Below are 57,671 nucleotides of genomic sequence, written 5' to 3'. Positions count from 1 at the left end.
TCCGGTGGCTGTAGTTACTGAGATAGACCGAGACGAAGGCCTACCATTTGCACAAGTACAGGCAGAGCCGATTGCACAACTAGATCGCATTCGCTTACTCGTGGTGTTAGGTAAACGCAGCCAAGAGGCAATAAATCATGAGTAAACATAGCAACTTATTGATTGCATTGAGTGTCTTTGTTGCGTTAATCATGGCACTTATGCCGTTGCCTTTTTCACTTGAACCATTTCGTCCTGACTGGGTATTATTGGTGCTGATGTACTGGTCTTTGGCCGTTCCTCACCGTGTGAATATTGGTTGGGCTTGGATGACTGGCCTGATAATAGATTTAGCGATGGGCGCGCCACTCGGGGTGAACTCATTGACCTATTCCATTTGTATTTATATTACCGCCAGCAACTTTCAGAAAATTCGTAATTTCTCCATCTGGCAGCAAGCAGTGCTGATCGGGCTATTTCTCGCGCTCTATCATTTGTTACAATTTTGGCTTAATCATTTCTTGCTTGATATCTACTTTAACCCGCATTATCTCTGGCCTGCAGTTACGGGCATGGTGTGCTGGCTGTGGATATTCCCACTGCTGAGAAAATATCGTAGACAGTTTAGGATCAGATAATGTCTATTTCTTTATATTTAGCTTCGGCTTCTCCGCGTCGCAAAGCGCTACTTTCTCAGCTTGGCTATTCGTTCGAGCAATTTAGTGTTGATGCAGATGAAAGTCCGCTAGACGATGAAAGCGCATTACAGCTTGTGGAGCGTTTGGCGTGTTTAAAAGCGCAATCAGGTGTGGCGCTAGGGTATACCGACAAGCCAGTTCTTGGCAGTGACACAGTGGTTGTCATTGACGGAGAAGCGCTTGGTAAGCCTCGTGATAAAGCGGATTTCAAAGCGATGATGCAGCGTCTTTCTGGTCATACGCATCAGGTGGTGACGGCGATTGCACTTGCAGATACAAGCAAAGTACTGAGCGATGTGATTGTGACCAATGTGACTTTTAAAACGCTGAGCGAAACTGAAATTGATGCCTACTGGGACACCAACGAGCCGCAAGATAAAGCGGGTGGTTACGGGATCCAAGGGGTAGGTGGACGCTTTGTAACTGAGATCCAAGGTAGCTATTTTGCAGTTGTCGGCTTACCTTTATATGAGACAGACGAATTAATTCAACGGTTTTTAAAATAAAATATGAGTAGCGAACTACTAATCAATGTCACCCCAAGTGAAAGTCGCGTAGCCTTAATCGAAAATGGGGTGCTGCAAGAAGTTCAAGTTGAACGGATCGGTAACCTAGGCATCGTCGGTAATATTTATCTTGGCAAAGTAAGCCGAGTTCTTCCTGGTATGCAGGCTGCTTTTGTGGACATCGGCTTGGAAAAAGCGGCATTTCTACATGCGTCAGATATCGTGAACAGCGCTTCGATCGAAGAGGGGGTGGCCGAGTCCCCAGTTAAGAAAGTGCAGGACATTCGTGAGCTGGTGAAACAAGGCCAGTTCATTATGGTACAAGTAGTCAAAGATCCGCTTGGCACAAAAGGCGCTAGACTGACAACGGATATCACTATTCCCTCACGTTATTTGGTGTTTATGCCTGATGCGACGCATGTGGGAGTGAGTCAACGTATTGAAACCGAACAAGAGCGTGACCGGTTAAAAGAGATCGTTGCACAATATAATGACGAAAACGGTGGTTTTATCGTTCGTACCGCTGCTGAAGGCGCTTCGGAAGCAGAGTTACAGCATGATGCGGAGTTTTTGAAAAAGCTTTGGCAAAAAATTGTGACTCGCCGCCGTAAAACGAGCAAAGCAAAAATTTTGCACGAGGATCTTACCTTAGCATTTCGCACCTTGCGTGATTATGTTGGTGAGGACATGGAGCGTATCCGTGTTGACTCAAAGTTAACTTACCAAGAGCTAAAGCTTTTCACTGAAGAGTTTGTTCCCCAACTCGCAAGTGCACTTGAGTATTACCCAGGTGAACGCCCCATTTTTGACTTGTTTGATGTTGAAACTGAGATCCAAAAAGCACTACATCGCAAGGTTGAGTTAAAGTCTGGTGGCTACCTTATCATTGACCAAACGGAAGCAATGACAACGGTTGATGTTAATACAGGCGCATTTGTTGGCCATCGTAATCTCGAAGAGACGATTTTTAATACCAATGTTGAAGCGACGTCAGCAATTGCGAGGCAACTAAGGTTACGAAACCTTGGTGGTATCATTATTATCGACTTTATTGACATGGTATCTGACGAGCATAAACGCCGAGTATTGCACTCTTTAGAAACTGCGTTGTCTAAAGACCGAGCGAAAGCCAATATCAATGGACTCTCTGCACTTGGGCTTGTAGAAATGACCCGCAAGCGCACGCGCGAGAGCCTAGAACATATTCTTTGTGATGTGTGTCCATCCTGTTCAGGTCGTGGTTCACTAAAAACGGTCGAAACCGTTTGCTATGAGATCCTACGAGAAATCGTGCGTGTGAATCGTGCATATGACGCTGACAAGTTTATGGTTTACGCCTCGCCAGCGGTGAGCGAAGCCTTGATCAACGATGAGTATCATAATTTAGCTGAGCTTGAATTATTTATTGGTAAGCAGGTTAGCATTCAAACTGAGAGCTTATATAGCCAAGAGCAGTTTGACGTAGTAATGATGTAATAGGGTAGCGGTACATGCAGGCTAAGGCCGTCTGTTTTTTCTGCCTGCGTAAAGCGTGGCAAATCTTTGCGATCACTTTAGTGACACTCGCGGTGCTGGTGTCTGCGCTAAAGTATGCCTTGCCCTATGCTAATGATTATAGAAGTAACATCGAAGCGCTGATCCAAAAGCAACTGAATGTTGATATTAGTATTGGCCAGATCAGTGCGAGTTGGGAGGGCAATGGGCCTGCCCTAGTGTTGGAATCGCTCTCTTTTAAAGATAATAAAGACTCGCCAATTTCCATTAATATCGCCAAAACCTCATTGCAGCTCAATGTATTTGAGTCTGTACGACAAATGCAGATCGCATCTAATTATTTTGTACTGGAAGGGTTTGAAGCCGATATAGATCTGAGTAAGTTAAACGCGGCTCAAGATCAAGGTGCTTTTGAGCAGCAAGCATTAATTGAAAGCCTTTTCTTAGGTGATGTTGGGCATTTTGCGGTGCAAAACAGTCGTCTAAATATCACCTTTTCTAGTGGTAAGACTCACAGTTTATTATTGAAAGATTTAGTGTGGCAAAACTCTAGCGCATTACATGAAGGTGCGGGAGAAATCGCATTACCTGGGTTTTCTCAAGGCCAGTTTAACGCTCGTCTTTCTTTGTCAGGGCGAAAGCTACGTGAATTGGCGGGGAATATCTATGTATCTGCGGATAAGGTTAACCCGGTCGATTGGCTAGAAGAGCTTATCACCTTAGCGCATCCAGACCTAAAAGCAGACATCAATGCTCAGCTATGGTTAGGCTTTGAACAAGGTACATTGCAAGATATCACAGTAGATATCAAACCCAGTACGTTGACTTGGCAAGAAGATGAAAGTCAGCGCACGTTAGCATTAGACGATGCGCAATTTCTGTTAAAGCCAGATCAGCAAGGTTGGTGGGTGCAAAGTAGTGGTATCCAGTTTAGTCGCAATCAAGAAGCGCTTGCTCCTATTTTATTTGAAGCGAAATGGCATAAAGATAACAAGACCTTTTGGCTAAAGGATATTAACGCCAACTTTTTAGCTGAGTTAGCACAACTTGCTAAATTCCCTGGACGAGATTTGTTGTATGGTATGAATCCCAATGGTCAACTGAGCGCAGCGAAATTCAGTCTAGGTACTAATAATGCTTTTTCGGCATGGGGGGTCATTGAAGAGATAGCTTTTGAGCCATTTCATGGGATCCCAGGCATTTATGGTACCAGATTAGAGGTGAGTGCAACTGATGAGCAAATTAGGCTCAATTTAAGTGCTGAACAAACTGAATTGCTATCAAAAGAGACCTTCAAAGATAATATTAAGCTCCAGCAGCTCAGTGGTGATGTCTATATTCGCAATCAACAAACGCAAGGCTGGCAAGTTTCCAGTCCCAACTTTTGGCTTAGTAATCAAGATGTAGCGTTAGCCACAGAGTTTTCCTTGCAGTTATCAGATGACCCTCGGCTTGATTTATATGCGGAGCTACTCGGTGGGCGTGGTGAAATCGCTTCACAGTACTTTCCTGTCAGTATTATGCGTAAAAGCTTAGTCGATTATTTAGAAGCAGGGATCCAAGGTGGTCAGCACTTGCAGACTCAAGTCTTACTGAGTGGGGCGCTTTCACAATTTCCATTCGCTGATAAGCAAGGTCAGTTTGAAGTTAAATCACGTTTGAATGATGTTACTTTTGGTTTTGCACCGGATTGGCCTAGCGTTACTTCAGGGGATGTCACACTACACTTCGAAAACGAAAGAATGGATATCTACGCACACCGTGGAGAACTTGTTAATCAAAGTATTGATGAGGGTGTCGTTGTGAGTATTGCGGATCTAAATCACGCTGATGTGCTGACTGTTGATATTAGTCACTCCACAGAAGCGAGCACGTTACAGCCTTTCTTTGCGGCAACACCGCTCGCAGATCCGCTCGCGAATATATTAGATATTGTTCAAGGTAAAGGTGATGCAAAAGGGGATGTGCAATTGGCCGTCGACCTGCACTCAGGTGCCGTACATGCTAAAGGTGACATCTACCTAGACAACAATCCTGTTTTTTTGGCAAAGCCTGGGATGCAATTACAGCAAGTGAAAGGTGTGGTTAGCTTCGATGATGACACTATCAAAGTGAATAATTTGTCTGCTAAGTGGCTGGACATGCCCCTTTCGTTAGACTTATCAGGAAGCGGAGATAAGCAAAATTATCAAGTCACGAGCAAGGTCAGTCTTGAAGCAGGGATTGAGCAATTGCAACCGCACGCAAATGGAATTATTGACGGCTACTTTGAAGGCAATAGCGTGCTGAGCACTGAGCTTATCCTTAATTTTGCCGATGCTGGATTTAACTATAAAGCCAAATTTGCGAGTGATTTACGGGGGATTGCAAGTCACTTACCCGATCAATTCGCTAAACCTGCTGATCAAGCTAAACTGCTAAGCGGCACTGTATTAGGGGATGATATTTCGAATCTTGTGACGGCAAGCCTAGATAATCAATTGTATTTTAATGGCATCATTGAAAATGGATCCGGTGCGATGCGTAATGCACACCTGATAATTGGCAGTAAAGATGAAGGCTTAAATGCATCCGGTTTTGATATCACAATCAAACAACAAGAAGTCGAGCTGTTGCCTTGGTTACCACTGATCAACCGTATTATCAAAGCACCAAGTTCAGGTTCCGACCCTGCATTTCTACCAGCGCTGAATCAGGTAAATGGCTCTTTCTCAAAAGTAACATTCTCTGAGATCCCTTTCCATGATGTTGACTTTACTATGGCCGCGATTGACGGCGCGATGCAGCTTAAAATCAATAGTAAAGAAATGCGCTCACAAGTGGCTATTCCAGCGTCAAACTCAAGCCGGCCTATTCACATTAATAGTGATTATTTACGTCTAAATTTACCTAAGTCGGAGCCGCAAGCGCAAGAGACAGTGGAAAAAGACGTTCACTCATTAGATTGGTTGTTGAGCTTACCTGCAACCGAATTTGTGTGCGGTGACTGTAAAGTTGATGAATATCAGTTAGATCAGGTCAATATGTCGTTGTTTGGGGATGGTAATAGACTCAATATTTCAGAGTTAGTGATTGACAAAAAAGATCATAAACTCAATGCCAGTGGCCGGTTTGAGCAAGGTGAAACGACGCTAAGCGGCGCGTTAAACAGCAATGACTTTGGTGAACTAACGGATGAGTTTGATATTACTTCGACAATTAAAGACTCCCGCGCCAACATAGATTTTGTCCTCAATTGGCAAGGCGCGCCATACGAAATGGATTTACCTAGCCTAGGTGGCGAGTTGACTTGGCGCTTAGGAGAGGGCCACTTGGCAGAAATAAGCGACAAAGGAGCACGTGTCTTTTCGCTACTGAGTTTGGACTCTTTGATCAGAAAGTTACGCTTGGACTTTAGGGATGTGTTTTCTAAAGGTTTTTTCTATAACAGTATGAGTGGTTCGGTACAACTAACGAATGGTATTGCGATCACTGAAGATTCAAAGCTCGATGGCGTGCCTGCGGATCTAACGATACGTGGCTATGCCGATCTCAATACTCACGAAATTAATTATGATTTAGCCGTCGCACCACAAGTCACGTCGAGCTTACCTGTGATTATGGCATGGGCGGTGAACCCTGTGACGGGGTTAGCTGCACTGGCATTAGATAAGGTTATCCACTCGGCGCGAGTGATCTCTGAGATTAATTTTAAAATCACCGGAACGATGCAAGAGCCGGTGGTTACCGAGGTTGATCGTAAGAGTAAAGAAATTGAGTTACCCAAACCGGTTGTGCCTCTTAGTGAAGAAGCTATGCCAGATGGAGCTGATGAGAATACCAGTAAAGAAGCACCAGCAATGAATTCAGAATCACATCCAAGTGCTACACTTAAGCATAGTGAGCAACCTCTTGTGTCGCAAAATAAGGAAAGTGGTAATGGCTAAGGTGATTGCATTGCCAATGTGCTCGGCTAAAGCACCCCAAACAAATATAGATTACCTTAAAAGTCAGCTGGTTAAGTTAGTGGTGGAAGAGCCAACCTTAGTTTGTTTACCTGAAACTTGGCTGGCGTTTTGCGACAATGCGCAACAGGCTTGGGAATACGCGCAGCATAACGAAGCACTGCTCCAAGAGCTCTCAGCGCTTTGTCAACAACATAACATTTGGTTGGCGGCAGGTACCATCGCGATACCAAGCCAGAGCGATAAATATCTGGCTGCGAGTTACTTATTTAACTCGAGTGGTGAAATCGTAGCACGCTATAATAAGATCCATCTGTTTGACGCCGATGTGAGTGACAAAACTAAACAATACCGAGAATCTGAGCGAACAGAGCCTGGGAAGGATGTCGTGGTAGTGGATAGTCCATTTGGCAGAATTGGATTAAGCGTGTGCTATGATCTGCGCTTTCCCGGTTTGTTCCAAATGATGAGAGTGAAGGGAGCTGAGCTATTTTTAGTCCCGAGTGCTTTTACCTGTGCAACGGGCAAGGCACACTGGCAGCCATTATTACAGGCGAGGGCGATAGAAAACCAATGCTATGTTGTTGCAGCCGCGCAAGTAGGTTGTCATGAAAATGGCCGAGAAACCTATGGGCACAGTTTAATTGTATCGCCTTGGGGTGAAGTCTTAATTGACTCTGGTGCGAGTTTAGAACCCATTTCACAGCAGCTAGATAGCGCGTTTCTTGATTCGATCCGGCAAAAAATGCCGGTTGCGGATCATAACCGATTTAAAAGTGAGTTTTTATGAGTAATGTAGAGCAGAATTTACTGACCAATAGCCAGCTGACACGTGAGCAATTATCACAAACTCTCGAGTATATTCATCAGCACAAAGTAAATTATGCCGATCTGTACTTTCAATCAAGCTACCATGAAACTTGGGTGCTGGAAGACGGCATAGTCAAAGACGGCAGCTACAACATCGAACGTGGTGTTGGTGTACGTGCAGTGAGTGGTGAGAAGACAGGCTTTAGTTATTCTGATGCCATCAATATTGAAGCCTTAACCAAAGCTGCAGAAGCTGCGCGTAGCATCGCGCAAGCTGGCGAAAGCAGTAAAGTCCAAGTATTTAGCGATGTAAAAGCACCCATTCAATTTCAACCAGCACAGCCAATTACCAGCATGAGTGATGCGGATAAAGTGGCTTTACTTAGAGAGATTGAACAGTGTATTCGCGATTTAGCGCCTGAGGCGCAGCAAGTGGTCAGTTCGCTGTCTGCGGTATATGAAGAAGTGTTAATTGCCGCAAGCGACGGCACATTTGCAACCGACATTCGCCCGCTAATACGTTTAAATTGCTCGGTACTACTTGAGAAAAATGGTCGCAGAGAGCGTGGCAGTGCCGGTGGGGGGGCGCGTTTAGATTATGGTTACTTTAAAGAGTTAGTAGACGGTGCACCGAGATGGGTGCAGTTTGCCAAAGAAGCTGTACGCCAAGCACGCGTGAATCTTGACGCCATTGATGCTCCGGCAGGTGCGATGCCTGTGGTGCTTGGTTCTGGTTGGCCGGGGGTTTTGTTACACGAAGCTGTTGGACATGGCCTAGAAGGTGATTTTAATCGTAAAGGAGCCTCTGCATTCAGTGGCAAAATAGGTGAACAAGTCGCTTCGAGTCTTTGTACTGTGGTGGATGATGGCACGATAGCCGACCGTCGCGGCTCTTTGAATGTGGACGATGAAGGTACGCCAGCGGCATACAATGTACTGATTGAAAACGGTATTTTGAAAGGCTATATGCAAGACAAGCAAAACGCAAGCTTAATGGGCGTGGCGCCTACAGGTAATGCGCGTCGTGAGTCTTATGCCCATTTACCGATGCCGAGAATGACAAATACCTACATGCTTGCGGGTGAGCACAGTCAAGAAGAGATCATTCGTAGTGTAGATAAAGGCATTTTTGCTAGTAACTTTGGCGGTGGTCAAGTGGATATTACCTCCGGCAAATTTGTATTCTCAGCGTCTGAAGCCTACTTAATAGAAAATGGTAAGATAACCCAACCAATTAAAGGCGCAACGCTGATTGGCAATGGTCCAGAGGTGATGAAAAAGGTCTCTATGGTAGGCAATGACCTTGCACTTGATAGAGGCGTTGGAGTATGTGGTAAAGATGGTCAAAGCGTCCCTGTGGGAGTCGGCCAACCGAGTTTGAAGATTGACGAAATTACTGTCGGTGGTACAGCGTAATACTACCTGCGATAACTAGGGCCTGTTGATCTTTGCTGTTTGATTTTTGTTCTCCTGAGTGTGTTTTGGTCGCGACGCTCGACTTGCCGCCTAGTAATCTAGGCAAAAGTTGAGCAACAATGAACAAAGCGCACTCAGGTGAACCCAAAGGGCAGCGCTTGATTAGTATTTCTACTCTGTTCTCGCCTGACTCACATAGAATAACTATGCTACGCAGGCTCTGCCTTGTACAAATACCAATCAAACTGCTGCAAAAACAAACTTGAAAGATAAACAGGCCCTAATCATAAGCAAAAAGGCACATCAGCGCCTTTTTATGTTGTATCAGAGCCACAACACTGCGTTACGGCATAATTGCTTCTTTTAAATACTGAAACAGCTCTTTGTAGGCTTTGCCTGGCTTCTCAGCTTTTACTTCTTTACTTGCTTGGCGCGCCATCTGGCGCATTTTTTGACGCTCAAGTTCAGGATACTTATCCAATAGCTCATTAATCTTGCTATCTCCTTTGGCAATCACTTCATCGCGAATAAGCTCAATCTTGTTCAGCAATACGTCTGCTTTATTGTTCTTATTTAGCATCAAATCCATCGCAGCCTGAATCTCTTCGACATTTGGAGTACTACGCAATGTCTTCGCAATATAGTTCATATGACGACGGTAAGCATCTGTTTTAGCACGTATCCTATCCGCAACAGTCATGGCCTCTTTAAGCTCGTCCGTTAGAGGTAACTTCTCACGCTGCTTCTTGGCAAGCCCTGCAATTTCACAGCCTAGTTCATGCAACTCTAGCGCCTCGCGCTTAAGCTCGCTTTTTGAAACGTAAATAATCTCTTCTTCGGTCGTTTGCTCGTGTTTAGCCATTGGTCTTGTCTATACTAGTAAATATTAAGGTCTCTAACATTAGAGTATACCACAATTGATCACTACAATAGTTAGTAGCTGTGATAGCATATTAACTAATATGTTTTAGTTAGACGAGCGAGCGGATAAGGTATCTATGACTCAACCTCAACAACACCCAATATATAATCAAATTGATGATGTGAAAAATGCAGTTGCCGATGTGTTAGCGCATGCTAAAAAACTAGGTGCAACTTCGGCAGAAGCGGCGATGTCTAGCACCTCTGGTCTGTCTGTAAGTACACGAATGGGAGAGGTTGAAACCATTGAGTTTAATCAAGACGGTGGTCTTGGTATCAGCGTTTATGTGGGTAACCATAAAGGCTCAGCATCAACAGCGGATCTGAGTCCTGAAGCTCTGCGCTCTGTGGTTGAAAAAGCCATAGATATCGCTCGATTTACCTCGGATGATCCCTGTAATGGTGTGGCGGATAAAGCCTTGCTAGAGATGTCACCAACAGATTTAGATCTTTTCCATCCTTGGCAAGTTTCTCCCGATGAAGCCATTGAGCAATGTATAGCTGCTGAAAAAGCAGCGTTAGAATTCGATCCTCGAATCGTGAATTCTGATGGCGCGAGCTTATCGAGCCACCAAGGGATCCGTGTATATGGCAATAGCCATGGCTTAATTGCAGGGTTCCCACGTACCAGACACAGCCTGAGTACTATGGTGATTGGTAAAGAAGGTGAGCAAATGCAACGGGACTCTGCATATACGTTATCTCGCGTGCACTCGGAGCTAAAATCCCCCGAAGAAGTTGGTTTAGAAGCGGCGCAATCAACGCTGGCAAAATTAGGCAGTCGTAAGGTATCAACGCGTAAAGTGCCAGTTATCTTTCGAGCGGATATTGCTAACAGCTTATTTGGACACTTAGTATCAGGTATCGGTGGTGGCGCGCTATATCGCAAGTCTAGCTTCTTATTGGATTCTTTAGACACACAGATTTTTAATCGCTGCGTAAACATTGAAGAGAAGCCACATTTACTAAGAGGACTTGCTTCTAGTCCTTTTGATAGTGAAGGTGTAAAAACCATCGACCGAGAAATTATCACAGATGGCGTGCTTAATACTTATTTATTGGCAAGCTATGCCGCACGTAGAATGAATATGCAAGCGACAGGTCACGCAGGTGGGATCCATAACTGGTTAGTAAAACCAACACACGACGATTTAACCAGCCTACTTGCGTCGATGGGCACTGGCTTGTTAGTCACTGAACTAATGGGACAAGGTGTTAATACGGTAACTGGTGATTACTCAAGGGGCGCTGCTGGTTTTTGGGTTGAAAATGGAGAACTTCAATATCCTGTAAGTGAAATTACGATTGCTGGTAATTTAAAAGATATGTTTATGGGGATTGAAGGGATTGGCGGTGATATTGAATGTCGAGGCGCAGTACAAACCGGCTCAATATTACTCAATACGATGCAAATAGCGGGCGAATAACTCTCCCTCCTCAGCTCAAGAAATGCTGGTTTTGACCAGCATTTCCCACTATGTAGACTATGTTACTGCTACACTAATAACCAAGTGGCGGTGCCAAGGAATGCAAAGATCCCGACAATATCAGTAACCGTTGTTAGTACCACACTACCAGCTAGCGCTGGATCGATATTCATTTTCTTTAACATAATTGGAATACTGGCTCCCGCGATACCTGCAGCGACTAAGTTCATAAACATCGCGAAGGCAATTACAGCACCGAGTGTAAAATCCCACTGCCATATAGCAATAACCCCTGCGATCAAGACAGACCACAGCACGCCATTTAAGGCACCTATCGCCAGCTCTTTACCCATTAAAAACTTTTGGTTAGTCTGGTTAATATGACCAAGGGCAATACCACGGATCACTAAGGTTAGCGTTTGGCTACCGGCAACGCCACCCATACTTGGTACTATGCCATTTAACACCGCGAGAATAGGTAAAATATCCAGAGTACCTTCGAAGAAGCTTGCAACAAACGCTGCCATTAAGGCGGTTAACAGGTTAATCCCAAGCCAAATAGAGCGGCGCTGGCTACTTTTTAGAACTGGCGCAAAGGTGTCTTCTTCATCTTCAAGACCTGCCATACTTAACAAGCTGTGCTCAGCATCTTCACGGATGACGTCAACAACGTCATCAATGGTGACACGACCAAGCAAATGGGCGTTATCGTCAACTACAGGAGCTGAGATCCAGTTATGACGCTCAAAAAGCTGCGCCACTTCAGATTCATCCATGGAGATAGGGATCGTTTCCTTATCTTCATCCATCAAGTCTCGAACCATACTGTCAGGAGACTTAGTTAATAAGGTATTGACTGGCAGCGTACCTAAAAAGCAGTTGTCTTTATCAACTACATACAACTCGTCCGTACCGTCTGGCAATTCGCCTTTAAGACGTAGATATCTAAATACAACTTCTAAGGTAACATCGGGTCGAATAGTGACCGTGTCGGTGCTCATTAGCGCACCGGCCGAGTGCTCCTTGTAGGACAATGCTTGTGTCGCACGTTCTCTATCTTGGCTATCCATCGCACCAATAACATCTTGGTAGACGGTATCAGGCAGGCTTCTCAGGACATCACCAAGGTCATCGTCGTCCATGTCTTCTGTAGCGGCAGCAATTAGCTCCGGCTCCATCTGGGCGATGATCCCAAGTCTTACGTCCTCTGACAGTTCCTCTAAAACATCCCCTTGGATATCTGGGTCAACGAGCTGCCACAGCATAGAGCGAACTTTATGAGGAGATGATTCTAAAAGCAGTGCTGTATCACAAGGAGCTGTTTCTGCGAGCATACGCCTAACTTGAACAAACTGACCACTGTTTAAGGCTTTGGTTACCTTTTGGAGTTGTTCCAGTGTGTAGTCTTGTTCAAATACTTCAGGCATAGGCATCCTTTTTGATAATAATGTTGGCTAACGTGATGAAGTTAACCCAATTCATTTACTTTATCGCAGAAATCAATTTCTTAATTTGAATTTTATTCGTGTTGTTTCTGCTGGTGGGTTGCTATCGTTAATACACGTTAAAGGTGTACACAACGATAAAATAGGATTTTCTCGGCAACTCGCTTTACTGCACGAAAGAAACCTAAATTGGTATTACAGTGTAACTCAGTTTATTGGGAACTACCAAGGTTTACGCTTAATTATGAGAGACTTATTATACCAATTCGCTTAATTAAGTGATCTATTTTGAAGCGAGAAAATCTTGTCGATAACACGGCGAAAATTTTGCTATTTAACCTGAGGTTTGGATAAGGAATGTTCCAACTCATTGTTGCTAAAGCACAACTTAGTTTTTTCCTTGTCTAGCCAGCAAGTTTTAGCGCTAACTGCGTTGAAACTGGCTGCTAGAAAGGCATTAATTATCCGCAGCTCAGGTTATTTAGTTGTTCTAAATGAAAAATTTTTAACACAGTCAGCGTCAGATTTGCTCCTTCAAATTGAGCAAGTATTAAGACTAATTGGTATTATACCAGTCTGGTTACGGAGGGGGAGATTAGCAGGGAATAAATGAATCGGGCCTTAGTGCTATCTGGGCGCTAGTAACCCAAGTTACTCGGATTCATTAAATTTATTTTCTATTAGTCCACCAATGGCGTCTAGTGCATACTGAGCATCGGGACCTTCACAAACCACTCGTACTTCTTTTCCTTGGCTGCTTTCAAGTAACAACAGCGCTAGTACGCTGTCAGCAGCAGCACTTTTGTCTCCTTGATATAAGGTCACTTCGGCATCAAATTGGGTCGCTAATTGCGCAAGAACCGTCGCTGCTCGAGCGTGCAGGCCGAGCTTGTTCTGGATTAAAAACGTATCTTCTAACATTTAACCCTCTTGCTCACGGTGGCGAATTTTGACGTTGGGATGGGTTTTTGCAAATCGCTCGCCAATGGTTTGCGCTAAGTATACCGAGCGATGTTGTCCACCAGTACATCCTATTGCGATCGTTAGATAACTGCGATTATTACGCTCTAAGTGTGGTAACCAAGTTTGTACAAAGGTTTGGATCTGCCAAGTAAACTTTTGCACGATGCTGTGACTCGACAAATAGTCTTTGACTGGCTGATCTAGGCCAGTTAGCGGCTTAAGCTCAGGCTCCCAATGTGGGTTGGGCAAAAAGCGCGCATCAAAAACGTAATCCGCTTGTTTTGGGATGCCGTGTTTAAAGCCGAAAGATTCAAAGGTAATAATGAGTTGTTTGTCTTTCTTACCTAAGATTTTTTCGCGGATATCTTCCGCAAGTTGATGAACGCTCAGGCCTGCAGTATCAATGAGAAAATCAGCGCGTGTGATCAACACGTCTAACAATTCCCGTTCTTTCTTTATCGCAACATCTAATGGAAGATTATGTAGTGAAAGAGGGTGCAAACGGCGTGTTTCTGAGAAGCGTTTTATCAGGGTTTGATCGTCACTGTCTAAATAAAACAGGGTAGGTTTGGCGAAACCAGGCAAGTATTCAAGAATGTCATTAAACTCGTCCTGTTCTTTAGGCAAGTTTCTAACATCAATACTGACTGCATGTTCCAACTCATTGTTGCTAAAGCACAACTTAGTTTTTTCCTTGTCTAGCCAGCAAGTTTTAGCGCTAACTGCGTTGAAACTGGCTGCTAGAAAGGCATTAATTATCCGCAGCTCAGGTTATTTAGTTGTTCTAAATGAAAAATTTTTAACACAGTCAGCGTCAGATTTGCTCCTTCAAATTGAGCAAGTATTAAGACTAATTGGTATTATACCAGTCTGGTTACGGAGGGGGAGATTAGCAGGGAATAAATGAATCGGGCCTTAGTGCTATCTGGGCGCTAGTAACCCAAGTTACTCGGATTCATTAAATTTATTTTCTATTAGTCCACCAATGGCGTCTAGTGCATACTGAGCATCGGGACCTTCACAAACCACTCGTACTTCTTTTCCTTGGCTGCTTTCAAGTAACAACAGCGCTAGTACGCTGTCAGCAGCAGCACTTTTGTCTCCTTGATATAAGGTCACTTCGGCATCAAATTGGGTCGCTAATTGCGCAAGAACCGTCGCTGCTCGAGCGTGCAGGCCGAGCTTGTTCTGGATTAAAAACGTATCTTCTAACATTTAACCCTCTTGCTCACGGTGGCGAATTTTGACGTTGGGATGGGTTTTTGCAAATCGCTCGCCAATGGTTTGCGCTAAGTATACCGAGCGATGTTGTCCACCAGTACATCCTATTGCGATCGTTAGATAACTGCGATTATTACGCTCTAAGTGTGGTAACCAAGTTTGTACAAAGGTTTGGATCTGCCAAGTAAACTTTTGCACGATGCTGTGACTCGACAAATAGTCTTTGACTGGCTGATCTAGGCCAGTTAGCGGCTTAAGCTCAGGCTCCCAATGTGGGTTGGGCAAAAAGCGCGCATCAAAAACGTAATCCGCTTGTTTTGGGATGCCGTGTTTAAAGCCGAAAGATTCAAAGGTAATAATGAGTTGTTTGTCTTTCTTACCTAAGATTTTTTCGCGGATATCTTCCGCAAGTTGATGAACGCTCAGGCCTGCAGTATCAATGAGAAAATCAGCGCGTGTGATCAACACGTCTAACAATTCCCGTTCTTTCTTTATCGCAACATCTAATGGAAGATTATGTAGTGAAAGAGGGTGCAAACGGCGTGTTTCTGAGAAGCGTTTTATCAGGGTTTGATCGTCACTGTCTAAATAAAACAGGGTAGGTTTGGCGAAACCAGGCAAGTATTCAAGAATGTCATTAAACTCGTCCTGTTCTTTAGGCAAGTTTCTAACATCAATACTGACTGCAATTTTATTATAATTGTCGGAAACGCTGCGGACTAAAGACGGCAGTAAATTGACTGGAATGTTATCTACACAATAGTAGCCTAAGTCTTCCAATACTCGAAGCGCTACAGATTTACCAGAGCCTGAGCGGCCACTGATAATGATAAGCTCGAGTCCTTTTTCTTCATCACTCATCAAGTTCACCTTGGATCACTGCATATAACTCGTTATCACTTTTTGCTTGCCTAAGCATTTTGCAAAAAGACTTGTCTTTGAGTGTATCAGCAATCGCCGCTAAGGTCTTCAGGTGCTGTTGATTATCACCTTCGGGTACGATGAACGCGACAAAAATATCGACAGGCTGCTTATCTATGGCTTCAAACTGGATCCCTTGCTCGCTAACAAGCACCATTGCAAGGATTTTATCCAAACCTTCAAGTCGACCATGAGGAATGGCAATACCTTTACCGATCCCTGTGCTGCCTAATTTCTCTCGGGCCATTAAAGCGTCTAAGATAGCATGCTGACTAGTATTTGGAATTTGGCTATGAGCCAGTTCGCTGATGTATTCTAAAATACGTTTTTTGCTATTAAAAAGGACCGCAGCTTTACTGCAGTCCTTGTTCACCAATTCACTTAATTTCATCTTAGTGTCGAGTGAGCTTCTCTTTGTGTTTAATAACTTGACGATCTAGCTTGTCGATAAGGCCATCAATTGCGGCATACATATCTTGATGCTCTGTTGATGCAAATAGCTCGCCGCCGTTTACGTGTAATGTTGCTTCTGCTTTTTGTACTAGCTTCTCGACATCAAGGATCACATGCACGTTATTGATATGATCAAAGTGCCTTTCTAGCTTCGCAAACTTGTTGGTGACATAGTCTCTTAATGAGTCAGTAATTTCTACATGGCGACCAGTTAGATTTAGTTGCATAAGCATTTTTCCTTCTTGGTTTTTACGTCTTATATCAAGCTTTTACGCTGATTTGACGGTGGAATGGCTAGGGATTCACGATATTTTGCAATCGTACGTCTCGCTACCTTAATTCCTTGCTCAGCTAAGATATCTGCAATTTTGCTGTCACTCAATGGTTTCGCGGTATTTTCTGCAGCTATCAGCTTTTTGATAAGTGCTCTAATTGCTGTAGAAGAGCACTCACCTCCATTTTCTGTACTTACATGGCTAGAGAAGAAGTACTTCAGCTCAAATATTCCCCGAGGTGTATGCATGTATTTTTGTGTTGTCACACGGGAAATTGTGGACTCATGCATCTCAACCATTTCAGCAACATCATTTAGCACCATAGGGCGCATTGCTTCGGGGCCATATTCAAAGAATGCCTGTTGTTGTTGCACAATGCAATTGGTAACTTTTAATAAAGTATCATTTCGGCTTTCTAAGCTTTTAATAAACCACTTCGCTTCTTGTAAATGTGAGCGAATAAACTGACTATCTGTACTGGATTTCGCTGTTCTAGACATCGCAGCATAATGGTCGTTTACTCTTATTTTAGGCATAGCATCAGGATTTAGCTCTACGACCCAACGACCTTTTACTTTTTTCACCGATACGTCAGGGATCACATATTCAGGCTCTTCATGAATAATGCTTGCCGCTGGTTTTGGGTTAAGACTATGAATTAACGTCATGACCTCTTTGAGATCGGCTTCTTTAAGGCGTGTTTTCTTAGCCAAAGTTCGATAGTCACGGCTGGCAAGCAAGTCGATATGCTCTGTCAGGATCATTTTCGTTTCGGCAATCCATGGCGTATCTGGGGCGAATTGATTTAGCTGAATACACAAGCATTCTTGTAAACTACGCGCTGCGATACCGACAGGATCGAAAAGCTGAATACGTTTGAGCACGGCTTCGACTTCATCCAGCTCAACAGGCTCTTCGCTACTCTCATCATTAATGCTTTCTAAAATGTCTTCGCAAGACAGTGTTAAAATGCCTGACAGGTCGACCGCTTCAATAATCGCAATCGCAATCGCTCTATCTGTTGGACTAAATGGTGTCAGCTCAAGTTGCCACATGAGATAGTCGTGGAGAGATTCAGAGGTTTCCCCTTGATAAACATTATCGTCATCGGGAAGTGGGCCTGAGCTTGCAGCGGGCGCTGCACTCATATACTCGTCCCAAGTGACATCCATGGCGAGGTCATCGCTCACCGTGTCTTTGCTCATGGCTGTATCTGAGTCTATCTCATAGTCACTAACCTGCACTTCATCGCTTGAATCTTGATTGTCGTCAGCACTGCTCTTTTCTTGACTGTGTTGGTCAGTGTTTTCGCCGTCAGTATTATCACCTTCTTCCACTTCCAACAATGGATTGCTGTCTAATGCTTTTTGTATTTCTTGTTGCAGATCCAATGTACTAAGCTGCAGCAAGCGAATGGCTTGTTGCAGTTGTGGAGTCATTGTAAGTTGCTGCCCCATGCGCAGCTGTAATGATTGCCTCATGTATCTCTAACAATCCTTTTTAACAGTTATTAATACTACGTCTTAACTATAGCTTGAATTGTTCGCCTAGGTAGACATCTCTTACGGTTTGATCTGCCAAAACATGTTCTGGCGTGCCTGCAGCGATTAACTCACCATGTGAAACGATGTAGGCTTTTTCACATACGTCCAGTGTTTCTCTAACGTTATGATCGGTGATTAGCACACCGATACCGCGGTTTTTTAGGTGCTCTATGATTGTCTTTATATCTAACACCGAAATAGGATCAACACCAGCAAAAGGTTCATCTAACAGGATAAACTTAGGGTTAGCGGCTAAAGCGCGAGCAATTTCTACGCGTCTTCTTTCGCCTCCCGACAATGCCATGCCCTGTGAGTCGCGAATGTGTTGGATATTAAACTCATCCAGTAACTCGTTTAGTTCAGCTTCTCTTTCAACTTTAGATAAGTCTTTTCGAGTTTCTAAAATCGCCATCAAATTTTGATAGACCGTGAGTTTTCTAAAGATCGAAGACTCTTGCGGTAGATAACCAATACCAAGTCGCGCGCGGCTGTGCATTGGTAGCAAAGTGATATCTTCGTCATCAATCTGAATAAAACCTTTGTCGCTTGGTACTAACCCTACAATCATATAAAAGGTCGTGGTTTTACCTGCGCCATTCGGGCCCAATAAGCCTACAATGCTGCCAGCTTGAACACTTAAGCCAACATTTTTGACGACCTGGCGGCCTTTATAACTCTTTGCTAGACCAGTTGCTTTGAGCTCGCTCATTAATTGTTACCTTCTTCCTGCGCTTTTTTATCTTTTGCGTCTTTTTTGTCATCAACAGGAACAAGGATGGTTCTTACACGGGAATCTTCTTGGTCTGAGCGCTCAGCACTGATCAGTTGCTTTTCAATGTCATAGGTGATGACCTGAGCATTGATTTTTTGCCCAGTTTGATTGATTTCCGCATCGCCAGAAATGACTAAGGTGCCTTTCGCAACGTCGTAGCGAATTTCGTTTGCTTTGGCTTCTAGCAAATTACCATCAGGTTGACGTTCGCTGAAAATAGCTGGGCTGCCAGTTGCAACAAGCAGTTGCTTGTTAGTACCAAGCTCCGCGCGGCGATGGACTTCTAGGCGATCGGCATTTATTTTTCTGTTGCCATGAATAATAACAACATTCTGTTCAAAAATACCGATGTTGCTTTGCAGTTGAGCTTGCTGACGGCCAGCATCAATAATGACTTCATTTTGTTCTGCAGCAATTACTAGAGTAGAACTTGCAAGCAAGCCGATGAAAACTAGTTTGTTAATGATTTTACTGGTCATAATAAATTGTCTTTGTGTGGTTGATGAGTTCGATCACTTGCTTTTGTAGATCCGCATGCAGTCCTTTACCCGTGATCCTAAGACTAGGACCCGTGATAACGACAGGGTGTTCCGACTTCATCAATTTTTGCTTAATTTCAACTCTTACATTATCGGCATTGATATCGGTGATCATGGCGTTAGGCGTTAAATTCTTTGCCAGCACATTGCCCTCTAATATCAAGGTATTATTTTCGTATAGTGTTGCTTCTAATGCACTTATTTGCCAATTTTGCTCACCGTTATATAAGGTGAAAATGGGCTTTTCAAAGTGACTAAAGCCAAGATCTTGATACAACTCCATCTTATCAGCAGTTACCTGATAGTTTAATAAGCCATTTTCACTATAGGTCGTTTGCTGAAGTGTGGTTGCAACATAATCGGGCTTAGCTAACGGTTCATCTTCTTTTGCTGAGTCCGCCTCTGATGGATTAAACATGGGCGACCACATCCATACCATTATTGAAGCGAAAACAATGAGTAAGATGACACGCAATACGGTCATGTACTTGATCCTTTGGAAGTCAATAAGTGATTTTGGCTGAGCATTAGAAGATCAGTCAGTTCTCTCACAGCACCAAAACCACCAGGCATCAAAGTGGTGTAGTGGGCGATACGTTTGACAAGAGGATGTGCATCATTGACGGCAACGGCAAAACCGACCTGCTCCATTACGGGTAGGTCTGGACCATCATCACCAATATATGCAATTTCGTCATCACTAAGGTTGAGCTTAGTCTTCAATTCATCATATGCCACTAACTTGTTTTCTTGGCCTTGGTAAATATAAGTTACATTTAAACTAGTCATGCGTTGCTGAACTATTTGTGAATGTCTACCTGTGATAACGGCGACTTCGATACCACTATCAATCAAGGCTTTAATACCAAACCCGTCTTTGGTATTAAATGCTTTCAGTTCTTCACCATTGTTACCAAGGTATATACGTCCATCTGAGAATACGCCATCAATATCGCAAATCAATAATTTGATTTGTTTTGCTTTTTCCCAAGCTTCAGTTGAAATCGTCTGATATAAATCTTCAAATTGCATTACAGCACCCCCGCTCTAAGTAAATCTTGCGTATTCAAGGCGCCAACCGGTATGTTGTTTTTGTTTACCACAATCAAGCCATTAATTCGTTTGGTTTCCATGATATTGAGTACCTCTGCTGCGAGCATATCGGCGCGTGCCGTCGTACTTTTAGCCGTCATAACTTGCGTGATTGGGGTGGTGTGAATATCGATCTTTTGTTCGATAATACGGCGCAAGTCGCCATCGGTAAAAATACCTTGCAATTGCGAGCTTTCATCTACGATTGCCGTCATACCTAAACTTTTAGCTGACATTTCAAATAAAGCTTCTTTAACTGTGCAATGACTTTTAACCATAGGGATTGCATCCCCTTGATGCATGACATCAGCAACGGTTAGTAGTAGACGTCTTCCTAAACTACCACCTGGATGGGAAAGTGCAAAATCATCAGCCGTAAAGCCTCTGGCTTCAAGTAGCGCAACCGCGAGTGCATCGCCCATCACTAGCGTAGCTGTGGTGCTCGCCGTGGGTGCAAGTCCTAATGGGCAGGCTTCTTTTGATACCTTAACACAAAGGTGAACCGTCGCATTACGAGCCATTGTAGAGCTCGGGTTGCCTGTCATAGAAATAACGGGGGCCCCTAAGCGCTTTATCACAGGCAGGATTGAGATCACCTCTTGGGTTTCCCCTGAGTTGGAGATCATCAAAACCACATCATCTTTGGTGATCATACCCAAGTCGCCGTGACTTGCTTCTCCTGGATGAACAAAAAATGCAGGGCTGCCAGTACTTGCGAGTGTCGCTGCGATTTTGTTTCCGATGTGGCCGGACTTACCCATGCCAATCACGATGATGCGACCTTGGCAGCCAAACATAATTTCACAGGCTTTTACAAATTGTTGATCAACAAACTGTTGCACTTCTTCTATTGCTGCAAGTTCAGTAGCAAAAACTTGATTTGCAGAATCAATAAATGGGTTCGTTGTCACAAGGCTTCCTTAAATGATGTAGTAAATATAACCGACGAAGCTTGCGACAAGTATGCCACCTTCCAAGCGGTTGATGCGGCGCTGACCTGTTAGGCTGAGGCTCATTAGGATAAGCAGCAGTGTCGCGCCAAGCATAATAAAGATATCACGTGACGCAATATTGGCGTCGAGGACAGATGGGTTAATAATCCCAGCAATCGATAGCACTGCCAATATATTAAAGATATTCGAGCCAATAATATTGCCAAGCGCTAGATCGTCTTCTTTTTTAAGTACGCCAGCAACACATGCCGCAAGCTCGGGTAAACTAGTACCAACGGCGATAATGGTTAATCCTATTAGCAGGTCACTCATGCCAAAATATTTGGCGATGTCAACCGCGGCGCCAACGAGATAGTCCGCGCTAATAGGCAGTAAAATCATACCCACGATTAACCAGAAAACGGCTTTTTGAGTTGGAATATTATTTGGCACTTCTTCACAGGCTTCACTGACAAATGGGTCATCATTATCTCCACCACCACGCTTGGTGATAATGATAAGTGCAAGAAGAAAAGCGGCGAAACCGACTAATAACAAAACACCTTCTACGAAACTAAAGTGGTTATCACTAACGATATACCAAGCTGCCAATGAAACGATGACTAACAGCGGCATTTCGCGGCGCAAAATACCAGAGCCAACGGAGAGTGGCCTTAATAACGCGGTGAGACCCAAAACGAGTAAGATATTGGCGATGTTAGAACCTATGGCATTGCCCACGGCGGTGTCTGTTTTATCTGCAAGAGCGGCTTGCGCAGCAACCATCATTTCTGGTGCTGAAGAACCCATGGCCACGATAGTTAAACCAACAATTAATGTTGGCACACCAAAGTTTCGTGCAAGAGCGGCCGCACCAAAAACAAAGCGGTCAGCACTCCAAACCAGTGCAATAAAGCCAAGAATGAGAATAACAAACGATAAAACCATGAACCTCTAGCCAATAGGATTAAAATTTCGATAGATACTACCAAAAGCGCTCTGGAAAGTATAAGCAAACCGTTACATTTCACTACTTACAAAATTTTACCAAAACGATTTTCCATCTTGTTTGAAAAAAAAGTATCATACTTGGATGAATATAGTCTGGATCTGGAGAGCGACTTGTCGCAGTCAATTGTAGAAATCAAGGATGTAACCTTCTCTCGGGGTGAAAGGATCATCTACAAAAACATGAGCTTTTCCGTACCAAAGGGCAAAATTACCGCAATAATGGGGCCGAGTGGCATTGGTAAAACTACCATGTTGCGATTAATCGGTGGTCAGCTTAAACCTGATAGCGGTGATATTCTTTTTGCTGGAAACAGTATCCCTAACATGTCACGAGCAGCTTTGTATCAAGCTCGAACGCGGATGAGTATGTTATTTCAAAGCGGTGCTTTGTTTACCGATATGAGCGTGTTCGACAATGTGGCTTTTCCTCTACGCGAGCATACCGAATTATCTGAAGAATTAATCCGTTTAGTGGTGCTGATGAAGCTTCAAGCGGTTGGTCTTCGTGGTGCAAAAGATTTAATGCCGGCAGAGCTTTCTGGTGGTATGGCAAGACGCGCGGCTTTAGCACGTTCTATTGCACTTGATCCTGAATTAATTATGTACGATGAGCCGTTTGCAGGTCAGGACCCGATCTCCATGGGCGTTCTAGTTCGGCTGATTAAGTCCCTTAATGAAGTATTGGGGTTATCGTCACTGATAGTCACTCATGATGTTACGGAAGTGCTGAGTATTGCCGACCACGTCGTTATTATTGCAGAGCAAGGTGTGATTGGTACAGGAACCCCTGAGCAGATGCTTGAACACGAATCGCCATTAGTACAGCAGTTCTTACAGGGCCTTGCGGATGGACCTGTGCCATTCCACTTTAAAGCGCCTGATTATCAGCAAGCGCTGTTGCAAGGAGAGTGAGTATGGTCGACTTTTTACAAAAACTAGGCCACAAAACCCTCAGCCGTTTTGCTGCACTTGGCCGTGCCACAACAATGCTTTTTGGGGCGCTATGTAGCTTACCCAATTTCCGAAAAGGCACGCCGCTGTTGATAAAGCAACTTTACATGGTTGGTCATCAATCATTGTTGATTATCATGGTGTCTGGTTTATTTATCGGCATGGTATTGGCATTACAAGGCTATACCGTGTTAGTTGGGTATGGCGCTGAAGATAGCCTTGGACCTTTGGTTGCTTTGAGTTTACTCAGGGAGTTGGGCCCCGTGGTGACTGCACTCTTATTTGCAGGGCGTGCAGGCAGTGCGTTAACTGCAGAAATCGGTTTGATGAAGGCTACGGAGCAATTATCTAGTTTAGAAATGATGGCGATAGACCCGCTTAAGCGCGTGGTTGCCCCTCGTTTTTGGGCCGGTTTTATTAGTATGCCGTTACTCGCATTGATATTCTCTGCGATCGCTATTTTAGGCGCACACTTGGTGGGTGTTGATTGGTTAGGCGTAGATTCAGGTAGCTTCTGGTCAATTATGCAATCGCAAGTGTCGTTTCAACAAGACATCTTAAATGGTCTTATTAAGAGTTTCGTATTTGCACTATTAGTAACTTGGATCGCGCTATACAAAGGCTATGACTGTATTCCTACTTCTGAAGGGATAAGTAAAGCGACGACAGAGACGGTAGTACATTCTTCACTGGCTGTACTTGGCTTTGACTTTGTATTAACAGCGGTTATGTTCTCAAGTTAAAAGGTTTTAAAAATGAATACACGGAAAATAGAAATTTTAGTTGGGTTGTTCGTGGCATTGGGCATTGCTGCATTTGTTATGTTGGCGCTAAAGGTAGCTAATTCAGGCTTAAGCGGCAATGGTGAAACTTATACTTTGCATGCTAAGTTCGAAAATATAGGTTCGTTGAAAACCCGCGCCCCAATTAAGGTGGGTGGGGTTGTGATTGGTCGTGTTGATGGAATTCACATCCATCCACAAGAGTTCGTGCCAGTAGTTTCAATGAGTTTAGATAAAAACTACGAGTGTCAGTTTTCCGATACGTCGTCGGTTTCGATTTTGACTTCGGGCATTTTGGGTGAGCAGTATTTAGGTATTTCTCCGGTTATTGCTGCTGAATCTGCGAAGCAAAAATGTCTTGGTCAGGAGGTAACGAGTGAAGATAGCGTTGATCTTGAGTCTCTTTTTGGTGTGGAAACAAAAGCGCTAAAAGACGGTGACATGATCACAGATACAAAATCGGCACTGGTACTAGAAGAGCTAATTGGTCAGTTCCTATTTAATCAAGGGAGCGAGTAAATATGTTAAAAAACATCTATGCGAAATGTCTGACTTTGTTTGTAGCATTGATGGCTACCGCATTGGTTCAGGCGAAAGAAGTAGACTCAAGCGATCCTTATAAAATGGTGGAGCAAGTTGCGGCGCAAACTTTTCAGCGTGTTACGAAAGAGCAAAACATCATTGAAAAAGACAAAGAACACTTACGCGTTATCGTAGAAGAAGAGCTCTTGCCTTACATTGATTACAAATATGCTGCGTATCGTGTATTAGGTTCTTATATTCAAAAGGTTCGCAACATTGAAAGTAAAGAGGAGAAAGCTGCTGCTGTCGAGCATATTAGAGAATTTATTGAGGTATTCAAAAATTACTTGGTAGCGACTTATGCTGGTGTATTTACTCAATATAAAGACCAAAAGGTAGAGTTTGGTGAGCATCGCCCATTTGAGAATGAAGCTGTGGTGGTTGTTAAGACCAAAATTGTAGAGCCAGGTAAGCCTGATATCAAAATCGATTTTAAAGTTAGACGCGGACAAGACGGTGACTGGCGTGCTTTTGACATGATGGCGGAAGGCATTAGTTTACTTGATGCCAAACAATCGGAGCTACATGGTATTTTACGACAGCAGGGTATTGAACATGTGATCCAACTGTTAGATAAGAAGAGCAAGCTTCCGGTGCAATTTAGAGGGGATGATGGTGACGCCTAATATTTCATTCACCGAAAGTAAAGGTGAAATCGTGTTAACTGGTGAACTTACGAGAGCGAGTTTACCAAGCGCACTGAAACAGTCGACCATCGTTCAAGTGTTGAAAAATGCACAATCAACCGTCTATTTTAACCTTTCTGAGGTGACAAGGGTTGACACCGCGGGCTTAGCTTGGTTAATTCACTCTTTAGGTCAATTGAAACAGCGCGACATTCGTCTCGAGCTGAAAAATACGCCTGAGCAACTGCAAAATTTAATGGAGTTGGGACAGGTGACAACCCTATTTGAGTGAGTCTAATGGAAACAAATCAAGTCGAAACTTTATTGAGAGATGCACTATCGCTTGACGAGATCATCGTTAAAGCTAATGGTAGTCACTACGAAGTCATTGCTGTTGGAACGTGTTTTGACGGATTAAGAAGGCTGAAAAGAGAACAGCTGATCTACGGCCCACTGATGGATACTATTAAAGACGGCACTATGCATGCTGTTAGTATTCGTGCATTCACACCTGATGAATGGCAAAAAGAGCGCAAATTTATTCTTCCACAATAACGGAGTGCCGCAATGGATCAGTTTGTTATCCAAGGTGGCACCACTTTAGCCGGTGAAGTCACTATTTCAGGGGCTAAAAACGCAGCCCTACCTATTTTATTCGCCGCTCTGCTTGGCGATGGTAAAAGCCGTTTTTCTAATGTACCGCACTTACGCGATATAGGTACCACAGAAGCCTTATTAAAAACACTGGGCGCTGAAGTTGAGTGGGACGGCGATATCTTAGAAATCAACGGAGCAACGGTAAATAGCGTGCTTGCACCTTATGAACTCGTTAAGCAAATGCGTGCGTCGGTACTGGCGTTAGGCCCATTAGTTGCCAGATTTGGTCAGGCGCAAGTTTCCCTACCGGGAGGGTGTGCTATTGGTGCTCGTCCAGTCGATCTGCATATTTCAGGCCTTGAGAAAATGGGCGCTAAGATCAAAGTTGAGAATGGTTATATCCATGCGGTAACCGAAGGTCGTCTTCGGGGAGCCGAGATCTTTATGGAAACCGTCAGCGTTGGTGCTACTGAAAACTTATTGATGGCTGCAACCCTCGCCGATGGTAAAACTGTGATAGATAATGCTGCGCGAGAGCCAGAGATTATTAACTTAGCTGAATGCTTAGTTGCCATGGGTGCCAAGATCAATGGTGCAGGCTCTAGCCGAATTGAGATAGAAGGCGTTGAGCGTCTTAATGGTTGTGAGCATAAAATCCTTCCTGATCGCATCGAAACAGGGACCTTTTTGGTTGCTGCGGCAATGGCAAAAGGCGAAGTACTATGTAAAAACACGGATTATCATAGTCTTGAACCTGTGCTTGAAAAGCTACGTGCCGCCAATGCTATTGTTGAGGTAAGTGAAGACAGTATTTATGTGGATATGCGTCAACGCGCTTTGAAAGCCGTTAATATTAAAACCATGCCACATCCTGGCTTTCCAACAGACATGCAAGCTCAGTTTACTGCATTAAATGTGGTGGCTGAAGGTAGCGCGACAATCACAGAAACTATCTTTGAAAACCGCTTTATGCATGTGCCAGAGTTACAGCGTATGGGCGCGAATATTCGTTTAGAAGGCAACACTGCAATCTGTGGTGAGACAGAGTCGTTATCTGGTGCACAGGTAATGGCAACCGATTTACGCGCTTCAGCGAGTCTTATCCTAACGGGTATTGTTGCAACAGGCGAAACCATCGTAGATCGCATCTATCATGTTGATAGGGGCTATCAGAAGATAGAAGATAAGCTAAGCCGTTTAGGTGCAAATATAAAACGCCGTAAAACCTGAGCATAATTAAGCAAATTGGTAAAAAACGAAAAGCGTCTTCCGGGACGCTTTTTGCTTAACCTTTTTGTCCTAATATAGTCCAGTTTCGAGTTCTGCGACTTCCACCGTAATGGTGAGGCGCTGACCACCTCTGAGTACTTCAAACTCGAGTTTAGTACCAGGCGCAGTATTGCCTATCGTCTTCAATGTCTTTTGCGGATTAGTCACAGGCTCTCCACCTACTTTAACCACAATATCATGCTCTTTCATACCAGCTTGCCATGCGGGACCTAGGGGGTCTAATTCACTCACAGCAAGGCCGACAATAGGTGTGTAAAGATCCGTTACGCTTTTACCTGTATTATCAACTGGCGTGCCTCTAAAGCCGAGATAGCCTCGGATCACTCTACCATCCATAATGAGTTTATGCATGACGTCCAGTGCAAGATCATAAGGGATAGCAAACGAGATACCTTGGATATCAATGTTCAAGCGCGTGCGAAATTGTGCAGAGGTAATGCCGACTAGCGCGCCATTAGAATTGACAACGGCACCACCTGAGTTACCAACATTAATCGCGGCATCCATTTGCAGCAAATTATTGAACTGACTTTCAGTGAGAGTCTGTTTGCCCGTTGCACTGATAATACCTTGGGTAATGGTTTGTCCAATGTTCAATGGGTTACCAATTGCGAGCACTATATCTCCAACTCGTGGTGAGTAGTCGTGATCGATAGGAATGACAGGCAAATTCTCAGCTGGAATTTTTAATAAAGCTAAGTCCGTAATCGTGTCAAAGCCTATCAGTTGCGTATCGCTATACTGGCGGCCATCAGGAAGAAGCACAATGATTTGGTCGGCATTGTTCACCACATGATAGTTTGTCAGTATGTAGCCATCTCGGCTCATGATTACGCCAGAGCCAAGTTCTCTAACCGTGCTTTGGCGCTGATATCTTGGCTGATTGCTAAAGCCCTCGGAAAAAATCGTCACGACCGCTGGAGCTGTTTTTTCTACAGCATCAGCAAAACTCATATGATGGGTCTGAATATGTGGGGCCTCAAGTTTTGGCAAGTTATCCCTTAGCTCAGGATTAAACCAAATGATGATAAAAGCGATCCCAAGTCCGGCAAGCAGCGGTGGAAAAATGAATTTAATTAATTTGAACACAAGAGCTTATATTTATCGTTATCTAATACTGCTAATAATGACACAAAAAAAAACACAGCGACAAGTTTCGCTGTGTTTCATTTTTAATATTTGTCTATTTCGTCACTGAATGAGGTAGAAAACCGTCTCGCGATCGCGTTTAATCCCAAGTACGATATTACCTTTAATACCATTAATGAGTTTAGACATATCTTTAACACTAGTGACACGTTGGCGATTCACTTGCATGATCACATCGCCTTCTTCAAGGCCAACGCGTGCAGCTGGTGAGCGAGGTTCTACTGAGGTAATGACGACACCTTCATTGCCATTGCGCTCGCCACTCTCTAGTACCGCGCCTCGTAGGTTTGGATGTACATCCTCTGCATTCGCCTGTTCTTCTTGTTTACCACCAAGCTCTACGTCGATAAACTTGGTTTTGCCATCACGGTAGACACCAAGTCGTACCTCACGACCTTCACCCATCGTAGCCACTTTACCGTGGAGTTCATTAAAGCTTTCAATGTCGTCGCCGTTTAGGCTGACAATGACATCATTGGCTTTCAGACCCGCTTTGTCTGCTGCTGAATCTTCAACTACGCGCATGACATAAGCACCGCGCTTAACATCAAAACCTTGTGCTTTAGCAAGACCAGCATCTAAAGTACGACCCAAGATACCCAATGAACCGCGACGAACTTCTCCGTACTCAACAATTTGATCCACTAGGTTTTTCATCATGTTTGATGGAATAGCAAAGCCGATCCCGACATTACCGCCTGACGCGCCTAAAATAGCAGTGTTGATACCAATCAGTTCGCCGTTTAAGTTAACGAGTGCACCACCTGAATTACCTTGGTTGATTGCCGCATCTGTTTGGATGAAGTCTTCATAGCCTTCGATATTTAAGCCGCTACGGCCTAGTGCACTGATGATGCCTGAGGTGACGGTATGACTTAATCCAAATGGATTACCAATAGCAACGGAAAAATCACCCACTCTCAATTTGTCTGAATTAGCGAGTTTTATTTCTGTTAGGTCTTCGCCGTCGATTTGTAGCAATGCGATATCGGATTCGGCGTCGCTACCGATTAATTTAGCCTCAAATTCTCTGCCATCTTTTAAGGTGACAAGCATTTCGTCTGCATCATCAATAACGTGATTGTTTGTAACAACATAGCCTTTATCTGCATCGATGATGACACCTGAGCCGAGGCCACTAAAAGGGCGCTTTTGGCTACGAGGCTGCGGTTGTCCAAAGAAAAAGTCGAAAGGGTCGACACGGCGACGCACTTCTTTAGCACCTTTTACTTGGATACTAACAACGCCCGGGGCGACCTTTTCTAGCATAGGTGCTAGCGTTGGTAGTTGTTGGCCGTCTACGGCAACAGGAAGTTTGGCCATGCTTTGCTGCGGTAACAGCAATAAGCTAGAAGAAAGTAAAGCGGCCGATAACAAAGATAGTTTAAATTTCATAGTCGTGAAGTACTCCGCTATTAGCGTTAATATAAGTCATAAGGGGCTGCTAACAAGCCCCTAGAATCAATAACTTCTTTTAAAGACTATGGGGTCAACAAAAAGTTTCATCAAGAGGCTTTAATTTGCTCACTTTCTTTTTTTTGACCAGAAAATAACCCAGTTTCACCTTCGGCATAGTCACTCGGTGGAGCTTCAAAACTTGGGTCTTGCTTACGTCTTCTCTCTGGGCGCGCTTGAAGAGAAGCTTGTAGTTGTTCTGTGGTTTCTTTCGAGAAAAAAGGATCCGCAGGATGAGATGGACGATCCTGTGTCAGTAGTTGGTTGGTTTCTTCCACGTGGGTAAGCAGTTGTTGATAACTATCCTGCATTTTATTTACTAGCTTTTTGGTGCTAGCTAGGTGATCTGATACGTCTTGACGATATTGCTCAAGGTCGTGTTTAGCTTGTTGTGCTTGCACTTCCAGTTCGTCGTGTTTGAACTGCTTTTTCGTTACAAAGCCACCTAAAAAGAATGCAGCAATGGCAACAATGATCAGTAATCCAAGCCAAGTAACGGTAGTCATAGGTTTCTCCCTGTGTGCCTCAACGGCAAATAAAATTAAAACTCTGTTAGAGTTAAATATACGCTGTGAATACAGTCGTGTTAATATAACCTACAAACAAATCGTAAAAAAATATTTAAGTCGATGACGCCTTGGGAAAAATATCAGCAAGATCTACAACGTGATGATTTTCAATATGACAGCGCGCAAGAAAATGCCGTAAAGCATTTACAGCGATTGTATGACGACCTTATCAATCAGCCCCCGGTCAAACCAAACTTCTTCTCGCGCTTGTTTGGTAAAGCTGAGCCGCCAAAAGTGAAAGGGTTGTACTTTTGGGGTGGAGTAGGGCGCGGTAAAACTTATCTGGTTGATACCTTTTACGATGCGTTGCCGACGGAGCGTAAAATGCGGGTGCATTTTCACCGCTTTATGCATCGTGTTCACGCAGAGCTGAAAAAGCTTAATGAAGTGAAAAACCCTCTGGAAAGCATCGCTGATACGTTCAAATCTGAAACTGACATTATCTGTTTCGATGAATTTTTCGTTCAAGACATCACTGATGCCATGTTACTGGGTGGATTAATGCAGGCGCTGTTTGCGCGCGGTATCGTGTTAGTGGTCACATCGAATATTGTGCCTGATGATTTGTATAAAAATGGCTTGCAGCGTGCACGATTCTTACCCGCCATTGAATTGGTAAAAGCCAATACTGAGGTAGTTAATGTGGACTCGGGTATTGACTATCGCTTGCGCACGTTGGAACAAGCGGAAATTTTTCACAGCCCACTTGATAAACAAGCGGATGAAAACTTATTCGACTACTTTAACAAACTCTCTCCGGAGCCGGGTAAAGCCGGACAAGCGATTGAGATTGAAGGTCGAATGATCCAAACTCGAATGGTGTCAGATTGTATTGTTATGTTTGATTTCCCTGCGCTATGTGAAACCGCTCGTTCGCAAGTGGATTACATGGAGATCAGTCGCTTATATAACACAGTGATTCTATCTAATGTGAAGCAAATGGGTCAGCAAAACGATGATGCGGCAAGGCGCTTTATTGCGCTCGTCGATGAGTTTTATGAGCGTAATGTGACGCTTATCATCTCAGCTGCAGCGCCTATTACTGAACTTTATACCGAAGGTACACTGAATTTTGAGTTCAAACGCTGCATTAGCCGCTTGCAAGAAATGCAATCCCATGAATATTTAGCAAGAGAGCATTTAGCCTAACGGCAATTACTTTTTTGTTAAGAGGACTGGTTCGGTGTGGGTGTTTGTAAATATCCTATTTGAACGAGTCCTTGTCACGCACACGTCGTCATTTCGTTGGATTTTTTGCCTTTTCTATTTTTTTTCGAAATTCTTCAGATTTTCTTGTAGAAAAAAGCACCAAGCGCTGGTTTTCACCCAGAAGGCTTGCTATAATCCGCGGCCTGCCACGTTGCGTTCTATTGCCCTCGTCGGCTTAGCCACTGACTTGAGCGGCATAAAAGTCTTAAACTCGAAGGGGTTAAAGCAAATACAAGTAGAGCGGTAGTCCAAGGACTGCCTGTGGTTTTAAAATTGAAAACTTTGGATTTTTATAATGAAAACGTTTGTTGCTAAACCAGAAACTGTAAAACGTGACTGGTACGTAGTTGACGCTGAAGGTAAAACTTTAGGTCGCATCGCTACTGAAATCGCTCGTCGCCTTCGCGGTAAGCACAAAGCTGAGTATACTCCACACGTTGACACTGGTGATTACATCATCGTAATCAACGCTGAGAAAGTTACTGTAACTGGTAACAAAACTCAGGACAAAATGTATTATGCTCACTCTGGTTACCCAGGTGGCCTTAAGTCTATCAACTTTGAGAAACTTCAAGCTAAAAAGCCTGAAATGATCATCGAGAAAGCGGTTAAAGGCATGTTACCTCGCGGTCCTCTAGGTCGTGAAATGTTCCGTAAACTTAAAGTTTACGCTGGTAACGAGCACAACCACGCTGCACAGCAGCCTCAGGTTCTAGACATTTAAGGAGCACTATCATGGCAAATCAATACTACGGTACAGGTCGTCGTAAAAGTTCAAGTGCTCGCGTATTCCTACGCCCAGGCACTGGCAACATCGTAATCAATAAGCGCTCTTTAGAAGAGTTCTTCGGTCGTGAAACTTCTCGCATGGTTGTTCGTCAGCCTCTAGAGCTAGTTGAAATGACAGAAAAGTTTGACCTATACATCACTGTTGCAGGTGGTGGTACAACTGGTCAAGCGGGTGCTATCCGTCACGGTATCACACGTGCACTAATGGAGTTTGACGAGTCTCTACGTCCAGCTCTACGTAAAGCTGGCTTTGTTACTCGCGATGCTCGTAAAGTTGAGCGTAAGAAAGTTGGTCTTAAGAAAGCACGTAAGAAGACACAGTTCTCTAAGCGTTAATTTATTACGTTTCAAGAATTCAAAAACCCAGCTTATGCTGGGTTTTTTGTTTTTAGCTTCTCCTATGTACATCAATCTCTCGTATTTACGAGGTATCTAATTCGTTTTGTCCTACTTATTTGCTCAAAAATATCGCGTCGAGTTAAAAAAGTTCAATAAATATAATAATTAGTGCAATTCGAGCGGTAACTTGGCGGTTTTTTTTGCTACAATTGGCGAAGCAAGTAGAAAGACCTGAGATCCAGTCACGCGATTTGGTGCGTATCCTTAGTCGGGGGGTTGATCTTAGTCAGTATATTGTTGTGTCAGATGCGATATCATAAATACTCGGTTTCATGCTCGAAGTAATCATAGATGATTTTCTGCGGGTTTATTCGGGCATGGATCTGGAATAACCTTGTTTTAATCAAGGTATTTATTTATGATCGCGTCTATTTTGTAATTTCTTAAATTAACCTGCTGTAACTGATGTTCTCAATATAGCAAGTGTTGGGAATCAAGTGGAGATAAGTGGATGAGCAATGCGCCTGTAGACAACAGCCGACGTCGCTTTTTAACTATCGCTACCTCTGTTGTAGGTGGCGTTGGTGCGGTTGGAGCTGCTGTTCCTTTTATTGCGTCCTGGAATCCAAGTGAGCGAGCTAAATCTGCAGGTGCGCCTGTAGAAGTAGATATCAGCAAGCTTGAGTCTGGACAACTTATTCGTGTTGAGTGGCGAGGCAAACCAGTTTGGATTGTTAATCGTACACCAAAAATGCTAGAACAAATGAAGCAACACGAAGACCAACTTCGTGATCCTAACTCTGAAGAGCCACAGCAGTTGGCATCTGCGCAGAACGGTTTCCGTTCTAAGCGACCTGAGCTTTTCGTCGCAGTTGGGATTTGTACTCACTTAGGATGTTCACCATCTTTCCTTAACGGAAGCTTTGGTGAAAAAGTAGAAGGCACTGATAGTGGTTTCTTCTGTCCTTGTCACGGTTCGAAGTTTGATATGGCGGGGCGCGTATTCCAAAACGTACCTGCACCTCTAAACTTAGAGATCCCTCCGTATACCTTTATTGACGACACTACCATTTTGGTAGGTGAAGAAGAAGGGGTTGCATAATGTCTGTTAATGTAGATAAAGCAGCAAATACGGGCGTTGTGGGTAAAGTTGTTGATTGGATTGATGCTCGTATTCCGATGACTCGCGTCTGGAATATGCACATTGCTCAATACCCAGCGCCAAAAAACTTTAACTTCTGGTATTTGTTTGGTTCACTCGCCATTCTAGTACTGGTAAACCAGATTGTAACGGGTATCTGGCTAACCATGAACTTTGTACCTTCTGCTGAAGGTGCATTTGCATCAGTAGAATACATCATGCGTGATGTTGAATATGGTTGGTTATTGCGATACCTACACTCTACCGGCGCATCCGCATTCTTTATCGTGGTCTATCTTCACATGTTCCGCGGTATGATCTACGGTTCTTATCAAAAGCCACGTGAATTACTGTGGTTGTTCGGTATGTTTATCTTCCTAGCACTAATGGCTGAAGCTTTCATGGGCTACTTATTGCCATGGGGTCAGATGTCTTTCTGGGGTGCTCAGGTAATCATTTCATTATTCGGTGCAATCCCTGTAATTGGTGATGACCTAACGCTTTGGATCCGTGGTGACTACGTTATTTCTGGTGCAACGCTTAACCGCTTCTTTGCACTACACGTTATTGCACTACCATTAGTACTGGTTATCTTAGTATTCCTTCATATTGTCGCACTGCACGAAGTAGGCTCAAACAACCCTGACGGTGTTGAGATCAAGCGCAAGAAAGGCTCTGTAGCTGAGGAAGATAAACCTAAGTTTAAATTCCATGAATACTACACGGATAAAAAAGATATTGTGGATGCAATTCCATTCCACCCTTACTACACAGTAAAAGATGTCTTAGGTGTTGCTGGCTTCTTAATTTTCTTCTGCGCAATTGTGTTCTTTGCACCAGAAATGAATGGTTTCTTCCTTGAAGCGCCAAACTTTGAAGCTGCAAACCCGCTAAAAACGCCAGAGCACATTTTCCCAGTTTGGTACTTTACGCCATTCTACGCGATCCTTCGTGCTATTCCTGATAAGTTGATTGGTGTACTAGCAATGGGCGCTTCAATCGTAGCATTGGCACTACTGCCTTGGATTGACCGTGGTTCGGTTCGTTCAATTCGCTACCGTTGTGGTTTCCATAAGTTGAACATTGCTCAGTTTGTTGTCACATTCGTTATCCTTGGTTGGATTGGTGCAACACCACAAACTGACTTTAAAACGCTATTGTCGCAAATTACGACAGTAACTTATTTTATGTTCTTCGTGTTGCTATTCTTCTACAGTAAAAACGAGAAGACAAAGCCACTACCAACGAGGTTGACGAAATGATGAAAAAGCTAGTAATCGGTTTATTCGCATTGTTGCCAACGTTATCGATGGCAGCGGGCCCATCAGTACCTTTGATGGAAGCAAACAACGACTTAACTGATAAAGCATCTTTACAGCGTGGCGCTAAGTTATTTATGAACTACTGCCTTGGCTGTCACCAAATGCAATATCAGCGTTATGAGCGTACTTTCCGTGACATCGGTATTCCAACTGAAATTGGTCAAGAAACGCTTATTTTCGATGGTTCAAAAGTAGGTAGCCATATTAAAAACTCTATGGCTAAAGATGATGCAGCAAAATGGTTTGGTGCTGCGCCACCGGACTTAACACTTATCTCTCGTGTTAAGTCTCCGGACTACATCTATACTTACTTGAAGTCATTCTATAAAGATGAGTCTCGCCCATTTGGTGTGAACAACGTTGTTTTCCCATTGGTGGGTATGCCTCACGTACTACAAGAGTTACAAGGCTTGCCAACACCGATCACTGAAGAAGTGGAAGAACACGGTCACACAGTGACTAAAGTTGTCGGCACTGAAACAGATGGTACCGGTGAGATGAGTGTTGATGAATATGACCAAGCAGCACGTGACCTGACAAACTTCTTAGCTTATGTAGGTGAGCCTTCTCGCCTAGAGTCAGAAGCTTTAGGTATTAAGGTTATTGGTTTCTTAGTTATCTTCTTCATCCTGGCATTCTTCTTGAAGAAAGAATACTGGAGAGATGTTCATTAATTTGAATATTCAAAGGTAATTTTTGCAATAGGGGCGTTCGCCCCTTTTGCTGTTTAAAGTGATTTAATTACTTTTAGTTTTTTAATGGAGGTAGGCATGGCCGTTGCTGCCAATAAGCGCCCTGTAATGACACTTTTTTCTGGGTCAAACTGTATGTACAGTCACCAGGTACGTATTGTACTTGCTGAGAAAGGTGTAAGTGTTGATATTCATCAGGCTGAAAAGGACAACTTACCAGAAGCTCTACACGAGATTAACCCGTATGGCACTGTTCCTACGCTAATCGATCGTGAGCTTGGCTTGTACCAAGCGAATATCATTATGGAGTATCTAGACGAGCGCTTCCCGCATCCTCCTCTGATGCCTGTATATCCAGTAATGCGTGGTCGTAGTCGTTTAATGATGCACCGCATTGAAACTGACTGGTATTCACTTGCTGAAAAGGTCTCTTCGGGTGGTGATGAAGCTGTACTAGCTCGTAAAGAGTTAACTGAAGCACTATTAGCTGTAGCACCTATCTTCAATGAAGCACCTTACTTCATGAGTGAAGAGTTCAGCTTAGTTGATTGTTATTTAGCTCCACTACTTTGGCGTTTACCACAGCTTGGTATTGAGCTGAATGGTGCTGGTAGCAAAGAGCTAAAAGAATACATGCTGCGTTTATTTGAGCGTGACTCATTCCAAGCATCGCTAACGGATGCAGAGCGTGAGATCAGATCGTAATGACGTCTAATCGTCCTTACTTACTACGCGCGTTTTACGAGTGGATTGTTGATAACGAATGTACACCGCATTTAGTGGTGAACGCAGACTTTCCCTCGGTACAGGTTCCAACACAATTTGTGCAAGAAGGGCAAATTGTGTTGAACGTAAGCCCGTCTGCTGTGACGAATTTCTCTATGGACAATCAAGCGCTGAGCTTTAACGCTCGGTTTGGTGGTCAACCGATGCAGGTATATGTGCCTAACGGTGCAGTATTGGCTATCTATGCAAGAGAAAACGGTGAAGGGACGGTATTTACACCTGAAGAAGAAATCTTTGAAGATGAAGAGTTTGATTTGGTAGAAGAGACGGACGTCTCACAATCGCCAGAGACTAAGCCAGAACCTGAAAAGAAAAAAGGTTCTCACCTTCGAGTGATAAAATAAAAAAACCTGCGGATGCAGGTTTTTTTATGGCTATTGTTTAGATGTACTCAAAGGCTTTAATCACACGTTTTACACCATTAATATTTCTGGCGATTTCTACCGCTGAGTTTGCTTCTTGTTTAGAGACTAAGCCCATTAAGAACACTTCGGCATTCTCGGTAACTACCTTAATATTTGCGCCATTGACTTCGTCGGCCGCGAGTAATTTGGTTTTAACTTTAGAGGTCAGCCAAGTATCATGTGTTTGCGTCGTGATGCCGATGTTTGAGCTTATTCTCAACTGATTATGTACTTGCTTAATCCCAGCAACGTTCCGTAGCGCACGCTCAGCTTCCGTTTTCATTTCTTGATTAGTGACTTGACCAATCATCAATACTATGCCATTAACACTCACTAGCGTGATATTGGCATGGTCTGCAAGGCGCTTAATCTCTTTGATGGCAAGCGTGCCTTTGATCTCGATATTGTTATCGTCAATTTGTGCACCGATAGTGCGTCTATCATTTGCAGCAGACACCGCACCGGCTGTACCAGCAACTACCGCAGCAGCACACCCTTGTAGTAACAAGATGGCGGCAAGTAAAGAGGTTATTCTCATCATCATACTTCGTCCTGAGGGAATAAAATTGCGTCGATTAGCTCACTTAAACAGTGAGTATTGAATAGTTGTGACTCGATTATCCTGCTTGGGCGTTTACTTGGGATCCGGATCTCTACGTCCTGTGGGCCCAATAGGCCGGTGATTTCACCACCATCATCGCCAACTAACGCGATGACTTTCATATCTCTAGTAAGGGCAGCTTCCACTGCGCCAATAACCGCCTTTTCTTGCCCGTTTATGGCATACGCCACCAGCAAGTCTCCTTGCTGCGCGAATGCGCGTATTTGCTTGGCAAAGCGCTCTCTGGCTTTGCCATTTTCTGGTGACGCCAGATTATATTGCTCATTCGTTAGTGCAATCGCGGGCAGACACGGGCGTTCGGTTTCGTAAAAGTTGCTTAAGATGGTTGCGAAGTGGTGTGCCAACATATGATTACTTGGCGCGCCGCAGCAGATGATTTTATTGCCATTGATCAGGCTCTGAGCCATAGTCATAGCTGCGGTTTCTAGCGCTTTAGGCAATACTTCGCCCGCCGCTATCTGCGCTTGAATTGACTCTGTAAATATAGACTTTATAGATTCTTGCATGCTAAAAAATATTTCTAATCCAGTTTATTTCAGGGGGATCGGCCCCTTGAATGGCAACAAAGTCGACTCTAAGTTGCGTGTTATGCAAATTTTGCTGTGCTAAATAATTATAAATACTACGCTTTAATCTTTGAAGCTTAGTTTTTGATAGTGCGTTAATTGCGCCACCAAAGTGGCTGCTATCGCGATACTTTACTTCAATAAACACTAAGGTTTGCGACTCTTGCATAATGAGATCTATCTCTCCGTATTTACAGAGATAGTTTCTGGTGACGGGGGTTAGTCCTTGTTTTACCAAGAATTGCTCCGCAATCAACTCAAAATGCTCGCCCTTACTTCGTGTATTGCTAAATAGTCCTTTAAACATACAGATATCCTATCTGATCAAAGAGTCTCCCGCAGGTTTCTCTTGTTGCATAAATAATGGTAGTGGAGGCTGTTCATCTAAGCTCACCAAACGAATTTGTTTATTATGATACTGTGCCCAACTGAGCTTTCGCACAACATCACTACCACCGCGAATGCTGAGTTGGCCGGTTAAGCCATCAAAACTTTTACCCGAGAGCCAAGCCAGTTGGCGCAGCTCGGGGACTAAATTCGTGGCGTCATATGCCATTGCAAACAAGCGCTGCTCTAAGTCGGCCTGCTCAGGCCATAAAGATTGATAGGCATCTCGAAGCGGTGCTTTTTCAACAGCACCCGGTAGCATCCAAGGTTGCTCGGTAAAATAAAGTCCTTCTAAATCGCCCTTATCAGTAACATCAATTTGTTTACTATAGCTGCGAGAGCTTGCATATAAAGGGATCCTATCGGCAAATGTACTGACATTGACGTCTAAATAAGGTTTGAGCAGTCTAGTTTCCATTGCATCACCTAAAATATAGATGGCATCAATGTCGCGTCTAGAGCGTGTTTCGCTTTTGACCTCTTTGCGAAATAGACTTTTGATGACGCTAGTGCGTGCTTTGGATGCATCGACCTCTAAAATATCCGTGATGACATCCGCCATGTTGGTACTATTGGTATAATAACCCACTTCTGGTGCGGCCTCACTGTAGCGTTTCCAACCTTGATCAAAATACTCAATTAAACGCTTACCAGAAGCATTCGCTGGAGCCAGTAACATGGGTTTTTTATAGCCTTTAGCAAGAAAGTGCTTCATTGCTTGCTCGACTTCATGCTCAGGATTAAGCGCAAAAAAGTACTGTTCACTACTGCTAGGCGTAAGGGTTTCGCGAGCATTTAAAAATAAGGTGGGGTAAGCCGCAAAACCTGTATCTGCGAGTAGTTTTTCAACGTTGGATTTTAATAATGGACCAATGACAAAATCGACATTTGCCTCAGCAAGTTGCGTTACGATTTCAGACTCGGATGCCATTTCATCAATGAAGAAGACTTCTTCAATCGCCCCTTCGTCGGTGGCAGCTAAAAAACCATTTTTCAAGGCTGTGCCGAGTCGCTCGCTCGCACCAGATTGTGGTAATAACACCGCAAGTCTTTTAACTTGGTAAGGTTCAAGCGCAACGGCGCCTTGTAAATCTTTAGGCAGCAAAGCAACCGCAGGGTGATTAGTAAAACGGCGACGCCAATTATTCATGGCTTGGTCGAGCTGGACGCTCGAACCCAAATAAATTTGTTGATATTTAGCCAGCGTCACCCAACCACGCTGTAAAACAGAGCCAGAATCAAAGCGCTCTAGGGCGTAACTTGATAGCTGCTGTAGCGCGAGCCAAATCTCTTCGTTTAACCCAGCCACCGCTAAGTTATGTTCATTGGCAATATCAGCCGCTTTAAAGTACTCAACCAACGCTTTTTTTGGTAGTTGCTGAGAGGCATAAATACTACCCAGTAAATACTCATACCAAGCTTGGTGTTCAGGGGTGTTGAGCCTACCCTCTAGCGTGTTCAGGATGGCTAACGCATTGGCATACTGCGACAATTCTTTGCGAGCAAGTGCGATGTATAATTTGTTTTGAATATGATCAACACTGGCTTTAGCTTCCATCGCTAAACCAATTTGCTCTAATATTTGCCAGTCTTTTTCTAAGATAGCAGCGTCTCTGGCAGCATATAGCAATTGGATTTTGGCAACGCCTTCTTTACTCTGCGCCTTTGCAAATAACGACGCGGCATTGTCATCCGATTGGCTAACGGCTTTAGTTGTTTTAGTTTCTTGGGCGGATTTGGTGACATTTGTGCTTGTACTACAAGCGGATAACCCCGACAATATGGCAACTAAAAGCGCTATCTTTTTAAACTGCACAGGCAAACCTTCTTTTTCACGACTGAGTGGATATCTTACTGACTGATATTGGAGAGCTCAATGGCTAATCTTCACAACGAAAACAAAATCGGCACCCTACATATTGTAGCGACACCAATAGGTAATTTAGATGACATCAGTGAACGTGCACTGAAAGTGTTAAGTCAGGTCGATTTAATCGCTGCCGAAGATACGCGCCACACCGGTAAATTATTGAGCCACTTTAGCATTAAAGCAAAAACTTTTGCACTGCATGATCACAACGAGAAGCAAAAAGCGCAGCAAATTTTAGATTGGTTAAACGAAGGTAAAGACATCGCGTTAGTATCTGATGCGGGCACACCGCTTATCAGCGATCCAGGCTATGCCGTGGTTAACCTGTGTCGTGAAGCAGGTGCTACCGTCACACCCGTTCCTGGCGCATGTGCCGCCATTGCTGCCGTGAGTTGTTCGGGCTTACCAACAGATAAATTCCAATTCGTGGGATTTTCACCAGCAAAAAGCCAAGCGCGTCAGTAATTTTTTAAAGATGCAGTCGCCTCTGGCATCACCAGTATCTTGTACGAAAGCACCCACCGCATTATGGCAAGTCTAGAAGATATGAAAATCGCGCTGGGCGAAACACAACAAGTCGTTTTTGCTAAAGAACTGACCAAAACCTATGAAACCTTTTTCAGTGGCACGGTTACTGAGCTCATTGAGTTTTTAACCACAACGCCTGAAAAGCAAAAAGGCGAATTGGTGTTGATGCTACCCGGTGAACAAAGAGATGAACAAGCATTAACGCCAGAAGCGAAAAAGCTCATTGAGTTACTAGAGCCAGAAATGCCATTGAAGAAGGCCTGCGGCGTGGCAGCTGAATATTTAGGGCTAAAAAAGAACGCCTTGTATAAGGCTATCATTGCCGAGCGAGAAGCGTAATACACGCAATTTATCGCGTGCGTTATTGCATTAAAGTGCGTATAATCGCCCGCCTGAGTCAGCCGGATAATCGCTGCCTGTGACGAAAATGATCAGGGGGAGGAAAGTCCGGGCTCCAATGGGCAGGGTGCCAGCTAACGGCTGGGGGGCGTGAGCCTACGACAAGTGCAGCAGAGAGAAGACCGCCTAAGTCCTTCGGGACCGGTAAGGGTGAAAGGGTGCGGTAAGAGCGCACCGGGCCACTGGTAACAGTTGGTTGCAAGGTAAACTCCACCCGGAGCAAGACCAAATAGGGTTCCTTATGGTGTGGCCCGCATCGGAACCGGGTAGGTTGCTCGAGCCTAGGAGCGATCCTAGGCCTAGACGAATGATTATCGATCTCCTTCGGGAGTGAACAGAACCCGGCTTATAGGCTGACTCACACCTCAAGCGTAAACATCCCAACATGAGATGTTTACGCTTGAGACTCCCACTTTATCACCTCTCGGTTACTTTGTTAAAAACGCCATTTATTTGTATATCTCACCACTTTTCGTTAATTTATTCACTAATTTTCACTTGCTGAATTTATTTAAGTTACTGACAAATAATGACTTTTAAGGTTGGTACAATACTTGGAAAGATAGAGCCATCTCTCAAACGAAAATGAGTAATGGAACAATCATGTACAAGAACAACAAAGTTTTACTATCAACCGTGTTATGGTTTGGCACGCTTTTATGGTCGGCATTATTTTCATCCTTAGTGAAGGCTGAGTCGGTAGACAAGCTGATCAAAACCCTCATGAAAGAAAGGCACATTCCGGGCTTACAGTTGGCCGTGGTTAAAGACGATAAAATTATTAAGCAAGGAAGTTATGGTTTTGCAGACTTACAGCACCAAGTGCCTGTGACTGAGCAGACGTTATTTCCGATTAACTCGATGACAAAGGCGTTTACCGGCGTTGCGATTGTACAGCTCGCTGAACAAGGTTATCTCAACATTGACGATGAAATTGGTAAGCACTTACCCGATTTACCAAAGGCTTGGCAGCAACTCAAAATTAACCAATTAATGGGTCACACCACAGGTTTGCCAGCGATCTTAGCATCAAATTATGCCCTAGAAACCATTGTACCGAATGATATTGATGCCTCATGGCAAGCTGTGCAAAAGCAGCCTCTTCAATTTACACCTAACTCGCGTTTTAGTTATAACCAAACCGGTTATGTGATTTTGGGTAAAATCATTGATAAATATGCACCTGAAGGGTTTCCTGCTTTTATTACCAAGATGCAGTTAGCACGTGCCAATATGCCAAAGACAGCGCAGGCAGGTTTTGATTATCTTGAATTTATGGTGCCAAATCAGGCTCGCCAATATATTCATTTAGGTGAGGGAAATTACAAAAACTTTTACGGCGAATTCCCATATATGCTAAGAACCGCAGCGGGAATGAGTTCAACCGCAACTGAACTGGCTAACTATGTTGTATCACTACAAAAAGGCGAGCTGGTTAAAGAGTTGGATATGCTATGGACGCCAGTTAAGCTGAACAACGGACGCACAGAAGCCTTTAACACCAAAGAAAACGGCTATGCAATGGGCTGGCAAGTGATTCAGCGTAAATATCACCCAGCGATCAGCGCAAGCGGTGGAAACGCGACTACGGTGATCACCTACCCTGAAGACAAGGTTTCCGTGATTGTGCTTACTAACCTGTTGGGTGGATTACCCATTGAGTTTGTTGATGATATTGCCGCTTATTATATTCCCAACTTTAACGACGCTAGTAAGCAAAAGGCCTATCAGCCGATGGTGTACTTAAAGCAGCTTACAGATAAACAAGGCTTTACCGACTTTGCGGCTACGTTTGCAAATGCGCAGCAAGATACCGGTGTAATGTATGACTTAGAGATCTTGGTGGAGTGGGGCAATAAGCTTGTTGAAGATGGTCAAGTTAATAATGGTATCGAAATCTTTAAATTTGCGCTGACACAAAATAACGAGCAGTCCTATTACCATAACAGCATCGCGCAAGCGTATGAGTTAAATAAGCAGTATGCGCAAGCACTTGAGCACTATCAGCAGTTACTTGCGATAAATCCAAACAGTCAGTTCGCAACAAATAAAGTGGCGGAAGTGAAGGAGTATCTTTAACTCACCATAAGATTGTGGCGGCAGCCTAAACAAATCGAAAGCCGCAAGTTCAATTACTTGCGGCTTTTTAGTATTGGCAATAAATCGCTGTCTATACTTAACGAAGTATTAGAAGCTGCGGTATACTACGCAATCACCTATTTGAGCTATGTACTGCTATAAACATAACTAGTACAGGTCATTGATAGTAAACCTGATTGAGAAAGTCATACCATGAGCCAACAACCTACTCCACCCTTTGAGCCACAAACACCTAATCACTGTGTTGATGCCTTTCGCCGCTTTAGCGTTGCACCCATGTTAGATTGGACGGATCGCCATTGCAGAACCTTTCACCGTAAGCTGACTAAACATGCGGTGCTTTATACTGAAATGATCACCACTGGTGCGATTATTTTTGGTAAAGGGGATTATTTGGCGTTTGGTGCGCATGAGTTACCGGTGGCGTTGCAGTTGGGGGGCTCTGATCCTAAGGCGTTGGCAGAGTGTGCTAAGCGTGCTGAGCAATATGGCTACAGTGAGGTAAACCTAAACGTGGGTTGCCCGTCAGATCGCGTGCAAAATGGTCGCTTTGGTGCGTGTTTAATGGCTGAGCCGCAGTTAGTTGCTGATTGTGTGGCGGCGATGAAGGCAGAAGTGGATATTCCGGTAACGGTAAAAACGCGCATTGGTATTGATGAACAAGATTCCTATGAGTTTCTTACAGCGCTGATTGAAACCTCGCAGGCAGTGGGCTGTGATGATTTTATTATCCATGCCCGTAAAGCATGGTTGCAAGGCTTAAGCCCGAAAGAAAACCGTGAGATCCCACCATTAGATTATCCTCGCGTTTATCAATTAAAGAAAGACTATCCAGATCTTCATATCAGTATTAATGGTGGCGTTAAAACTCTTGAGGAATGTCAGCATCATTTGGTTCACCTTGACGGCGTAATGGTTGGCCGTGAAGCCTACAGCAACCCGTTTATGTTGTCGCAGGTTGATGAGCTATTGTATGGCGAAGCTGCGTTTACGCAAACTCGCCATCAAGTCATAAGAAGCATGTATGACTACTTTGAAAGTGAAATGTCGAATGGTGCAAATTTTTGGCATATTGCGCGTCACATGTTGGGTATTTTTCAAAATCAGCCCGGTGCGAGAGGTTTCCGTCGTCATTTATCAGAAAATGGCCACAAAAAAGAGGCTGGCATAGAGGTGATGGAAAAGGCGCTGTCTTTTGTACCTGAAGCGTAAAATATATTGCTCCAATACTGTGTGTGAAAAAGACGATTTTATCGTCTTTTTCACTATTTAATGTATCTCAATAAATTTATTTTTCCTTTCAAAAAACCTTAACTCAATGATTTAATTTTGTTTTTATTTTTGGCACGGCTCTTGGAATAGTCTAACTATATTATAAAAGGAGCCGAACAATGACCATCATCAACAGAATTGAAGACCTTATCAAAGCAGAACTTAACGCGTTACTAGATAAAGCCGAAGACCCACAAAAAATGGCAACTCAGTTAGTGCGTGATTTAGAAGAAGCACTATCTGATTGTCGTGCAACGGCAGCTGAGCTTATTTGCCAACAAAAAATAGCGCAGCGTCAAGCTGAGCAAGCAAATAAAGCTGCGGCAACATGGCAAAGCAAAGCCGAACATGCTCTTGAAAAAGGTCGTGAAGATCTTGCCCGCTCAGCCCTTGAGCAAAAGCAGCGAGAAACCGAAAAAGCACAAGAAGCACAGCAAAAAATTGATGATCTAACGCCTGCACTTGAAAAACTCAGCGCAGATGCGGACAAGTTGCAAAGCAAAATTCAGCAATTAAAGGCAAAAGAAAAGGCCATGTTGCGCCGCTTGGAAGCTGGCAAGGCAAGGTTAACCATCAAACAAACGCTGAATAGTGACGACATGCACTCTGCAACGCGCAAGTTCGACGAGTTAGAGCGCAAGGTGGCGCGCCTTGAAGCTGAAGTCGAATCCTATGACTTAGGGCAGCCTGATGTATGGCAGCGCTTTGAAGATGAGCAAAAGCAACAACAAATCGACGATGAATTAGCCCAACTGAAGCAAAAAATGGCGAGCTAGGCTCGCCCACAGCAACGACTGAGTAATCAAAGCGAAAGGGGATAAAGATGAAAAATAGATATCAATCAACACTGTCTCAAATGAATAGTTCAAAGAAAATTGGTGGCGTATGTGCGCAACTAGCACAACGTTTTGATATGCCAATTTGGTTAACACGTTTACTAACGGTATTGCTGTTTTTTAAGTTTCCAATGTTGGTGCTATTGGCGTATGGCGTCGCTTGGTTTGCAATGCCAAAAGCGCAATACGAAAACTAAGTAACGGCGACGAGGTAGGCACTATGAAAGTCGTGGCCGGTATATTATTAGCGCTGGTATTTTTATTGGCGCTATCTTGGGTGTCGCTGCCACTGGTATGGTTAGACATCAGCGATCTGCAACTCGATATGGGATTTGACCTAGGTTGGTTTGGCTTTGAAATACTCACGTTGCTATTTGCAATTGTAGCGCTGGTGGTGCTGGGAGCACTCTTGAGCGCAGGTGTTTTAGGGATGCTCCTTATTGTGTTCATTGGGCTAGTAATGACGTTGCTATTTAATTCGCTAATAGTGCTATTTCCACTCATCTGTATTATTGCAATTGTGTGGTTAGTGGTAGACAAATCTGCTCAAGCCAAAGTGTGAGCTGTGGGTTTTTGTTGGCGGTAGGAGATAAAAAACACGCTAAATTGGGATCTGTGATATAGTTATTTGCAGTTATAAATCCAAGGAAAGCCAACATGAAATCAAGTGTAATCAAAACCTTAATTTTTGCTTTATCAACTTTTATCGGCTTTAACGCTTCAGCTCATCAAGGGCATGAACATGGTGAACATCACCATGGTTCGGAGCAACTTTCTGTTCACAACGCAACCGTGCGTACTTTTTTACCGGCAGCACCTTCAACTGCAGGTTATCTCGTTATTGAAAACCCAACGCAGCAAAATAAAGTGTTGGTTAAGGCTTCGCTTGAAGGCGTTAAGCGTGTTGAAATTCACGAGCATGTTCATAAAGAAGACATGATGAAAATGCAACGTGTTGACGAGCTAGCTATTCCTGCGGGTAAATCAGTGACATTCCAGCCAGGTGGTTATCACTTAATGGTGTTTGAACCAGTAGAAACATTAAAAGTCGGTGAAAAGCGTAAGCTTACGCTATATTTTGCTGATGGCGATAGGATCTTCACCATGGCGGAAGTTGTCGCACTTGCAGACATGTTTGGTGGCAAAGAAAAGTCAAACGCCGGACATCACTCTCATCACTAAAAACAGTGAGGTATTAAATGGGAAATCATACGGGAAAAATCATCTCTGGCATTATCGCTGTCATACTTCTGGGTTATGTTATAGCTGTATATTGGAGTGTGGAACCAGAGCAGTTTGACGTCGTCGCGGCTGCAAAAGCGGATGCGCAGAAAAATGGCAATACATTAGTCACTGGATATGTAACGACACATACCTTGATTAAAGTGACGGATACGCTTTTAAATAAGCCTGGTGGTTACTTGTCGAATGACATGATGCCACCAAGCGTAATGATGGATAACATGCCTGCTTGGGAGTACGGTGTGCTTGAGATGACACGAGATCTTACGCTTTCGATGCGTAAAGATTTTAGTCGTTCACAATCTCAATCGACAGAGCACCCGAGTTTAAAGCTAGCTCAGCCACAGTTTAATATCAGTTCAACAGCGTGGATGTGGCCAAGTGCTGAGGGTGAGTATCAAAAAGGTAATGATTTACTACGTCAGTATTTGACTCAAATTTCTGATAATAGTAACCGCGATAGCCAGTTTTATGCGCGTGCTGATAACTTGAGAGCTTGGTTAAAAGAGGCCGAAAAGCGCATGGGCAGCTTAAGCCAAAGATTAAGTGCGAGCGTAGGGCAAGACAGATTAAATACCGATTTAGCTGGGGATTCGGCAGCTGATCAAGCAACCATGACGCCAAGCCATAATATGGTGAAAACCTCTTGGTGGCAGATTGATGATGTATTTTATGAAGCCAGAGGCGCCACATGGGCGTTACTGCACTATATGAAAGCAGTAGAGCATGACTTTAGACCTGTGCTTGAAAAGAAAAATGCACTTGTCAGCCTACAGCAGATCATCAGAGAGTTAGAGGCGACTCAAGAGACGGTGTGGAGCCCTATGGTGTTAAACGGCAGTGGCTTTGGCTTGGTAGCGAACCATTCTCTGGTCATGGCAAATTATATTTCGCGAGCCAATGCGGCTCTCATCGAACTTAGTGAACTTTTAGCGCAAGGATAACATCATGAAAAAACACTTTTTAGCAGCGGCATTATCTCTCGCTTGCTTAGCACCTGCTGCACACGCAGACACGGTACTCGGGCTTTATGTCGGTGCAGAAGGGTGGGATACCGAAACCGAAGGTAGCTTTGCTGAAAAAGGCAATATGCAAACCTTTAACTTTGACGATGAAACTTTTACGAGTTTCTATGCTGCACTTGAGCACCCAGTACCGCTGGTACCAAATATCAAGTTACGCTATACCGAGCTTGAGCTAAATGGTCAAACGACGTTAACAGAGTCTTTTGACTTTGGCGGCCAAGTTTATACGGTAGGTACTGACGCGACAACAAACGCAGATCTAAACCACATCGACTACACATTGTATTACGAAGTGCTAGACAATGACTTGTTGACGTTAGACTTTGGTGTGAACTTTAAGCAGTTTGACGGTTCTATCATGGTAACTGGTACTGCAAATGGTCAAACACGCACAGAAGAAGTTGAATTCTCAGGCTTTGTTCCTCTAGGTTATTTGCGCGGTGAAGTGGGTTTACCACTTACAGGGCTAAGTGTTTTTGCCGAAGGCAGCATGCTTGCAATTGATGATAGCAAAATCCAAGATTATCAAATTGGTATCGCTTATGAGTTTATCGACAATATGGCTGTTGATGTTGCGGTAAAAGTGGGTTATCGCTCTATGGTACTTGAGCTAGATGATATCGATGATATCTACACTGACCTGGATGTCTCTGGTCCATTTGCAGGGATCCAACTACATTTCTAAGATAGTGTAGTTTACTCCTTTAGCGGCTTGGTACGAGTGATCGACCAAGCTGTTTTTGTTTGGTAAATAGAATAGTTTCTTTATCTCTCTTCCCACTCGAGAGAAAACTCGCTTTCAAAGGCCTTTTCTACAAGTTGCTTGTATTGTTTATTGATTGGACTTTGGAGTAATTTTTTTAGCTCGTCTCCGGTTTGCGTCAACTTGTAATAGCTCAGCACCAAGTCATTGGATTTGGCCGTTAAGGTCATTTTTTTACGTAAATACACCAGCTGCATTGACTGTCCTTTTTGTAGCGATGCGGACTCAATTTCTTGCCGATAAAGGATATTAATGTCCATCAGCGTAAGTATATTTGGGAAGTTGAGCCCAGCTTGGCTTAAGTTGATGGATTCGGTGCTGCCTTTACGTAGCAAATCAAAAATAGACGGCTTTTTATAGTATCCATGAAGAATAAGGTAGCTGTCTTCTTTTTCTAAGTAACCACACAACGGTGCACATCTTTGTAAAGCGGTTGCTTCACGCTGGGTCATCATCTTTAGGGTTTGCAGACTTTTAATTGAAAAAGTGCCGGGTGTAATACTTTCACCCACTAATATCTTTGCCCACAACTTTTGCATAGAGTGATTGGCAATGTCTTCTGCAAGGGTGATGAAGTGCTCCAACCAATCGGGATCGGGGCGACCTCGGGCGGTAACCTCGGGGCATAAAGTAAGTGCCATGCCCATAATGGCCTCAAGATTTTGCTGGCGCTGGATTTTGATTAATTGTTGGCGCTTTAGAGCACGTTTTAGCGTGCCATGTTGAGTCCGCACCGTGTATTGGTTATCTTTATTTTTATCAGACTGATAACGGTCATTTTGAGTGACAAGCGGTGTGATCCGTTTCACCATGGGGTAGCCGAGCTTTTCTTCAATCGAAAGCGCTAAAGCTGACTTTACTTGTGCATTTTTGACTGCCATATCAAGCTCGTAGTTTATACAGTGTGTGCATATGGTTCACTGCAGAGTTAGTTAGTTGCTGTAAATACTGCTGCATAAAAAGTGCGATAAAACTGCCAATAAACGGCGTATTAGCTCTTCCTTCAATCGTGATGGTCAGTTTTTTATCGGCCTGAACGGTCAACAAATTAAGGCTGATTTTGGCTAAATGTTCATCGTCCAAATGTAATGACAGCTCTAAACTCTGTTCGTTGATTTTGGTGATGGTCATTTCAGCTTCTCCCCAAGGATGCACTAACACTGCTGAACCACCTACTCGTTGCTTTTTCGGTAAAATACGAAAGTGGATGTCTTCGGTTGCTTGCCAATTAAATAATGCTGGCCAATGGGATAATACCAATGGAGAGAGTGTTGTGTTATTTGCAGAAATATCGGTGCTTTTTACCACTTTATAATGGTGTGGCATCGCTAAACCAGCAATCACAATGACAAGTGCCAAAATCATCAGCATTCTAATAGGAGTATATAAACGTTTGATACAGAATCCTCTTTGGTAAAAAGTATGCTAAATCATCTATTTTGTTCTATGCTCGACTATAATATTTCATGTATGTTAATCAAACAGAACTGTAATAGTAAAAATGTACCATATTTTGTAAGATGGTAAACACTGGAGTGAATCAGTGCCTATAATTAAAGAGTAGTGCGGATTTAAAGGGTAAAACATGGCACCTGAGCAAGAAGATTATTTGTTTGCAGAGCACGAAGAAGTTACTCAAGAAGAAGAAACGACAAGTGCTTTTTGGGATGTCTTAGTCGTTGATGATGATCCTGAGATCCATTCTGTTACTAAACTTGCGCTGTCTAATTTAGAGTTTTGGGGCAAAAAGCTCAGGTTTTTTCACGCCTATTCTGGCAAAGAAGCCATTGAGATTTTAAAAGAACAAAATAATATCAGTATCCTTTTACTCGATGTAGTGATGGAAACCGACGACGCAGGTCTTAATGTCGTGCGTCGAGTGCGCGAAGAGATCAAAAATATGGCAGTACGTATTATTATGCGTACAGGTCAACCGGGTTATGCACCGGAAGAAAAGATCATTCGTGAGTTCGACATTAACGATTATAAAATGAAGACAGAACTCACCCGCAGCAAACTGGTTACTTCTTTACTTACCGCTATCCGTTCTTATCAACAAATTTGTGAGCTCGAAGCGCAAAGCTATGCACTAGAGCAGATCCTTTCAGCTTCTCGTGCCATACTCGGTCATACCGATATGGGTTCCTTTGCAGCGGCGGTCGTTGCCCAATTGGCAAATATTTTAGATGCGTCAGGCGAAGGCTTAGTGAGTGGCTACCTAGATGATGATATGCATTTAAGGGTGTTTGGTGGTAGTGAGCAGTACCGCGAATTCTTTGGCCATGGTATAGAGCAGCTTGATAATGGTCGTGTCATCATGCAAGTGCAAAACTGTATTGATACCGAATCCCACCAATCTACCGCGCATGACATTACCTTCTTACTTGAAAGCAAAAACAAAAAAGCAGCCATTTATTTAGAGCTAGAGGCTGAGCCATCGGAAGCGCAATTGAAGTTTGCTGAGATATTCCTCACGAACGTTGGAGTTGGTCTTGATAATATTAAGCTATTCAATGAATTACGTGAGGTTGCTTACAAAGATAATCTTACCAAACTGCCTAATCGCGCTAATTTTATCGAGAAAATAGAGTCTTACTTTAACCAACAACAGTCGCTCGTTTTTATTCTTGTTGATATTGCTCAATTTTCTGACATCAATAATGGTTTAGGCCAAGAAGTTGGGAACTTGTTGTTATTAGGTGTTGCTGAGCGAATTAGTATTGAGTTTCCTGAGGCCCAGTTAATTTCACGAATTGGCGCGGATGTGTTTGGCTTTTTAATGCCTGAGTCGCAGTTTGATGAAGAGTCTTTTATTGATAACTTGTGCGTGCCCTACCATGTCGGGGAGCATTTGTTGACTATGCACTTTCATATTGGAGTGTGCCGTCAAGAAGACTTTCAACCGCAAGGAATAGAAACCTTAAAACTTGCGTATATTGCGCTTAACCAAGCAAAACAGTCGAGTATTCCATTGGATTGGTATACCCCAGATTTAGAAGAAAAAATGGCTTGGAAGCTGGGGTTAATAAGACAGCTCAGGCAAGATTTTGAGATGAAAAAACTCGAGGTTTGGTATCAGCCTCAGTTTTCTATTGCTGATCGCAAGGTGATTGGCTGTGAGGCTTTGTTGCGTTGGCCTTCTGGAAACGGGAATTATATTTCCCCTGCGATTTTTGTTCCGCTTGCGGAAAATGCAGGGCTTATTGTCGAAATTGGCCAATGGGTATTAGAACAAGCCTGTCAGTTGCAGGCAACTTTGCAGCAACAGGGGTTCGGTGAGCTTAGCATTGCTGTTAACGTCTCTGTGCCGCAGTTTAAGGTGCCAAACTATGCACAGCAGGTCAAAGACACAATCTTGTCGTTTAATGTGGAGCCTAAGCATATAGAGCTCGAAGTGACAGAAAGTGTAGTCATGGATGAGGTAAATTCGGTGATCAATACACTCCAAGAGTTACAAGAATTTGGTGTTGAGGTGTCCATTGATGACTTTGGTACTGGATTTTCTTCTTTGAGCTATTTGCAAAAACTTCCTTTAGCACGGCTTAAAATCGACCGTGCTTTTGTCAAAGATATTCCTCATGATGACAGTGGTGCTATTGCCGATCTTGTCATCTCTTTAGGGCAGCATCTTGGCCTAAAAACAATTGCGGAAGGTGTAGAGACAGAAGAGCAAATGACGGTGTTACAAAAGCTTGGCTGCGATGAAGTACAGGGATTTTTATTAGCAAAACCAATGCCTGAACAAGACTTACTTGAATTTTTAGAATCAAATTAGTCTATTGTGTTGTGAAAATCGGTGCAATTGCTTTTCTTTGTAATGTTGATTAGACTAAAGTTTGAACACTCCGTTCTTAAGTGTACTTAGGTACTTTGTATTATCAATAATAAGGGATTTGCTATGAAAATCGCAGGAGTTTGTGTTGTCCTATTGGTGCTTCTGACGGGTTGTAATTCAACGACCGAGTCGGCAAAAAACAATAATGAGAGCACGATAGCTAAAAATCAAGATGATTTATACTGTAAGCAAGATATCATCACTGGTAGTAAGTTTACAAAACGAAGATGTCGTACTAAAGATCAGATCGAGCATGATCGACGTGCGGCAAAAGACATGCTTAACCGTCAGCAGAGTACAGTTGGCGTCCAAGGCGGTCAGTAAATATTGCTTTGTTAGACTAGCACGAGCAGTCTAATTATTTGCTCTAATTGAGGAAACAGTTGCGAGCTGCGCTGAAAACTCCTCTTTTAGAGCAGTTACCTTTCTTTCTCTCAAGTTTAAATTACGCTTTATCTTTCCTGACTATCTCCACTTATTTAACCTGAGGTTTGGATAAGGAATGAGCTAACTCATTGTTTTTAATAACACATTAAATTACCCCCTTATCTAGCCAGACAGTTTTAGGGATAACAAGGCGAATTTATGCACCAATAGCTGGCTATTGGAAGTGAATTCAACGCAGTTAGCGCTAAAACTGGCTGCTAGAAAGGCATTAATTATCCGAAGCTCAGGTTATTTAATTTTGATTACGGTGTATGAACGTTAGCGGTGATAGATATTATTGTGTGCATGGTATCTCATGCTTTAATACCAAATAGACTTAATACCCACTCAATGTGAGGGGGAAAATCTGACGCTAGCTGCGTTAACAACTTCTTTTTTAGAACAACTAGGTGCATTGCTGATGGCTGGATGCGGAGCTGGCGACAATACTTTCTAATTTCAAAAGTAACTCACCCTATTAGAGAGGTTTTGATGTTAGGTGAGTAGTTAATAGATATTTGCCTTCTAAGCATCATGATTAAGCAGTGATGTGAGAGTGACATTAAACTAAAAAGCCCTCGCAGCTTTAAACTTGCGAGGGCTGATAATTACGACTAAATCTTACCGTTTTTAGACTACAGTCTAAATGTGAAACCTGCGAAGATATAGCGACCCAAAGAATCATAGAAACCAGGGTAAGTGTTACCATTTGCAGGGCCTGCAGGACCATTTGGTACTAGTGGAGCAGTATTATCAAAGATATTATTTACACCACCGCGGAATTGCAGGTTATCAGAAGCATTCCATGTTACTGCAATATCAACGTAGTCACGCGCAGTCATTGGAACTGGTCCATCGATTACTTGACCGTCGTCATTTCGAGCGAATTCCTTCACTTCACTTACATAACGATAGGTTGCTGTAATGTTTGCATCCCAAGGCGTTACCCAAGTTGTTGAGAAGTTTGACTTAAAGTCAGGAACTGGGTATTCACATACCGCTCTATCCCAACGACCTGCACAATCGTCAATATCACCACCTGGTAAGTTCTGCGTCGCATACTTATCTAGCCATGTACCGATTAGCTTGAAGCGTAAAAGACCCATATCATCAGGTAGGTTATAACGGTAAGACGCATCAAAATCGATACCGCTTGTTTCTACGCTACCAATGTTGGTATCAATTGCAGTGATTGAATCCTGACCTAGCCATAAAGAACCAGTCGGACCACGGTTGATAAGTCCACATAACTCGTCGTTACCATTAATCGCACACTCAACGCAGTTAGCGCTAAAACTGGCTGCTAGAAAGGCATTAATTATCCGAAGCTCAGGTTATTTAATTTTGATTACGGTGTATGAACGTTAGCGGTGATAGATATTATTGTGTGCATGGTATCTCATGCTTTAATACCAAATAGACTTAATACCCACTCAATGTGAGGGGGAAAATCTGACGCTAGCTGCGTTAACAACTTCTTTTTTAGAACAACTAGGTGCATTGCTGATGGCTGGATGCGGAGCTGGCGACAATACTTTCTAATTTCAAAAGTAACTCACCCTATTAGAGAGGTTTTGATGTTAGGTGAGTAGTTAATAGATATTTGCCTTCTAAGCATCATGATTAAGCAGTGATGTGAGAGTGACATTAAACTAAAAAGCCCTCGCAGCTTTAAACTTGCGAGGGCTGATAATTACGACTAAATCTTACCGTTTTTAGACTACAGTCTAAATGTGAAACCTGCGAAGATATAGCGACCCAAAGAATCATAGAAACCAGGGTAAGTGTTACCATTTGCAGGGCCTGCAGGACCATTTGGTACTAGTGGAGCAGTATTATCAAAGATATTATTTACACCACCGCGGAATTGCAGGTTATCAGAAGCATTCCATGTTACTGCAATATCAACGTAGTCACGCGCAGTCATTGGAACTGGTCCATCGATTACTTGACCGTCGTCATTTCGAGCGAATTCCTTCACTTCACTTACATAACGATAGGTTGCTGTAATGTTTGCATCCCAAGGCGTTACCCAAGTTGTTGAGAAGTTTGACTTAAAGTCAGGAACTGGGTATTCACATACCGCTCTATCCCAACGACCTGCACAATCGTCAATATCACCACCTGGTAAGTTCTGCGTCGCATACTTATCTAGCCATGTACCGATTAGCTTGAAGCGTAAAAGACCCATATCATCAGGTAGGTTATAACGGTAAGACGCATCAAAATCGATACCGCTTGTTTCTACGCTACCAATGTTGGTATCAATTGCAGTGATTGAATCCTGACCTAGCCATAAAGAACCAGTCGGACCACGGTTGATAAGTCCACATAACTCGTCGTTACCATTAATCGCACACTGATTGAAGATTGTTGCTTCAGGGATTTCTTGAATTGCGTCTTCAACAGTAATGTCGAAGTAGTCAATCGCAATGTCTAAACCTTCAATGGCTTCAGGAGATAATAGAATACCGAACGAGATAGTATCTGACTTCTCAGGCTCTAGGTCTGGGTTACCACCAGTGATACTGTTGTATTGACCTGCTGGGTTGATCAGTGCGTTTGAACCATATTTAGATGGATCGAGACCTGTTCTAGCACACTGTTCAACGGTTAGAGTTGGGTTGTCACCACCACATGGATCTTCCCAGTTGAACAAACCTAAACCAGCAGATCTGAATAGGTCACGTACGTTACCTGCACGTACTGCGCGTTGGAAGCTTGTTCTTAAACCAAGTTGATCATTAACGCGGATATCAAACGCACCTTTATAGGTGTTAGTTGTTTTATCCGTTGAATAATCAGAGTAGCGGTAAGCTAACTCTAATGTAATATAATCAGCAAATTCAGAGTCTTCGACTAATGGTACGTTGAATTCAGTAAAGAATTCATTGACGTCAAATTCACCACTTACGCCAAGAACTGGACCACCTTGACCTGCACCGTCACCCGACTGGAAGCCTTGATCCGGATTAAAGTCTAGTGATTCTTTTCTGTGCTCAAGACCAAATACCACGCCCACACCAGTGGAAGTCCCAGGTACTACAACACCGTACTCAGTAAGGTCACCAGTAACATAACCACTAATTTGTTTTGTTCTCGTGTCACCACGAGCAAATAGAGGCATAGTTAGATAGTCGATTTGCTCTTGAGTGATGTTCGCTGGATCGAAAATATTCCAAGGAATACAGGTTGGATCGCTACCATCTACAACTGACTTACATACCACGTTACCGTCATCATCTGTCGTTGCTTGTAATGAACGAATGATTCTGGTTGTAGACATGTCGTTTTGGTAAGTCTGAGCATATGATACGTTACCAAAGTTCATATACGCATCATAACTCCAGTTGTCATCGATTTCACCGCGAACACCTAGTACAAAGCGAGTTGAGGTATGGCGAATATCGTCTTGACGAGGGCCACCTTCAACATTACGTTTACCGATGAAAGCACCTTCTACAACGCCATCAACTGCAACGCCACCAGGTCCACAAAGCGTGTTTCTTTGTGAATCTGAAAGTAGCGGATTATCACAGCTAATATCAACTTGGTTGAAGAAAGAGCCAGAAGGTGCGATCTGAGCTACTGTGCGGTTGTCCATGTAGTTAAACTCAGCGTAAAACGTATGGCTGTCGTTAAAGTCATAGTGACCTAGCAAGCCAAATGTCTTACGTTTGTCTGGACGTTGGAAGTAGTTAAGCGGGCCATAGTTATAAACAGTTCCAGCAGTAGGAACGAAATCGGTACCAGCTACTTTGTAGTCATAGGTATCGAAATCGGTAATACGGCCATCAGGAATTGTTCCTGAACCACCACAGATACGTTTACCTGTGGCATCGATATTCATAGCACAGGCGCTGTAGTCACGGTTATCCTGTGTCACTTCTTCGATATCACGCCAAGTCGCGTAACCTGTGATGTTTGCACGTCCATCTGCAGAGTTTGCACCAAAAGTCAGAGAGATATCATGGGTGTCACCATCCCACTGACTTCCGTCAGGTACTGGGAAGCCTCTATCATTTAGTGCTCGTTGCATGTCTTTGTGGTCGTTATCATGTTGATAAACACTACCTTGATACTCAACTTGGAAGCCTTCAAAGTCGTCTTTCATGATAAAGTTTACAACACCAGCAACAGCGTCAGAGCCGTATGTTGCTGACGAACCACCGGTAAGAACATCTACACGTTCTACCAAGGCAGCTGGGATTTGGTTAAGGTCAGCGCCGATACCACCAGCAACAGGAGAACCAGAAGGCAAGCGACGTCCATTAACAAGTACTAATGTACGTTCTGTGCCTAAATTACGTAGGTTTACTGTTGCGGTACCTGTAGCTCCATTTGCTTGGCCTGAAGTTTGGTCAGCAAAGATTGCAGGCATATCGTTGAGTAGATCTTCTACCCTAGTAATACCTGCAACTTTAATGTCTTCGGCCGTAACACTTGTTACAGGGCTCGCACCAGTCATGGCAGCTCGCTTGATACGAGTACCAGTAACCTCAATTCGTTCTACGCTATTAGTAGCGTTGGCATCTGTTTCTTCAGCGTGGGCGATACCTGATACGCCTGCAGTCAGCGTTGAACAAGCCAGTAGAGATAGCCTGATCGTTGCTGATAGGTTAGAAAGTTTCATCTTATTTCCTTATTTATTTATTTATTAGCAGAGTAGGAAAATGTTCCTGCAACATAGAACTTACAACGCATCTACTGAAAGTTCAATGGTTCGTTTGTAAAACCGTCAAATGTAATGGAGA

58 protein-coding genes, 1 other RNA gene and 2 pseudogenes (1 of these 61 only partly in view) are annotated in these 57,671 nt (G+C 43.5%); 35 read left to right on the top strand and 26 right to left on the bottom strand.

Features of this window, described 5'->3' with window-relative positions; genetic code table 11:
* The 7 genes in view from mreC to tldD are tightly spaced (at most 14 nt apart) and all read left to right on the top strand, a layout consistent with a single transcriptional unit that may run on beyond the window.
* On the top strand, positions 1-145 hold the 3' end of the coding sequence (gene mreC, locus PPIS_RS13225; RefSeq protein ID WP_010376644.1) for a rod shape-determining protein MreC. 698 nt of this gene lie to the left of the window's left edge; only the last 145 of its 843 coding nucleotides appear in the window; its start codon lies beyond the left edge, outside the window; it ends in the stop codon at positions 143-145.
* On the top strand, positions 138-617 hold the full coding sequence (gene mreD, locus PPIS_RS13220) for a rod shape-determining protein MreD (protein ID WP_010376646.1): 480 nt from the start codon (positions 138-140) through the stop codon (positions 615-617). Before mreC ends, mreD begins: the two co-directional genes overlap by 8 nt.
* Positions 617-1,183, top strand: coding sequence for a Maf family protein (locus PPIS_RS13215; RefSeq protein ID WP_010376649.1), 567 nt, complete (start codon positions 617-619; stop codon positions 1,181-1,183). The genes mreD and PPIS_RS13215 overlap by 1 nt, the downstream gene beginning before the upstream one ends.
* A 3-nt stretch (positions 1,184-1,186) precedes the next feature.
* Entirely contained in the window at positions 1,187-2,659 is a 1,473-nt protein-coding gene (gene rng / locus PPIS_RS13210; RefSeq protein ID WP_010376650.1) for a ribonuclease G, read from the top strand.
* Between the two features lie 14 nt (positions 2,660-2,673).
* On the top strand, positions 2,674-6,603 hold the full coding sequence (locus PPIS_RS13205) for a YhdP family protein (RefSeq protein ID WP_010376651.1): 3,930 nt from the start codon (positions 2,674-2,676) through the stop codon (positions 6,601-6,603).
* Positions 6,596-7,411, top strand: a complete 816-nt coding sequence (locus tag PPIS_RS13200) for a carbon-nitrogen hydrolase family protein (RefSeq protein ID WP_010376652.1) — start codon at positions 6,596-6,598, stop codon at positions 7,409-7,411. Before PPIS_RS13205 ends, PPIS_RS13200 begins: the two co-directional genes overlap by 8 nt.
* The gene (gene tldD, locus PPIS_RS13195; RefSeq protein WP_010376653.1) at positions 7,408-8,847 is read left to right on the top strand and encodes a metalloprotease TldD; all 1,440 of its coding nucleotides are present in this window, start codon (positions 7,408-7,410) and stop codon (positions 8,845-8,847) included. Before PPIS_RS13200 ends, tldD begins: the two co-directional genes overlap by 4 nt.
* 343 nt (positions 8,848-9,190) lie before the next feature.
* On the opposite strand, the gene yjgA is transcribed toward tldD, so the two are convergent.
* Positions 9,191-9,709 (bottom strand): ribosome biogenesis factor YjgA, encoded by a 519-nt coding sequence (gene yjgA, locus PPIS_RS13185; protein ID WP_010376654.1) that lies wholly within the window; start codon positions 9,707-9,709, stop codon positions 9,191-9,193.
* A 136-nt stretch (positions 9,710-9,845) separates the two neighbouring features.
* Here yjgA and pmbA point away from each other — a divergent pair, with 136 nt between their 5' ends.
* On the top strand, positions 9,846-11,195 hold the full coding sequence (pmbA, locus tag PPIS_RS13180; RefSeq protein WP_010376655.1) for a metalloprotease PmbA: 1,350 nt from the start codon (positions 9,846-9,848) through the stop codon (positions 11,193-11,195).
* Between the two features lie 68 nt (positions 11,196-11,263).
* Here pmbA and mgtE read toward each other — a convergent pair whose 3' ends face one another.
* From mgtE to PPIS_RS13100, 14 genes and pseudogenes are all read right to left on the bottom strand, one after another.
* On the bottom strand, positions 11,264-12,622 hold the full coding sequence (mgtE, locus tag PPIS_RS13175) for a magnesium transporter (protein ID WP_010376656.1): 1,359 nt from the start codon (positions 12,620-12,622) through the stop codon (positions 11,264-11,266).
* A 669-nt stretch (positions 12,623-13,291) separates the two neighbouring features.
* Positions 13,292-13,561, bottom strand: coding sequence for an HPr family phosphocarrier protein (locus PPIS_RS13165; protein WP_010376658.1), 270 nt, complete (start codon positions 13,559-13,561; stop codon positions 13,292-13,294).
* Positions 13,562-14,254: pseudogene (rapZ, locus tag PPIS_RS13160) on the bottom strand (RNase adapter RapZ); the annotation flags it as partial.
* Between the two features lie 294 nt (positions 14,255-14,548).
* Positions 14,549-14,818: an HPr family phosphocarrier protein gene (locus PPIS_RS13150; RefSeq protein ID WP_010376658.1), complete on the bottom strand. Its 270-nt coding sequence runs from the start codon at positions 14,816-14,818 to the stop codon at positions 14,549-14,551.
* Entirely contained in the window at positions 14,819-15,685 is an 867-nt protein-coding gene (gene rapZ / locus PPIS_RS13145) for an RNase adapter RapZ (RefSeq protein ID WP_010376659.1), read from the bottom strand. It lies immediately after the preceding gene.
* Positions 15,678-16,136, bottom strand: coding sequence for a PTS IIA-like nitrogen regulatory protein PtsN (gene ptsN, locus PPIS_RS13140; protein ID WP_010376660.1), 459 nt, complete (start codon positions 16,134-16,136; stop codon positions 15,678-15,680). Before ptsN ends, rapZ (PPIS_RS13145) begins: the two co-directional genes overlap by 8 nt.
* A 1-nt stretch (position 16,137) precedes the next feature.
* A complete protein-coding gene (gene hpf / locus PPIS_RS13135; protein WP_010376661.1) occupies positions 16,138-16,425 on the bottom strand; it encodes a ribosome hibernation promoting factor in 288 nt (95 codons plus the stop codon).
* A 29-nt stretch (positions 16,426-16,454) separates the two neighbouring features.
* A complete protein-coding gene (locus tag PPIS_RS13130) occupies positions 16,455-17,954 on the bottom strand; it encodes an RNA polymerase factor sigma-54 (RefSeq protein ID WP_010376663.1) in 1,500 nt (499 codons plus the stop codon).
* Positions 17,955-18,000: 46 nt separating this feature from the next.
* Positions 18,001-18,726 (bottom strand): LPS export ABC transporter ATP-binding protein, encoded by a 726-nt coding sequence (lptB, locus tag PPIS_RS13125; protein WP_010376664.1) that lies wholly within the window; start codon positions 18,724-18,726, stop codon positions 18,001-18,003.
* Positions 18,726-19,268 carry a lipopolysaccharide transport periplasmic protein LptA gene (lptA, locus tag PPIS_RS13120; protein WP_010376665.1) on the bottom strand — a complete coding sequence of 181 codons (543 nt, stop codon included), beginning with the start codon at positions 19,266-19,268 and terminating at the stop codon, positions 18,726-18,728. Before lptA ends, lptB begins: the two co-directional genes overlap by 1 nt.
* Positions 19,258-19,812, bottom strand: a complete 555-nt coding sequence (gene lptC / locus PPIS_RS13115) for an LPS export ABC transporter periplasmic protein LptC (RefSeq protein ID WP_010376666.1) — start codon at positions 19,810-19,812, stop codon at positions 19,258-19,260. Before lptC ends, lptA begins: the two co-directional genes overlap by 11 nt.
* Positions 19,809-20,360 (bottom strand): 3-deoxy-manno-octulosonate-8-phosphatase KdsC, encoded by a 552-nt coding sequence (kdsC, locus tag PPIS_RS13110; protein WP_010376667.1) that lies wholly within the window; start codon positions 20,358-20,360, stop codon positions 19,809-19,811. Before kdsC ends, lptC begins: the two co-directional genes overlap by 4 nt.
* Positions 20,360-21,331 (bottom strand): KpsF/GutQ family sugar-phosphate isomerase, encoded by a 972-nt coding sequence (locus PPIS_RS13105; RefSeq protein ID WP_010376668.1) that lies wholly within the window; start codon positions 21,329-21,331, stop codon positions 20,360-20,362. The genes kdsC and PPIS_RS13105 overlap by 1 nt, the downstream gene beginning before the upstream one ends.
* A gap of 9 nt (positions 21,332-21,340) precedes the next feature.
* On the bottom strand, positions 21,341-22,300 hold the full coding sequence (locus PPIS_RS13100) for a calcium/sodium antiporter (RefSeq protein WP_010376669.1): 960 nt from the start codon (positions 22,298-22,300) through the stop codon (positions 21,341-21,343).
* Positions 22,301-22,474: 174 nt separating this feature from the next.
* Here PPIS_RS13100 and PPIS_RS13095 point away from each other — a divergent pair, with 174 nt between their 5' ends.
* Genes PPIS_RS13095 through murA form a run of 7 tightly spaced genes read left to right on the top strand, consistent with a single transcriptional unit; the run spans position 22,475 to position 27,131 of the window.
* A complete protein-coding gene (locus tag PPIS_RS13095) occupies positions 22,475-23,275 on the top strand; it encodes an ATP-binding cassette domain-containing protein (protein WP_010376674.1) in 801 nt (266 codons plus the stop codon).
* A 2-nt stretch (positions 23,276-23,277) separates the two neighbouring features.
* Complete coding sequence (gene mlaE, locus PPIS_RS13090; protein WP_010376675.1) at positions 23,278-24,057, top strand: lipid asymmetry maintenance ABC transporter permease subunit MlaE; 780 nt, start codon at positions 23,278-23,280, stop codon at positions 24,055-24,057.
* 12 nt (positions 24,058-24,069) lie between these two features.
* Positions 24,070-24,615, top strand: a complete 546-nt coding sequence (gene mlaD / locus PPIS_RS13085) for an outer membrane lipid asymmetry maintenance protein MlaD (RefSeq protein ID WP_010376676.1) — start codon at positions 24,070-24,072, stop codon at positions 24,613-24,615.
* A 2-nt stretch (positions 24,616-24,617) separates the two neighbouring features.
* A complete protein-coding gene (locus PPIS_RS13080; RefSeq protein WP_010376677.1) occupies positions 24,618-25,304 on the top strand; it encodes an MlaC/ttg2D family ABC transporter substrate-binding protein in 687 nt (228 codons plus the stop codon).
* Positions 25,291-25,596: an STAS domain-containing protein gene (locus tag PPIS_RS13075; RefSeq protein WP_010376680.1), complete on the top strand. Its 306-nt coding sequence runs from the start codon at positions 25,291-25,293 to the stop codon at positions 25,594-25,596. Before PPIS_RS13080 ends, PPIS_RS13075 begins: the two co-directional genes overlap by 14 nt.
* A gap of 5 nt (positions 25,597-25,601) precedes the next feature.
* Positions 25,602-25,859 (top strand): BolA family protein, encoded by a 258-nt coding sequence (locus PPIS_RS13070; RefSeq protein ID WP_010376682.1) that lies wholly within the window; start codon positions 25,602-25,604, stop codon positions 25,857-25,859.
* A gap of 12 nt (positions 25,860-25,871) precedes the next feature.
* Positions 25,872-27,131, top strand: coding sequence for a UDP-N-acetylglucosamine 1-carboxyvinyltransferase (gene murA / locus PPIS_RS13065; protein ID WP_010376684.1), 1,260 nt, complete (start codon positions 25,872-25,874; stop codon positions 27,129-27,131).
* A 69-nt stretch (positions 27,132-27,200) separates the two neighbouring features.
* Here the strand turns inward: murA and PPIS_RS13060 are convergent, their stop codons facing one another.
* From PPIS_RS13060 to PPIS_RS13050, 3 genes are all read right to left on the bottom strand, one after another.
* Positions 27,201-28,280 carry a trypsin-like peptidase domain-containing protein gene (locus tag PPIS_RS13060; RefSeq protein ID WP_010376686.1) on the bottom strand — a complete coding sequence of 360 codons (1,080 nt, stop codon included), beginning with the start codon at positions 28,278-28,280 and terminating at the stop codon, positions 27,201-27,203.
* A 102-nt stretch (positions 28,281-28,382) separates the two neighbouring features.
* Positions 28,383-29,735 carry a DegQ family serine endoprotease gene (locus PPIS_RS13055; protein WP_010376687.1) on the bottom strand — a complete coding sequence of 451 codons (1,353 nt, stop codon included), beginning with the start codon at positions 29,733-29,735 and terminating at the stop codon, positions 28,383-28,385.
* Positions 29,736-29,845: 110 nt separating this feature from the next.
* Entirely contained in the window at positions 29,846-30,301 is a 456-nt protein-coding gene (locus tag PPIS_RS13050) for a Z-ring associated ZapG family protein (protein WP_010376689.1), read from the bottom strand.
* 123 nt (positions 30,302-30,424) lie between these two features.
* On the opposite strand from PPIS_RS13050, the gene zapE reads away from it, so the two are divergent.
* From zapE to PPIS_RS13010, 8 genes are all read left to right on the top strand, one after another.
* Complete coding sequence (gene zapE / locus PPIS_RS13045) at positions 30,425-31,513, top strand: cell division protein ZapE (protein WP_010376691.1); 1,089 nt, start codon at positions 30,425-30,427, stop codon at positions 31,511-31,513.
* Between the two features lie 355 nt (positions 31,514-31,868).
* Positions 31,869-32,297 (top strand): 50S ribosomal protein L13, encoded by a 429-nt coding sequence (rplM, locus tag PPIS_RS13040; protein WP_010376694.1) that lies wholly within the window; start codon positions 31,869-31,871, stop codon positions 32,295-32,297.
* 8 nt (positions 32,298-32,305) lie between these two features.
* A complete protein-coding gene (gene rpsI, locus PPIS_RS13035) occupies positions 32,306-32,698 on the top strand; it encodes a 30S ribosomal protein S9 (protein ID WP_161796706.1) in 393 nt (130 codons plus the stop codon).
* Between the two features lie 514 nt (positions 32,699-33,212).
* Positions 33,213-33,803, top strand: a complete 591-nt coding sequence (gene petA, locus PPIS_RS13030) for a ubiquinol-cytochrome c reductase iron-sulfur subunit (RefSeq protein WP_010376697.1) — start codon at positions 33,213-33,215, stop codon at positions 33,801-33,803.
* Positions 33,803-35,104, top strand: coding sequence for a cytochrome b (locus PPIS_RS13025; protein ID WP_017219050.1), 1,302 nt, complete (start codon positions 33,803-33,805; stop codon positions 35,102-35,104). The genes petA and PPIS_RS13025 overlap by 1 nt, the downstream gene beginning before the upstream one ends.
* A complete protein-coding gene (locus tag PPIS_RS13020; RefSeq protein ID WP_017219051.1) occupies positions 35,101-35,838 on the top strand; it encodes a cytochrome c1 in 738 nt (245 codons plus the stop codon). Before PPIS_RS13025 ends, PPIS_RS13020 begins: the two co-directional genes overlap by 4 nt.
* A 96-nt stretch (positions 35,839-35,934) precedes the next feature.
* Positions 35,935-36,561 (top strand): stringent starvation protein SspA, encoded by a 627-nt coding sequence (sspA, locus tag PPIS_RS13015; protein ID WP_010376701.1) that lies wholly within the window; start codon positions 35,935-35,937, stop codon positions 36,559-36,561.
* A complete protein-coding gene (locus tag PPIS_RS13010) occupies positions 36,561-36,986 on the top strand; it encodes a ClpXP protease specificity-enhancing factor (RefSeq protein WP_010376703.1) in 426 nt (141 codons plus the stop codon). Before sspA ends, PPIS_RS13010 begins: the two co-directional genes overlap by 1 nt.
* 37 nt (positions 36,987-37,023) lie before the next feature.
* Here the strand turns inward: PPIS_RS13010 and dolP are convergent, their stop codons facing one another.
* From dolP to PPIS_RS12990, 4 genes are read right to left on the bottom strand one after another with little or no spacing between them, the layout of a single operon-like run.
* On the bottom strand, positions 37,024-37,590 hold the full coding sequence (gene dolP, locus PPIS_RS13005; protein ID WP_010376704.1) for a division/outer membrane stress-associated lipid-binding lipoprotein: 567 nt from the start codon (positions 37,588-37,590) through the stop codon (positions 37,024-37,026).
* Positions 37,587-38,174, bottom strand: coding sequence for an SIS domain-containing protein (locus PPIS_RS13000; protein WP_010376705.1), 588 nt, complete (start codon positions 38,172-38,174; stop codon positions 37,587-37,589). The genes dolP and PPIS_RS13000 overlap by 4 nt, the downstream gene beginning before the upstream one ends.
* Before the next feature lies 1 nt (position 38,175).
* Positions 38,176-38,541: a YraN family protein gene (locus PPIS_RS12995; RefSeq protein WP_010376706.1), complete on the bottom strand. Its 366-nt coding sequence runs from the start codon at positions 38,539-38,541 to the stop codon at positions 38,176-38,178.
* A gap of 9 nt (positions 38,542-38,550) precedes the next feature.
* Positions 38,551-40,437 carry a penicillin-binding protein activator gene (locus tag PPIS_RS12990; protein ID WP_010376707.1) on the bottom strand — a complete coding sequence of 629 codons (1,887 nt, stop codon included), beginning with the start codon at positions 40,435-40,437 and terminating at the stop codon, positions 38,551-38,553.
* 60 nt (positions 40,438-40,497) lie between these two features.
* Here PPIS_RS12990 and rsmI point away from each other — a divergent pair.
* The 10 genes and pseudogenes from rsmI to PPIS_RS12940 all read left to right on the top strand — a co-directional run bounded on the left by rsmI (position 40,498) and on the right by PPIS_RS12940 (position 48,578).
* Positions 40,498-41,358: pseudogene (gene rsmI, locus PPIS_RS12985) on the top strand (16S rRNA (cytidine(1402)-2'-O)-methyltransferase).
* A gap of 54 nt (positions 41,359-41,412) precedes the next feature.
* An RNA gene (rnpB, locus tag PPIS_RS12980) (RNase P RNA component class A) lies at positions 41,413-41,783 on the top strand.
* Positions 41,784-42,021: 238 nt separating this feature from the next.
* Positions 42,022-43,497, top strand: a complete 1,476-nt coding sequence (locus tag PPIS_RS12975; RefSeq protein WP_010376710.1) for a serine hydrolase domain-containing protein — start codon at positions 42,022-42,024, stop codon at positions 43,495-43,497.
* Positions 43,498-43,710: 213 nt separating this feature from the next.
* Positions 43,711-44,730, top strand: coding sequence for a tRNA dihydrouridine(20/20a) synthase DusA (gene dusA / locus PPIS_RS12970; protein ID WP_010376712.1), 1,020 nt, complete (start codon positions 43,711-43,713; stop codon positions 44,728-44,730).
* Positions 44,731-44,909: 179 nt separating this feature from the next.
* Positions 44,910-45,566, top strand: a complete 657-nt coding sequence (locus PPIS_RS12965) for a PspA/IM30 family protein (protein WP_010376714.1) — start codon at positions 44,910-44,912, stop codon at positions 45,564-45,566.
* Positions 45,567-45,613: 47 nt separating this feature from the next.
* Entirely contained in the window at positions 45,614-45,823 is a 210-nt protein-coding gene (locus PPIS_RS12960; RefSeq protein WP_010376716.1) for a PspC domain-containing protein, read from the top strand.
* Positions 45,824-45,846: 23 nt separating this feature from the next.
* Complete coding sequence (locus PPIS_RS12955) at positions 45,847-46,188, top strand: hypothetical protein (RefSeq protein WP_010376718.1); 342 nt, start codon at positions 45,847-45,849, stop codon at positions 46,186-46,188.
* Positions 46,189-46,283: 95 nt separating this feature from the next.
* Positions 46,284-46,808, top strand: a complete 525-nt coding sequence (locus tag PPIS_RS12950) for a copper chaperone PCu(A)C (protein WP_010376720.1) — start codon at positions 46,284-46,286, stop codon at positions 46,806-46,808.
* Between the two features lie 17 nt (positions 46,809-46,825).
* The gene (locus tag PPIS_RS12945; RefSeq protein ID WP_010376722.1) at positions 46,826-47,812 is read left to right on the top strand and encodes a DUF2333 family protein; all 987 of its coding nucleotides are present in this window, start codon (positions 46,826-46,828) and stop codon (positions 47,810-47,812) included.
* Between the two features lie 4 nt (positions 47,813-47,816).
* Positions 47,817-48,578: a TIGR04219 family outer membrane beta-barrel protein gene (locus PPIS_RS12940; protein WP_010376724.1), complete on the top strand. Its 762-nt coding sequence runs from the start codon at positions 47,817-47,819 to the stop codon at positions 48,576-48,578.
* An 80-nt stretch (positions 48,579-48,658) separates the two neighbouring features.
* Here the strand turns inward: PPIS_RS12940 and PPIS_RS12935 are convergent, their stop codons facing one another.
* On the bottom strand, positions 48,659-49,537 hold the full coding sequence (locus PPIS_RS12935; RefSeq protein ID WP_010376727.1) for a TIGR03899 family protein: 879 nt from the start codon (positions 49,535-49,537) through the stop codon (positions 48,659-48,661).
* A 1-nt stretch (position 49,538) separates the two neighbouring features.
* Entirely contained in the window at positions 49,539-50,021 is a 483-nt protein-coding gene (locus tag PPIS_RS12930) for an SRPBCC family protein (protein ID WP_010376729.1), read from the bottom strand.
* A gap of 220 nt (positions 50,022-50,241) precedes the next feature.
* Between PPIS_RS12930 and PPIS_RS12925 the strand changes: the two genes are divergently transcribed.
* Positions 50,242-52,431 carry a bifunctional diguanylate cyclase/phosphodiesterase gene (locus tag PPIS_RS12925; protein WP_010376732.1) on the top strand — a complete coding sequence of 730 codons (2,190 nt, stop codon included), beginning with the start codon at positions 50,242-50,244 and terminating at the stop codon, positions 52,429-52,431.
* Between the two features lie 123 nt (positions 52,432-52,554).
* Positions 52,555-52,815 (top strand): hypothetical protein, encoded by a 261-nt coding sequence (locus PPIS_RS12920; RefSeq protein WP_010376734.1) that lies wholly within the window; start codon positions 52,555-52,557, stop codon positions 52,813-52,815.
* Positions 52,816-53,552: 737 nt separating this feature from the next.
* Here PPIS_RS12920 and PPIS_RS12915 read toward each other — a convergent pair.
* Together PPIS_RS12915 and PPIS_RS12910 are read right to left on the bottom strand one after the other, a co-directional pair.
* Positions 53,553-54,110 (bottom strand): TonB-dependent receptor domain-containing protein, encoded by a 558-nt coding sequence (locus tag PPIS_RS12915; RefSeq protein WP_338066192.1) that lies wholly within the window; start codon positions 54,108-54,110, stop codon positions 53,553-53,555.
* 527 nt (positions 54,111-54,637) lie between these two features.
* Complete coding sequence (locus PPIS_RS12910; RefSeq protein WP_010376737.1) at positions 54,638-57,550, bottom strand: TonB-dependent receptor plug domain-containing protein; 2,913 nt, start codon at positions 57,548-57,550, stop codon at positions 54,638-54,640.
* Positions 57,551-57,671 lie beyond the last annotated feature (121 nt).

The organism is Pseudoalteromonas piscicida, assembly GCF_000238315.3.
GTDB lineage: Bacteria > Pseudomonadota > Gammaproteobacteria > Enterobacterales > Alteromonadaceae > Pseudoalteromonas > Pseudoalteromonas piscicida.
This window is presented reverse-complemented; position numbering and strand designations above follow the sequence as displayed.

What these genes read in the sequence shown, in the direction of transcription:
- PPIS_RS13080 (WP_010376677.1), top strand. Translation starts at nt 24,618, where the DNA reads ATGTTAAAAAACATCTATGCGAAATGTCTGACTTTGTTTGTAGCATTG.
- rapZ (WP_010376659.1), bottom strand. Translation starts at nt 15,685, where the DNA reads ATGAGTGATGAAGAAAAAGGACTCGAGCTTATCATTATCAGTGGCCGC.
- PPIS_RS12910 (WP_010376737.1), bottom strand. Translation starts at nt 57,550, where the DNA reads ATGAAACTTTCTAACCTATCAGCAACGATCAGGCTATCTCTACTGGCT.
- PPIS_RS13050 (WP_010376689.1), bottom strand. Translation starts at nt 30,301, where the DNA reads ATGACTACCGTTACTTGGCTTGGATTACTGATCATTGTTGCCATTGCT.
- tldD (WP_010376653.1), top strand. Translation starts at nt 7,408, where the DNA reads ATGAGTAATGTAGAGCAGAATTTACTGACCAATAGCCAGCTGACACGT.
- kdsC (WP_010376667.1), bottom strand. Translation starts at nt 20,360, where the DNA reads ATGCAATTTGAAGATTTATATCAGACGATTTCAACTGAAGCTTGGGAA.
- lptC (WP_010376666.1), bottom strand. Translation starts at nt 19,812, where the DNA reads ATGACCGTATTGCGTGTCATCTTACTCATTGTTTTCGCTTCAATAATG.
- PPIS_RS12940 (WP_010376724.1), top strand. Translation starts at nt 47,817, where the DNA reads ATGAAAAAACACTTTTTAGCAGCGGCATTATCTCTCGCTTGCTTAGCA.
- murA (WP_010376684.1), top strand. Translation starts at nt 25,872, where the DNA reads ATGGATCAGTTTGTTATCCAAGGTGGCACCACTTTAGCCGGTGAAGTC.
- PPIS_RS12995 (WP_010376706.1), bottom strand. Translation starts at nt 38,541, where the DNA reads ATGTTTAAAGGACTATTTAGCAATACACGAAGTAAGGGCGAGCATTTT.
- PPIS_RS12925 (WP_010376732.1), top strand. Translation starts at nt 50,242, where the DNA reads ATGGCACCTGAGCAAGAAGATTATTTGTTTGCAGAGCACGAAGAAGTT.
- PPIS_RS13215 (WP_010376649.1), top strand. Translation starts at nt 617, where the DNA reads ATGTCTATTTCTTTATATTTAGCTTCGGCTTCTCCGCGTCGCAAAGCG.
- lptA (WP_010376665.1), bottom strand. Translation starts at nt 19,268, where the DNA reads ATGACCAGTAAAATCATTAACAAACTAGTTTTCATCGGCTTGCTTGCA.
- PPIS_RS13025 (WP_017219050.1), top strand. Translation starts at nt 33,803, where the DNA reads ATGTCTGTTAATGTAGATAAAGCAGCAAATACGGGCGTTGTGGGTAAA.
- petA (WP_010376697.1), top strand. Translation starts at nt 33,213, where the DNA reads ATGAGCAATGCGCCTGTAGACAACAGCCGACGTCGCTTTTTAACTATC.
- mlaE (WP_010376675.1), top strand. Translation starts at nt 23,278, where the DNA reads ATGGTCGACTTTTTACAAAAACTAGGCCACAAAACCCTCAGCCGTTTT.
- dusA (WP_010376712.1), top strand. Translation starts at nt 43,711, where the DNA reads ATGAGCCAACAACCTACTCCACCCTTTGAGCCACAAACACCTAATCAC.
- PPIS_RS12960 (WP_010376716.1), top strand. Translation starts at nt 45,614, where the DNA reads ATGAAAAATAGATATCAATCAACACTGTCTCAAATGAATAGTTCAAAG.
- PPIS_RS13150 (WP_010376658.1), bottom strand. Translation starts at nt 14,818, where the DNA reads ATGTTAGAAGATACGTTTTTAATCCAGAACAAGCTCGGCCTGCACGCT.
- PPIS_RS12950 (WP_010376720.1), top strand. Translation starts at nt 46,284, where the DNA reads ATGAAATCAAGTGTAATCAAAACCTTAATTTTTGCTTTATCAACTTTT.
- ptsN (WP_010376660.1), bottom strand. Translation starts at nt 16,136, where the DNA reads ATGAAATTAAGTGAATTGGTGAACAAGGACTGCAGTAAAGCTGCGGTC.
- PPIS_RS12935 (WP_010376727.1), bottom strand. Translation starts at nt 49,537, where the DNA reads ATGGCAGTCAAAAATGCACAAGTAAAGTCAGCTTTAGCGCTTTCGATT.
- mreD (WP_010376646.1), top strand. Translation starts at nt 138, where the DNA reads ATGAGTAAACATAGCAACTTATTGATTGCATTGAGTGTCTTTGTTGCG.
- PPIS_RS13200 (WP_010376652.1), top strand. Translation starts at nt 6,596, where the DNA reads ATGGCTAAGGTGATTGCATTGCCAATGTGCTCGGCTAAAGCACCCCAA.
- hpf (WP_010376661.1), bottom strand. Translation starts at nt 16,425, where the DNA reads ATGCAACTAAATCTAACTGGTCGCCATGTAGAAATTACTGACTCATTA.
- lptB (WP_010376664.1), bottom strand. Translation starts at nt 18,726, where the DNA reads ATGAGCGAGCTCAAAGCAACTGGTCTAGCAAAGAGTTATAAAGGCCGC.
- PPIS_RS13205 (WP_010376651.1), top strand. Translation starts at nt 2,674, where the DNA reads ATGCAGGCTAAGGCCGTCTGTTTTTTCTGCCTGCGTAAAGCGTGGCAA.
- rplM (WP_010376694.1), top strand. Translation starts at nt 31,869, where the DNA reads ATGAAAACGTTTGTTGCTAAACCAGAAACTGTAAAACGTGACTGGTAC.
- PPIS_RS12965 (WP_010376714.1), top strand. Translation starts at nt 44,910, where the DNA reads ATGACCATCATCAACAGAATTGAAGACCTTATCAAAGCAGAACTTAAC.
- PPIS_RS13055 (WP_010376687.1), bottom strand. Translation starts at nt 29,735, where the DNA reads ATGAAATTTAAACTATCTTTGTTATCGGCCGCTTTACTTTCTTCTAGC.
- PPIS_RS12975 (WP_010376710.1), top strand. Translation starts at nt 42,022, where the DNA reads ATGTACAAGAACAACAAAGTTTTACTATCAACCGTGTTATGGTTTGGC.
- sspA (WP_010376701.1), top strand. Translation starts at nt 35,935, where the DNA reads ATGGCCGTTGCTGCCAATAAGCGCCCTGTAATGACACTTTTTTCTGGG.
- PPIS_RS13130 (WP_010376663.1), bottom strand. Translation starts at nt 17,954, where the DNA reads ATGAGGCAATCATTACAGCTGCGCATGGGGCAGCAACTTACAATGACT.
- yjgA (WP_010376654.1), bottom strand. Translation starts at nt 9,709, where the DNA reads ATGGCTAAACACGAGCAAACGACCGAAGAAGAGATTATTTACGTTTCA.
- mlaD (WP_010376676.1), top strand. Translation starts at nt 24,070, where the DNA reads ATGAATACACGGAAAATAGAAATTTTAGTTGGGTTGTTCGTGGCATTG.
- PPIS_RS12920 (WP_010376734.1), top strand. Translation starts at nt 52,555, where the DNA reads ATGAAAATCGCAGGAGTTTGTGTTGTCCTATTGGTGCTTCTGACGGGT.
- PPIS_RS13075 (WP_010376680.1), top strand. Translation starts at nt 25,291, where the DNA reads ATGGTGACGCCTAATATTTCATTCACCGAAAGTAAAGGTGAAATCGTG.
- PPIS_RS12945 (WP_010376722.1), top strand. Translation starts at nt 46,826, where the DNA reads ATGGGAAATCATACGGGAAAAATCATCTCTGGCATTATCGCTGTCATA.
- zapE (WP_010376691.1), top strand. Translation starts at nt 30,425, where the DNA reads ATGACGCCTTGGGAAAAATATCAGCAAGATCTACAACGTGATGATTTT.
- pmbA (WP_010376655.1), top strand. Translation starts at nt 9,846, where the DNA reads ATGACTCAACCTCAACAACACCCAATATATAATCAAATTGATGATGTG.
- PPIS_RS13100 (WP_010376669.1), bottom strand. Translation starts at nt 22,300, where the DNA reads ATGGTTTTATCGTTTGTTATTCTCATTCTTGGCTTTATTGCACTGGTT.
- PPIS_RS13000 (WP_010376705.1), bottom strand. Translation starts at nt 38,174, where the DNA reads ATGCAAGAATCTATAAAGTCTATATTTACAGAGTCAATTCAAGCGCAG.
- dolP (WP_010376704.1), bottom strand. Translation starts at nt 37,590, where the DNA reads ATGATGATGAGAATAACCTCTTTACTTGCCGCCATCTTGTTACTACAA.
- PPIS_RS12955 (WP_010376718.1), top strand. Translation starts at nt 45,847, where the DNA reads ATGAAAGTCGTGGCCGGTATATTATTAGCGCTGGTATTTTTATTGGCG.
- rng (WP_010376650.1), top strand. Translation starts at nt 1,187, where the DNA reads ATGAGTAGCGAACTACTAATCAATGTCACCCCAAGTGAAAGTCGCGTA.
- mgtE (WP_010376656.1), bottom strand. Translation starts at nt 12,622, where the DNA reads ATGCCTGAAGTATTTGAACAAGACTACACACTGGAACAACTCCAAAAG.
- PPIS_RS13020 (WP_017219051.1), top strand. Translation starts at nt 35,101, where the DNA reads ATGATGAAAAAGCTAGTAATCGGTTTATTCGCATTGTTGCCAACGTTA.
- PPIS_RS12930 (WP_010376729.1), bottom strand. Translation starts at nt 50,021, where the DNA reads ATGATTTTGGCACTTGTCATTGTGATTGCTGGTTTAGCGATGCCACAC.
- PPIS_RS13070 (WP_010376682.1), top strand. Translation starts at nt 25,602, where the DNA reads ATGGAAACAAATCAAGTCGAAACTTTATTGAGAGATGCACTATCGCTT.
- PPIS_RS13165 (WP_010376658.1), bottom strand. Translation starts at nt 13,561, where the DNA reads ATGTTAGAAGATACGTTTTTAATCCAGAACAAGCTCGGCCTGCACGCT.
- PPIS_RS13010 (WP_010376703.1), top strand. Translation starts at nt 36,561, where the DNA reads ATGACGTCTAATCGTCCTTACTTACTACGCGCGTTTTACGAGTGGATT.